The organism is Saccharopolyspora sp. 6V (genome assembly GCF_020176785.1).
Classification (GTDB): Bacteria; Actinomycetota; Actinomycetes; order Mycobacteriales; family Pseudonocardiaceae; genus Saccharopolyspora_C; species Saccharopolyspora_C gregorii.
The window spans coordinates 8,107-65,777 of sequence record NZ_JAIUKB010000016.1; the positions used below are offsets into that span (position 1 = coordinate 8,107).

Annotated in this window: 6 protein-coding genes (1 of these 6 running past the window's edge); all 6 read left to right on the forward strand. The window is 73.4% G+C overall.

The features are described from left to right. The first annotated feature begins 200 nt into the window (after window positions 1-200). A complete protein-coding gene (locus LCD35_RS03740; protein ID WP_224958425.1) occupies window positions 201-647 on the forward strand; it encodes a hypothetical protein in 447 nt (148 codons plus the stop codon). A gap of 81 nt (window positions 648-728) precedes the next feature. Beyond that, window positions 729-4,025: a hypothetical protein gene (locus LCD35_RS03745; protein WP_225043707.1), complete on the forward strand. Its 3,297-nt coding sequence runs from the start codon at window positions 729-731 to the stop codon at window positions 4,023-4,025. A gap of 4 nt (window positions 4,026-4,029) precedes the next feature. Next, the gene (locus LCD35_RS03750) at window positions 4,030-5,850 is read left to right on the forward strand and encodes a hypothetical protein (RefSeq protein WP_225043708.1); all 1,821 of its coding nucleotides are present in this window, start codon (window positions 4,030-4,032) and stop codon (window positions 5,848-5,850) included. After that, window positions 5,847-6,314 carry a YbaB/EbfC family nucleoid-associated protein gene (locus LCD35_RS03755; RefSeq protein ID WP_224955967.1) on the forward strand — a complete coding sequence of 156 codons (468 nt, stop codon included), beginning with the start codon at window positions 5,847-5,849 and terminating at the stop codon, window positions 6,312-6,314. Before LCD35_RS03750 ends, LCD35_RS03755 begins: the two co-directional genes overlap by 4 nt. Continuing rightward, window positions 6,307-6,630: a WXG100 family type VII secretion target gene (locus LCD35_RS03760; RefSeq protein ID WP_224955966.1), complete on the forward strand. Its 324-nt coding sequence runs from the start codon at window positions 6,307-6,309 to the stop codon at window positions 6,628-6,630. Before LCD35_RS03755 ends, LCD35_RS03760 begins: the two co-directional genes overlap by 8 nt. A gap of 115 nt (window positions 6,631-6,745) precedes the next feature. Next, on the forward strand, window positions 6,746-57,671 hold the 5' portion of the coding sequence (locus LCD35_RS03765) for a hypothetical protein (protein ID WP_225043709.1). 8,684 nt of this gene lie beyond the right edge of the window; only the first 50,926 of its 59,610 coding nucleotides appear in the window; its start codon is at window positions 6,746-6,748; its stop codon lies off the right edge, out of view.

A 57,671-nucleotide genomic window follows, 5' to 3' on the forward strand; every position in this document is an offset into this window, starting at 1 on the left:
CCCGCCCCGCCGGTTACCACCAACCCCCCCCCCCCCCCCCCGGCGGGTGCAAAGCCCCGCCCCCCCAACCGCGCCCGGGGGGGGGCCCCGGGGGGGGGGGGGGGGCGGGGCCCGCGACTCGGCCCGGCATCGCTTTTCTCCACCCGCCGCTCTCCGCGGCCACGTTCGATGCTGACGACACCACGTAAGTAGGGATGGTCATGGCGGACAAAACCGCTTTCTCCCCGGATGACATCAAGAACGCTGCCAACGAGATCGGCAAGCTGACCGAGGACATGGCGGCCTTCCAAGAGCTGAAGGCGCACTGGCCCAACGCAGGTCACTTCGAGACCGCGCAGTGGCTGGAGCGGATCGTCGACGACCGCCGCAACGGCCTGGTCGCGCACGCCGAGCGGTTGAAGAACATCTTCGACAACATGAAGACCGACCTCACCGCGATCGCGAACGACTTCGAGAACGCCGACGGCGAGAACGCCGACAAGATCAAGGCCGAGGTCGCCGACATGCGCGGCCACATCGACACGGCGATCTCCTCCCTGGACAAGGGCACCGAGGCCGAGCAGCACAACTTCTCGGACGACCCGGACATCAAGCCGGAGGACAACGCCAAGGACGGCGACGGCTACAACGACACCCTGCCCGCCTGATCGTGGTGCAGGGCAGCAGACCCAGATCCCGTTAGTCATTCGATCGGCCGGTGGGCCGCTTCTTTGTGAGGACCATTTCCGATGGCGGACAAAGCCGAAAACGTGGTGGGCGTCTACAGCGCCTCCGCCCCTCCCATGGCTGTGGACAACTACTCCAGCTGGGAAGAGATCGACGCCGCCACCTGGGACCTCACGCACAACGGAGGGGCCACCGGCGATCACGCGAGTCTGAGCAGCAACAAGACCGCGGAAGCCTGGTACGAGCTGGAAGCCGCTTTCAAGAAGGCGACCGAACGGCTCGGTGAGATCAACGAGGGCTTCAACAAGCAGATCAAGGCCCTGCAGGACCACATGCAGGGCGTCGCGGGCGACGAGTTCAACAAGTACGCGACGGATCTGTTCAAGGAGAGCGAAGACCTCTACAACACGCTGACGAACCAGGCCTACGCCACCACCGTCGGCAACATCGGTCACGCCATCCAGGACTACGCGCAGCGCTGGTGGGAGGCGCTCGACAACGAGCACGAGCGCCGCAAGACCGCGATCGAGAAGATCGAGGCGGTCTCCACCGAGCTCAGCCAGTCCGAGTTCGACAGCAAGGTCCAGGAAGCGGTCGACGTCAGCGAGGAGAACCTCCTCAAGGAGCTCAAGGTCCTGCTGACGAACCTCACGAACCAGTACAGCACGCGTGGTTCCGACCTGAGTCCGCTGCACATCGCCCTCAGCCCCGCCGCCGAGAACACCGGCGGCGGCGAGGACGGCAACGGCGATGACAAGGACGGCAAGGACGGCAAGGACGACGACTCCAACGGTTCGGGCGACGACGAGGACTCCTCGGGCTCGGGCGACGACTCCTCGGGCTCCGGCGACGACGACTCTTCGGGTTCCGGCGACGACGAGGACGACACGTCGCAGGACGAGAAGGACGCCAAGGACGACGCCGACGACGCCATCGACGACCTGACCGGCGAGGGCGAGGGCTCGGGCGAGGGCTCGGGCGAGGGTTCCGGCGAGGGCTCGGGCGAGGGTTCCGGATCGGGCTCCGGTTCCGGATCCGGCTCCGGAGAAGGTTCGGGCGAAGGGTCCGGCGAGGGCTCCGAGGACTACGACAAGGGCCTGCAAGACGCGAAGAGCGCCGCGAACGATGCCATCGACGGCCTCACCTCCGACGGCCCGGGTGTCGGCGGCGGTGAAGGCGCTGGTGGTGGCGAAGGTGCTGGCGGCGCCGAAGGTGCTGGGGACACCGGTGGTGCTGGGGACACCGGTGGTGCTGGGGACACCGGTGGTGCTGGGGACACGGGTGGTGCCGGTGAAAGCCAGGGCGACGACTACCAGCAGGCCACCGAGGACGCGAAGAAGGCCGCGAACGACGCGATCGACGGCTTGGGCGAAGGTGCCGGCGCTGGTGGCGGCGAAGGTGCGGGCGAGGGCGAAGGTGCTGGTGGCGGCGTCGGCGGCATGCCGGGCGGCATGGGCTCCGGAGGCGGCAGCACCGGTTCCGGCGGTAGCAAGAGCGGCAGTGACAGCCAGCGCGACAAGGGCCTCGAGGACGCGAAGAAGGCCGCGAACGACGCCATCGACTCGCTCGCGGGCGGCGGTGAAGGCGGTCCTGAAACCGAGTCGGGCGGTCCCGGAAGCGAGGGCTCCGGCGGCGGTGCCGGCGAGGGCGTCGACACTGGGGAGGCTAAGAAGGCCGCGGGCGACGCGATCGGCGACCTCAAGGGCCAGACCGACAGCCCGGAGGCGCAGCAGCGCCTGGACGACGCGAAGAAGGCCGCCGACGACGCGATCGGCGACCTGAGCAAGGACGGTGGCCAGCCCAGCGCCGAAGAGGCCAAGAAAGCCGCGTCCGACGCCATCGACTCGCTCGGCCAGGAAAGCGACAGCCCCGAGCAGCAGCAGGCGATGGAGGACGCCAAGAAGGCGGCCGACGACGCCATCGACTCGCTCGCCGGCGGTGGCAGCGGTGGCCCGAACACCGAGTCCGCCGGCCCCGGCGGTGCCGACGAGAAGCTCGACGGCGGAGAGGCTAAGAAGGCCGCGGGCGACGCGATCGACGACCTCAAGGGCGAGACGCAGAGCCCCGAGGCCCAGGAACGCCTGGACGACGCCAAGCAAGCGGCCAACGACGCGATCGAGGACCTCACCAAGGACGGCGGCGAGCCGACCGCGGAAGAGGCGAAGAAGGCCGCGGACGAGGCCATCGACGCGCTCGGCCAGGACGGCGACTCCCCCGAGCAGCAGCAGGCCATGGAGGACGCCAAGAAGGCGGCCGACGACGCCATCGACGACCTCGCCGTGAAGGACACTCCGGTGGACGGCGGCGAGGCGAAGAAGGCCGCCTCCGACGCCATCGGCGACCTGGCCAAGGGCACCCAGGACCCGGCCGCCCAGCAGCGCATGCAGGACGCGCAGCAGGCCGCGAACGACGCGATCGAGGACCTCACCAAGGACGGCGGCGAGCCGACCGCGGAAGAGGCGAAGAAGGCCGCGGACGAGGCCATCGACGCGCTCGGCCAGGACGGCGACTCCCCCGAGCAGCAGCAGGCCATGGAGGACGCCAAGAAGGCCGCGGACGACGCGATCAACGAGCTGGCCAGCCCGTCCGACTCCGGCGGCCCGATCGACGACGCCCAGGCCCGCAAGGCGACCTCGGACGCCATCGGCGACCTGACCACCAAGAGCGCCGACCCGGCCGCGCAGCAGCGGCTGCAGGAAGCGCAGCAGGCGGCCAACGACGCCATCGGCGGGCTCAGCCAGGACGGCACCCCGCCGAGCGGTGAGGAGGCCAAGCAGGCCGCCTCCGACGCGATCGACCAGCTCGGCCAGGACGGCGATTCCCCGGCGCAGCAGCAGGCCATGGAGGACGCCAAGAAGGCCGCGAACGACGCGATCGACGGCCTCGCCTCCGGCGGTACCGGCGGCGGTGGCGGCGGGTCCGAACTGGACGACTTCCTCGGTGGCGGTCGCGGTGGCGGTGGCGGTGCAGCGAAGGCCGCCGCGGACGACGCGATCTCCAGCCTCGGCTCCGGCTCCGGCGGCGGTGGCGGCGGCTACGGTGGTGGTGGCTACGGCGGCGGCGACAGCCCGAGCGCCCAGTTCGACGTGGCGGCCAAGCAGGGCCTGGCCGCGCCGGGCGGTGCCGCGGCCGCGGCCACGGGTGGTGCCGCGGGCGGTGCGGCCGGTGGTGCCGCGGGCGGTGCAGCCGGCGGTGGGATGCCCATGGGCGGCATGCCGATGGGCGGTGGCATGGGCGCGGGCGCCGGTGCCGCCGGGCAGCAGAACCAGGAGCGCGAGCCGCAGATCTGGATGAAGGCGGACGACGGCGTCTGGGACGAGGACAAGGACAACCCGCCATCGGTGCTCGGACGGAGCTGATCTCGTGCCCACCAGCACACCCATCCCGTCGAACCTGGACCAGCTGAACTTCGACCAGCTGGCCCAGCTGATCAACGAACGCGACCCGGAGCTGTACCACCAGCGCGCCGACGAGTTCGATCGCGCCACGGCGGGGCTCCAGCAGCTGATCGACGGCCTGCGCGCCACCATGCGCAGGCTGGAGGTCGGCCTGTCGGGGCTGTCGATGGACCAGGCCGCGCAGGCGGCCGAGCACCTGGCGGCGAAGAACGAGGCCGTGCTGCACGCGATGCAGCAGCCGGGCTACGCCGCGATGCTGCGCCGCGCCGCCGAATCGCTGGCGTCCGCGCAGCAGCGGCTGCGCGACCTGCAGCAGCAGCGGGCCGAGCAGAGCGACGCCCCGCCGGAGGAGGCCGGGAAGGCCGACGAGGACCGCACCGAGCAGGCCCGCCAGATCCTGCGCGACCTGGCGACCTCCTACGGCGACGCGGCGGGCGGGTTCACCCCGCTGCCCGGCACCGGCCCGGGCAGCACCCCGGTGGACCAGATCACCGCGAACGGCGGCGCTGAGGGCGGCCAGTCCGGTAGCGGCGGGGGGCTCTCCACCGCCGTCTACTACGGACCGGACGGCACGCCGCAGGTGTCGGACGCCGGCTACGCGCCGGGTGCGGGCGGTGGCGCCGTCGGCACGATGGCGCGCACCTTCGGCAGCCCGGCGGGCATCGGCGGCAACGGCTCCGGCGACGGTTCGGCCTCCGGCGGCGGGACCGGCGGTGTCGGCGGCGGTGCGGGGGAACGCTCCGGCGGCAACGCGGCCCCGTGGCTGGCGGCCTCCGCGACCGGGTCGCCCGCGGTGCTCGGGCAGTCGTCCGCGGGCCTCGGCGGCGGCGGTGGTGGTGGTTCCACGACCGCCGGCGGCGGGTGGCGGACGGCTTCGGCCGCCCGCTCCGGCAGCGTGCAGGAGGGTTCGCCGCAGGTCCTCGGCAAGCGGATGGTGGCGAGTTCGGCCACCGGCGGGACCGACGCGTCCACCGGGAAGAAGGAGAAGCGGCCGCAGACCTCCAGCCAGGAGAACGTCTCCTCGGGGCAGGAGGAGATCAGCACGATGAGCTCGCCGGTGGAGGAGCACAAGGAATCCACCGCGGACGCGCCGTTCCTGCAGTCCCACTCCCCGGGCCACCTCACCGCGACGGCCACGGCCGGCGCGGCGGCGGGCGCGACGGCGGCGGGCACCCTGTCGTCGAACACGCCCGGTTCGCACGCACCGCTGCACGCGCAGACCCCGGCGCCGGACCCCTCCGCGAATCCGCCCGGCGGCGGGAATCCGCCCGGTGGCGGGAACCAGCCCGGCCAGCACGCGCCGGTGGCGAAGTCGACGACCGCCGGAGCGCCGCTGGACGCCGGTTCCGCCGGCGCGCACAGCACCACCAGCGGCGGGCCGCGCAGCGCGCCGACCTCCGCGCTGGACCTCGGCCAGGTGCGCACCCCGGGCGGTACGCCGACGCTGCCGCGCCCCGGCGGGGAGTTCTCCGCCGCGATGCCCGGCACCGGCGGCGGTGTGCCCGGCGGCACCGGGCAGCCGGGCGGTCCGATGCACGGCCCGATGGGCATGATGGGTGCCGGTGCGGGCGCGGGTGGCCAGCGCGACGAGGAGCGGCAGCCGAACGTTCCCGTTCCGGCGGACCGGGATTCCTGGGACGACGGCAACGGCGTGCTCGGCGCGGTCGGTCGCCGGTCGCGGTCCGAAGAGGACGGTCCGGAGCCGAAGGAGAAGCCGGTGGGCGACGCGAACGCCCAGATCGACGAGATCATCAATGGTCTCCGGGAGGAGCGGAAGATTCGATGACCGAGATGAACCGCGGTGGCGGCGCCTTCCAGGACCTCGAAGCGGCGATGGCCGCACTGGAGCAGGAACAGCGCAAGCTCGCCGAGATCAGCGAGGTCCGCGAGAACGAGACGACGACGGTCCAGGCCAAGGACCGTTCGCTGGAGATGACCTTCGACGGCAGCGGTGAGCTGTCCGAGCTGAAGTTCAACGGCACGAAGTACAGGAGCATGGCCCCGGCGCAGCTGGCCCACGTGATCGTGGAGACGCTCCAGCAGGGCCGCGCGCAGGCGATGGCGAAGATGACGGACCTCATGGGGTCCGATGCGCTGCCGGGAATTGATCTAGCGGGCATCGCCGCGGGTAAGGTAGACCCGAGCAGCGTGATCGACGCGCTGCTGTCCCCGATGCTCGACGGCATCGTCGATGACGACGACCGCCCCGGCAAGGATTCCCGTGCGGAGAAGGGTGGCCAGGATGGCTGACGACTTCTACCTCGACCCGGACGGGATGCGGGCCGCCAACCAGCGGATCAAGACGGCGCACAGCGAGATGGAAGCCGCCTTCGAGGAGCTCAGCGCCGAGCTGGCGGAGCTCTACGGCTGCTGGGGCAACGACGACGTCGGCAAGGCGTTCGAGGAGAACTACAAGGAGCCCGAGAAGAACATCAAGGAAGGTTCCAAGGGGATCCTCGACGGCGTCGACGAGCTGACCGGCTCGCTGGACGAAGCGGTGGACGAGTTCGTCGAGGTGGACGAGCAGAACCGCCGGAACGTCGAGAACACCGGTTACGAGTCCTGATCTCGGCGCCGGGAACCGTGCGACCTCTCTGCTGGGAGACGAGGGCCGCGAAGACGTGAGTTGAGCACCCGGGCGCGACAGGGCGCCCGGGCTCGAATCTGGAGAGGGGGAGCCGGTGAGCAAGTACGAAACCACCGAGCTGCCCGACAAACTCCAGAAGTTCTTCAAGATCACTCTCGGCATGGAGTGGCCGGAGGGCAGCGAAGGCGGCCTCAACGCGCTGCACGACGCGTTGGAGCGCTACGCCGACCGCACCGACGAGACGGCCGCCAAGATGGAGTCGGCCGGCGGCGACATCGACGAGTCCCTGAACGGCGACACCTCCGACGAGACCGTCCGGTACGTGAAGGGCGATCTGCCCGGGTACCTGCGGGAGCAGTCCGCCGTCGCGCGCGACCTGGCGAGCAAGGCCAAGGACGCCGCAGCGGACATCCAGAAGAACAAGATCATGTTCATCGCGATGACCGCGATGACGCTGGCGACGGTGATCTCGCTGATCGCCTCGCTGTTCGGCGCGTTCATGGTCCCCGCGGTGCTCGCCGCCGCGCGCGTGGGCATCACCGCCCTGCTGCGCGAACTGATCAAGCAGATCGCGCAGAACATCGTCAAGCAGCTCGGCCGCATCCCGCAGGCCGTCAAGGCGGGCGGCTGGAAGGCCGGGGCGAAGGCGGCCGGTTCGCAGGCCTGGCAGCTGGGCAAGTACCCGGCCGGTGGTGCGGCGTTCGGCGCCGGGGTGATGGGCGGTCTGGACGCGGGCATCCAGGGCATCCAGAAGGCCGCCGGATACCGCGACAACATCAACACCGAGTCCATCAAGGGCATGGTCATCGGTGGTGCGATCGGTGGCGCCGCCTCCGGTTTCGCCGCCGGTGCGGTCCGCGGCGTGGCGAAGAGCCTCGACGACGTGATGGTCAACATCAACAAGAACATCGGGAACGCGAACAAGCTGCGTGCACCCGATGATCAGATCCCGGAGAAGAAGTTCACCCGGGGCCAGGTGGCGGCGGGACGTGCCATCGATGGTGGTTTGCAGGTCGTCTCGGTCGCGGCGAGCAACCCGCTGGTCTACCTGGCCACCGACGACAAGCACGGCGTGGCCTCGGACGGCATGTTCGGCGCCTTCGCCAAGGGCGGTCTGGGCGGCAAGTCCGGTGGCGGCAAGGCCGGGGCGGGCACGCCGACGATCAGCGAGGTCAAGGGCCCCGGCGACCTGAAGATCCCGAGCCCGGGCGAAAAGTCCGGCGGCGGCGACGCCACGGGCGACAAGAAGGGCACCGGCGGGGCGCGGGACGGCGAGTCCTCGACGAACACCTCCAGCGACGGGCCGCCGAGCTACGAGCAGGCCACCCAGGGCCCGCCGTCCTACGCGGAGGCCAACGGCGGGGGGACCACGGGCGCCGGGCAGGGCGGCCACGATTCGAGCGGCCAGACGGATTCGAGCGGCCGGTCGGACTCCAGTGGTCAGTCGAATTCGAGCGGGCAGTCGGATTCCAGCGGCCAGACGGATTCGAGCGGCCGGTCCGACTCCAGTGGTCGGTCGGATTCGAGTGGCCAGTCGGATTCGGCGGGCCGGTCGGATTCGAGCGGTCAGTCGAACTCCGGTGAGCAGTCGAACTCGACGCACGCCGGGGCCGGGCAGTCGGATTCCGCGGGCTCGCGCGACAGCTTGGTGGACTCGAACCGGGACGGCGCGGGGCAGCAGGACTCCTCCTCGCGGGACGTGAGCCACGGCGGCACGAACCTCGGCTCGGTGTTCTCGAACTCCGCGCCGGTCGCCACCGAGTCGAACGGGATCGGCTCGGCCGACGGCGGCACGACATCGGAGAGCTCCGGGACCTCGACCTCGCACAGCAGCGGGTCCGGCCAGTCCTCCTCGACCGGCGGCTCCGATTCGACGGGGACGCAGTCGACCTCGCACTCCAACGACTCCTCGTCGTCCAACCAGGGCCAGGCCGTCGCGCACGGCGGGTTCGGGCAGTCGCAGAGCACCTCCGGCGGTCAGGTCGGCGGCGCGGCGAACTCGACGGCGGGCACGAGCACCTCGGGTCCCACCGCTGCGTCCGCGCCGAGCTCCAGCACGACGTCCGCGGCCACGAGCGGCCCGAACACGGTCTCCACCGGCGGCCCGAACACGACGGCTACCGGTCCGGGAACCACCGCCACCGGTCCCGGCACGGCCGCGACGGGACCGAGTACGACCACGACGGGGCCGGGCACGGCCGCGACGGGGCCGAGTACGACCACGACGGGGCCGGGCACGGCCGCGACGGGGCCGAGTACGACGGCGACGGGGCCGAGTACGACCGCGACCGGCCCGAACACGACGGCGGCCGGACCGAACACGACGGCGGCCGGACCGAACTCGACATCCACGGGTCCGAGCACGACGGCCACCGGCCCGAGCACGACCAGCACCGGCGGGTCGAGCACCACCACGGGCGCGCAGAGCAGCACGGGCGGGCAGACCTCGTCGACCGCGGCGACCGGACCCGGGCAGGCGCAGAGCACCCAGGGCGGCGACCGCACCGGGACGCAGGGCGGTCCGAACCAGACCTCGACCACGAACCAGAGCGGCTCGACGGGCACCGGACCGGACGGCACGACCCCGTCGAACAGCACCGACGGCCCGTCGAACGAGATCGACGGTTCCAGCACCCGGCAGGACGCTGCGGGCGGGGACCGGATCGACGCCGGGTTCCGCGACGACGTGCAGAACTCGCGCGACGAGTCGCAGTCGTTGCGTGACGATGCACAGAGTTCACGGGACGAGTCGCGGGCCTCGCGGGATGATTCCCAGGTCTCGCGGGACGAGTCGCAGCTTTCGCGGGACGAATCCCGGTCCTCGGGCGAGGAATCGCAGGCTTCCCGGGACGAGTCGAACTCCCGGGAGGAGCAGAATTCTCGGGACGACGAGTCGACCACCGAACCCGGGCAGTCCCGCGACGACTCGGCCGAGCTCACCGAATCGGACCGCCCGGCGGAATCCGAGCGCGCCCCCGATTCCCGCGCGGACGAAGCGGAATCGGGCCGCGACCGGAGCGAGGACTCCGCCGCGCTAGCGCCGGTGCAGGGCCAGCACCAGGCGGGCGGCCAGCCCGGGAACCAGACGACCCAGCCCGGGAACCAGGCGAGCAACCAGCCCGGGCGCGGTGCGGCCGCCACCCCGCAGGCGGGCGGCGAGGCGCGGGCTCCGCAGCCCGGCGCGTCCACCGGAGGCAGGCAGGACGGCGCCGCGCCCCCCGCGCGCACCAGCGGCGAACCGGACTCGGCCACCGCGAACCCGGCGGCCGAGCAGCGGCCCGATACCACCGCCACCCCGGAAGCGGACCCCGCCACCGAGTCGCGGTCCGAGTCCGCGCCCCGCACCGAATCCGAGGGCCGCCCGGACACCACCGCCGAGCCGGAAGCCGGCGCCACCCGCTCCGACGGCTCCACCGAGCAGTCCGCCCGCACTGAGCAGTCCACCCGCGCCGAGGACGCCGAGCAGCCGAGCCGCGACGCGGACGAGCAGCCGACCCGCGACGCGGACGAACAGCCGAGCCGCGCGGAGGACGAGCAGTCCACGCCCGACGCGGAGCGCACCGACCCGGCCGCGTACACGGCACCGCACCAGACGACGCCATCGACGCCGACCCAGACCAGCCCGAACCAGTCGACGCCCAACCAGTCGACCCCGAACCAGGGCACGCAGAACCAGGCGAACCCGAACCAGACCAGCCCGAACCAGGCGAACCCCGGCCAGACCACTCCGAACCAGCCCGGGCAGCAGCCCGCCGGGCGCCCGAACGTCACCTCGCAGCCCGACCCGGGCCAGGCGCGCGGCGGCGACCAGACCGGCAACCGCGGCACCGACTCCCGCGGCCCGGCCACCGAGAGCAGCAGCCCGAACCGGTCCCAGGACGGCACCCGGACCCCGGACGGGGAACGCGGCCTCAACGTCACCGCGCCCGACCCGCGCACCGCTCCCAGCACGTCGCGCGGCGGCTCCACCACCTCCGCGCCCGCCCGCGAGGGCGGCAGGCAGGACCCGCCGCTGCCCCCGGTGTTCGCCGCGCTGCTCACCGATCCAGACCTGGCGCCCGCGCCGACGCCGGACGCGCCGCGCGCCCCGCAGGGCGGCAGGCTGAACGGCCCCGCCCAGCAGGGCGAGACCCCGCTGCGCATCCCGGACCCGGACGAGGTCGTGGCCGGACTGGGCCCGCAGGGCGGCCGGTCGCTGGTGATGGGCGGCGAGTCCGCCGCGCAGCGCAACACGACGACCCAGCAGGACACCGCGGCGGGCACCTCGTTCGCCCGGGACGTCCCGCTGGCCGAGGACCTCGATTCCGCCGCCCGCTCCTACAGCAAGCTCGCCGCGGGCCGGACCCGCGAACTGCTGGACACCGCGGCCGTGCTGCTCAGCCGCGCCGGCGAGATCCCCGGCAAGGTGCCGACGGTCCTGTGGGAAGCGATCGCGGCGCGCATCGCGAAGGGGGAGCACGGCCGCGCGGAGGAGTTCGTCCAGCGCTACGTGCACGACAAGGACTCGCTGGCGGGGTCCGAGCTGGCCACGCGGGTCGGCCGCCCCGAATCCGACACCCCGCCGGTGTCCCCTGTGGACGGTCCTCGGCGCGGTGACGGGGCCGAGGGCACCGGCACCTCCACCCCGGAGGTCGCGAAGGACGCCGAGGACGGCGCGCGCGGCACCGACGACGCGAACTCCGACGGCAAGCGCTCGGAGGACCCCGACGACGCCCGCGAGTCCGACCGCGGCGAGGACGGTGCCGAGAATTCCGAGGACGGCGGGAAGAAGAAGGACTCCGACGAGGCGGCGAAGGACGCCGAGGACGAGGCGAAGAAGACCCCGAAGCCGGTCCGGGAGATCCGGGAGGCCCTGCCGGACTACGTGCGCAGCGGCCAGTCGCTCGGCCCGATCGAGCAGATCGGCGCCACCCGCCGCGCGAACCTGCCGGAGGACACCCGCACGCTGGAATTCACCGGCCCGGACGTCGTCGCCCACCTCAACAGCCTGGTCCCCGGCGGGAAGGGCAAGTGGGAGGACACCGGCGTCGTCCAGCGCCGCATCGACAACGCGGTGCACAGCCTGGTCGGCACCGGCGACACCTTCACCGTCCGCAAGGGCGGCAAGTTCTACGAGCTGCTGGTCCGGGCCGTCCCGCAGTTCGACGAGATGAAGTCGGTGAAGCCCTCCGAGGAGTCCATCAAGGCGAGCACCAAGACCGAGAAGTCGACCTCGCACACCAGCGCCGAGGCGCGGGACAAGTCGTTCTCCCCGCAGCTGGCGACGACCTCGGTGCCCGGCCTCTACGTGTACGTGAACCCGACGCTGCCCGGCGGCTTCTCCGAGACGCACCTGTCGGAGCAGAGCCAGAAGCACGGCAGCGGCCACAAGTACGCGATCAAGGAACTGCACGACGTCGACGTGCCGATGAAGTTCGAGTTCTCGCTGCGCGACAGCAAGGACCGCGTCGTCACCCCGTCCGGCATGGGGCGCGACGTCACCGGTCCTGTCGCGAACCGCAAGCTCGAGCAGCACACCGTCTCGGAGACGGCGGACGTGGCACTGCGGGTGCCGATCGGGCTCTCCAACGGCCGGTCCATCGGCAACGTGCTCGCCGACGCCCACGCGCACCTGGACAGCTACCACCAGCCGTTGAACCAGCGCCGCCAGCTGAAGCTCGCGGAGCAGGGCGTGCACGAGATCGGGCCGCTCGGCGAGGCGGGCAGCCGCGCCGTCCGGGACTCGGCGCCGATCGGTGTCACCCTGCACACCGGGTCGCTCGGCGGCTCGTTCTTCAACCAGGTGCAGCACCTCCTCGGCAAGCGGTTCCGGCAGGAGAGCGCCGTCGACGCGCACGGCCGTCCCGCCCTGCAGGAGTTCTTGCACAAGGACAGCATCGCCGAGCGGCTGCCGGAGATGACGGTCTTCGAGGGCGCGCACCCCGAGGCGGGCTGGGTGCAGTCCGGTGAGATCTACAAGGGCCGGAAGCTCTCGCTGTTCCGCTCGCACCCCGGCACGAAGATCGAGATGCGGGCGGTGGCGACCTGGATCAAGGTCGGCCACGAGCACGCGGACGTGAAGCACTCCGACTCGCAGACCGCCAAGTTCGGCAGCAAGGACGTCCGCAAGACGGATCGCTCCGGCGGGCTGAACGCCATCGGTGGCCCCGGTGTCGTCGTCGGCCCGTTCCGGGTCGTGGCGGGCCCGAACGTCGGGTTCAACATCGGCCGGGCCAACGAGCAGAGCATCGAACGCTCCACCGAGGTCACCCACACCGTCGACACGACCGGTGAGACCGCGCGGTACCAGCTCGGCTACAAGATCCAGGTCCGCAAGCTCGGCGGGGACCCGGTCACGCTGGACGGCATCGTCGCCGCCGACATGCTCGGGGACCGCGGCAAGGCGGCGGAGGCCGGGCTGTTCGAGGGCACCCCGCTGGCCGACGCGCACCGCCCGGAGAACTTCCGCTCCGGCACCGAGCGCACCCACTTCCTGCCGGAGTCGGTCGAGAACGGCCACGCCTTCATCGGTAGGCTCACCGACCTGCCCGTCGGGCGGGACCTGTACAACGGGCTGGCGGACCTGCTGCGGGACATCCCGCTGCGCGGGAAGGTCCGGCTGGACCGGAACATGTTCATCCGGCAGTTCGACGACCAGGCGTTCGCGAAGGGCCTGTCCGCGAAGATCGCCGACGTGCTCAAGCGGGGGCGCAGCCTCGCCGACCTCCTCGCCGACGAGGAGGTCGTCAAGCAGCTCGTCCCGCACATGGTCGACGGGGCGCTGCACCTGCCGCTGAAGCGGGAATCGCTGCTGACCGACTACGTGTCCGTCGTGCGGCTGTCGATGGAGACCAGCAACATCCGCGACGGCGAACCGGTCCGCTCCGGCGGCGAGTCCTTCGGGGACGGTTCAGCGCGGCTGGACGGTGACGCCACCCCGGAGGGCAGCGGCGGCCGGTCCGGCGAGGAGTCCGGCAGCGGTGCGAAGGACGGTGCGAAGGACGGGGCCAAGGACGGGGAGTCCAAGAGCGACGGCGCGCTCAACACCAGCCGGAAGGTCGCCGACGAGACCACGGTGAAGAGCAGCCGGTTCCGCAAGCGCGGCCTCATCGGCGGCGTCCAGGCCCGGTTGTACTCCTCTTTGGGCATCGGTTCCTACGTCCTCAACGGCGGCTACCGCGCCGAGGGCAACCGCACCCGCAAGCGGGGCTTCGAGTTCACCCGCGAGACCGCGGTCGAGCGCAAGCGCGGCGGCAGCATCGCCCCGGACGGCAAGCTCACCGACCACGCGCTGCGCTCGTTCCGCGCGGACCTCGACTTCAAGGCCGAGGTCATCTCCTACAAGCGCCCCAGCGAGGGGATGCGCCGCATCCGCCCGCAGCGCCCCGGCAGGCACGTACCGGTGTTCCAGGAGCTCACCAGCGACTTCCCGGTCGACCTGACCTCGCAGGAGCGCTCGCGGCAGAAGCCCAACCCGCACGTCGCCGAGCCGATCACGAAGCGCGTCGACGCCCGCTTCGTGGTGCCGGAGAGCCTCGTCAGCGAAGAGGACCCGCTGGCGATGACGCACTTCGAGGAGGGCACCCCGGACGCCCGCGTCGAGCAGATCGCCGACCCGCCCGCGCCGCACCAGCTGCCCCCGGGCGGCAGCCGCAAGCTCGACGGCGCCCAGCTGGTCGGGTTCACCGGCGGGAAGATCCTGCGCCAGATGGCGGCCGACCTGCTCAACCAGGTCACCCGCAACGACCCGATCGTCCGGTTCCCGGTCCCGGAGATCACCAGCCCGATCTCGCACATGCTCGGGGCGGACCGCATCGAGGGCGACCCGCGGCTGTTCAGCAGGCCGCGCACCACGTCGATCTCGTATTCGCGGGCGCGCCGCGACCTGTCCATCGAGATGGGCACCTCGTTCAAGCCGGTGCTCGACAGCAGCAGCCCGGTCACCCGCAGCGAGTACGAGCAGGCCACCCGGGAGCTCACCGGCAAGGCGGGCGCCGGGCGCACCACGGGGTGGAACGTCAACCACGGCGGCTACGTGGGCGCGGTGTTCACCGGGCCGTTCGGGCAGGGCGTCAAGACGGGCACGCACGACGTGGACGGGCTCGGCGTCGGCGTCATCAACCTGCAGCCCTACAGCCACTTGCGCGGGGCGGAGAACTCGCGCTCGCTGGAGAGCGGGCAGACGCTCACCGTCGAGACCGCGCCGGAGAAGGTGTACCTGGCGCGGGTCAAGGTGCACGCCGGGATGGTCGCCGAAGCCACCTACAAGGGGAACTTCGACCAGCTGGAGCTGTTCTCCCGGCCGGATCCGCGGCGCCGCGGGCAGTACGTGGAACTGCCGGAGTCGCAGCTGGTGTGGCTGACGAAGGAACAGCTGGACGAGCTCAGCCCCGGTCTCGGCGGGGAACGCGGCGGCACCGAGCAGTCGTCGTCGACGACGCCGGACTCCGACCCGGCGACCGGCGAGCCGCCCATCGACGCCACGACCTCCGAGGCGACCACGACCTCGACCGGTGATCGCAGCACCGCGTCCCGCCCGGACGCCTCGCTGCCGCTGCCGCCGACCCTGGACCCGACCCGCACCGTGCGGCCGTCCTTCGGCCTCGGCGGCATCATCGACCCGGTCGACCTGGCGAACCAGATCGGCGAGATCCGGGAGAGCTTGAGCAGCAAGCTCGGCGAGGACGTCGCCGAGGCACTGCTGCCGAGCACCTCCGCGGGCAACCCGCGCAACAACCACGCTTCGCTGCAGGCGATGCTCACCGACATCAACAACTCGGTGGAGCAGGCGCTCAACGGTGGGGAGCGGACCGCGCTGCGCTACGAGCGCCGCTTCAAGGGCAACACCTACCGGTTCAACCTGGAAGCGGACTTCCAGCCCGACCACGGCCCCGGTTCGATCCGGCACGTCGAGAAGCTCAAGGTCACCAACCTCGCCAGCACCGCGCTGGAGAAGGTCCGCACCAGCGGCCGGACGCTGCTGACCACGATGTTCGCCGGCCGGCTCGGCGTGCGCGGCACCGAGATCCCGCCGACCGACCAGCAGGCCAGGCAGACCGAGCACACCGGGCTCGGCGCGGCGGGCGTCGGCGTCACCCCGCAGGCGCGCTGGGGCAACCGGACCCAGCAGCTGACGAACAAGGACGAGGTCGGGCACGAGCGGTCGGCGGAGACCAGCGGCCCCGTCGCCGAGCACGGCGGCCGGCTGCGGCTGAACCTCCAGGTCGCGCACGGCGACGGCCCGGCCACGCACGCGATCACCGTGGACCGCCCGGTGACGGTGACCAAGCTGGCCGAGGAGGCGCTGCCGCCGCCGGACGGCAGCCGCTACGGGCAGACCACCCATCGCGGCAAGCTCACCGCCGACCAGATGACCCCGGACGCGTTGAACTCCTGGCGCGGCGAGGGCAAGTTCACCCTCCCCAGCGCCGACGCGCACTGGGGAGAGCACTTCTTCGGCGACATCGACGAGCTCGTCGAGGCCGGTCGCGGCGCGCTGCTGGACTCGAAGGCCGAGGTGCCGCGCGACGTCGACACCGCGCTGGCCACCGCGATCACCGTGGCGCAGCTGCGGTCGAGGCTGCCCGACCAGCTCGACGGCACCTTCACGGTGCCCATGCCGGACCTGAACCGGACGCTGGAGTTCCACGCCCGCGTCCCGGAGACCCCGAAGTTCGCCAGCACCAGCGGCTCGGTGAAGTTCGAGGGCAAGACCAAGCCCAAGGACGAGCGGACCTCCGAGGTCGAGTCCGGGCACACCACGGAACTGCGCACCACCGAGCCGTGGGGCTGGGGCGGCAACACGCAGCCCGCGGACAAGAGCCCCTACGCGTTCGGCCAGAACTCCGGCTACGCGGCGCGCGACCTGGTGGCGCTGTCCTCCCGCGACCCCGCCAAGCTGCTGCAGAGCGGGGAGCTGCACTCGGAGGACGCGGCGCGGATGCCGACCTCCGACAAGATCATCCACAACGAGGAGACCGTCACCAGGGCGCTGCTGAGCGGCCTGGAGTTCCACGTCGTCGCCCGCGAGAACCCCGGGCCGCTCACGTTCGGCGAACCGAAGGTCGGCGGCCGCACCGTCGGCTTCCGCGACGCCTTCGTCTCCCGGCTGTGGGACGACGACGCGACCGCGCGCACCGGGCACGCGATCTCCCCGGACCTGATCCAGGCCACCAAGGACCTCGCCACCAAGGGCGAGGAGTGGTCGAAGGCGGACAAGGCGCTCAAGGGCGCGCGGGAAGAAGCCGACGGCGTCGCGGGCCCGAGCCGGTCCGAGGGGTCCGACGAGCTGGCCAAGGCGCAGGAGGCCGAGTCCCACGCCCGGTCCGAGTACTCGAAGGCCAAGCGCACCTGGGACCAGCTGACCCAGGCCGAGCACGAGCGCGACGCGCGCACCCGCGAGGACGCCCGCCGCAGCGCGCGGCAGGCCGTGCAGGACCGCGCCGAGCTGGCCGCCGACTCCGCGGCGAAGTACCGGCTGCCCCCGATCCGCCGCGCCTCGGTCGCGGACGACCTGCTCAGCGGCTGGGAAGAGGTCATCAACTACGGGCTGCCGAGCTCCTCGCGCCCGCACGGGCCCGCGCTGCCGCGCATCCCGGAGGAGATCGAGCTCAGCGACCTGGCGCCGAACCGCACGCGCGGCGGTGACGACCTGTCCGGACCGCCCGCGGACACCACGACGCCGCCGGGGGAGAACTCCGGCCGGCGCGGGGACGGCGCGAACCGCGGGGACGATGCGAACCCGGGCGAGGAGTCGAACCGCGGCGAGGACTCGAACCGCACCGAGGACTCGAACCGCCGCACCGACGGCACGACCCGCGACGGCGAGGCCCCGCCCCGCCGCGGTCGCGACCGCAGCGGCACCCAGGACAGCTTCGACTTCGCCCACGACCCGGAAGCCCAGCAGTGGCGCCGGATGCTGGGCTTCTCCGAGCGGGACATCGCGCAGCAGGACGCCGCGCACAACCTCGGCACCCTGGACGAGGTCGGCCCGCTCGGCGAGGTCGAACTGGACTCGCTGCCCAGCCGCTCCACCGACTCGGACGGGGCGCCCCCCACCGACCAGGACGGCTCGTCGCGCCCGGCCCCCGAGCGCTCGGTGCAGATGGGCGGCGAGCCGGTCGCCCCGCACCGCGCGATGGTCGACGCGCTCAACGACGCCGCCGCCGAGCACTCCCGCAGCGGCCGCGAGCCGGAACCGCGCACCGAACTGCTCGGTCCGGACGTGTTCGGGCGGCGCGCCCCCGAACCGGCCCCCGACTTCCTCGCCGGGCACGACTACTCCAACCTGCCCGCGGACCGCCTCATCAGCATGTTCCGGTCGCTCGACATGGCGCGCCCGCAGGGCAGGCCGACGCACGCCGAGATGGCGCCCGACGCGCTGGTCGCCGACCCGCGCTCGGTGGTCAGCTCGCACCGGTCGCCGGTGCAGCGGGCCCGGTGGGCGCCGCGACCTCCGGTGCCGCTGCCGGAGACGCTGGAGATGCCGCGGCTGATGCACCACGTCTGGCTGGGCGGCCCGCTCTCCGGTGAGGGGCGGCACGGCTTCCACCGGGAGAACATCGGGAACTTCGCCCGGGAGCACACCGGTCAGCTGGAGACGGTGCTGTGGACGGACGTGCCGCGCTCCCAGTTCGAGCAGGCCGCCGCGCACACCGGCCCGATGCGCCGGGACCATCCGCTGGCGCCGGTCCGCGACATGCTCGGCTGGGCGCGGCAGCACAACGTCCGGTTGCTCAACCTGGACGAGGTGTCCAACGCGGAGAACCCGTTGCTCGGCCACGAGTTCACCGCGAACGAGCGGGCCAAGATGACCCCGGCAGGCAGCGCGGGCGCGAGCGACATCCTGCGCCCGGCGCTGGTGCACGAGTTCGGCGGCGCCTATCTGGACGGCGACAACGCGCTGGCCGACGTGAGCAGCCTGTTCGACGTGGTCCTCGACGGCCGGGAAGGCTACGCGCTCCACGTCGACACCGAGCGCGAGATCTTCAGCAACTCGGCGGTCGCGGCCGCGCGCCACCACCCGGCGATGCGCGCCTACCTCGACACCATGATCGGCAAGTACGAGAAGCCGTACGCCGACGTGGTGGACGGCAGGCTGCGCAACGCCGCCCCGGAGGCCTTCGACGACTCGCGGGTCGCGATGCGGCGCAACTCGATCTGGGAGCGCACCGGCCCCGGCAACCTGGAGGAATTCGCCGCGTCCCTCGGGCATCAGGACGTGCTGGACCTGCCCGGGCTCAAGAACGTCATGGTGCAGAGCACCGGCACCTGGATGTACCCGGCGCCCCCGCCCCTCCCGCGGGTGTGGGACGCGGCGTCGACCCAGCGGTTCACCGAGAACGTCGTCCAGACCCTGGTGCGCGGCCTGCACAACCGGCCCGGCGAGCTGCTGATCACCGAGGTCGGCGACGTGGTCGAGACCCACCCCGACCCGGACCTGATCTGGAACTCGGCGATCACCTTCCTGGCCGAGCACCCGACCTTCGGGCCGATGATCGAGGGCGTCACCTTCGCCCGCCACGACTACGGGCGGCCCAACAACCACGAGCTGCCCGACCACGTCCACGAGCTGCTCAACGTCGACCACGACGACCCGTACGTCCGCTACGGCGAAGTCGGGCTGCCCACCCGCATCGAGAACCCGGGCCACCCGAGCCCGGACGCGGTGGAGATGGGCGGGCACCCGCTGGACGAGGCGCTGCCGCGGGGGACCGGCAAGGACCTCACCTTCGCCGACGTGGACTTCGTGCCGCTGCTCGGGGGCAAGGACGGCGAGGTGATCGGCGTCGGCTTCCCCCGCTCCGACGTCGAAGCCGAGACCATGCGCGGTGCCTTCGAAGGGGGTGCCGGGCCCCGGGCCGCGCAGCTGTACGGCGCGCCCGCCGACGGCAAGAACTACTTCGTGGCGCCGCACTTCAAGGACGGCCGCTTCACCGTCCGGGACCGCGACGGCGTGCTGCACCGCCTCGACCACGAGCAGATGAGCAAGCTGCTGCTCAGCGCCGGTCGGCCCGGTCCACAATGGACGCAGAGTACGAACCTGCTGTGGCTGAGCTGCAACCTCGGTTCGCCGGAGCACTCCGGCGTCGGCCAGGGGCTGCACTCGCTGCTGTCCGGCCAGGTCGGGGAGCAGTACGCGCCCAGCGGCAAACCGGAGCTGCTGGAGACCGGCGGCATCAACCTGCGCGGCACCGCGGAGATCACCCGTCTCGGGGACGCGGACGAGGCGCACCTGCCGAACTACGACGACGCGGGCACCACCCCGGCCCGCGGCCTGGAGATGGGCGACAACGTGCCGCCCGCCGACCTGGAGCAGCGCAGGCTGCTCGGCTCCGCGCGGGACTCGGTGGCCGCCGCGCAGCGCCACCTGGCGGCGCTGCCGCCGGACGCGCTGCCGGAGGCCCGCGCCCAGGTCGCCGCCTGGCGCCAGGCGTGGTCGGACGGCCAGGTCACCTCGCTGGGCCCGGACGCGCTGCGCTCCTTCGACGAGACCGCGCGGGACCTCGCGGGCGAGATCCGCGAGACCCGCTACCAGCAGCTGCTGGAGCAGCACGACATCGCCTCGGACCGGATCGCCGACGGTGTCGAGGAACCCCCGTTCCACGAGAACGGCGTGCCCGGCGGCATCAGCTCGCGTCCCGGCGTGAAGGTGGGGCTGGAGCTGGAGTTCCAGATCCCCGAGGCGGACCGCGCGCTGTTCGGCGCCAAGGTCACCGACCTCGGCATGGACCTCAACGCGGGCGGCTTCTTGGAGTGGAGCCCGGATACCCCGCTGCTCACCCCCGACCGGGTGCCGTCGGCGGAGCTGCACTCCCGTGGCAAGTGGGCGATGGTCGACGAGGTCGCCCACGAGAACGGCGTCGAGGTCATCTCGCCGATCCTGCGGCTGGACCAGCAGCCGGACATGTGGTGGGACGTCGACGCGGTGCTCGACTCGGTGCGGGAGCACGGCGGCACCGCCGACAGCACCGGCGGCCACGTCAACATCAGCTTCGACCAGCCGCTCACCGCCCGCGAGTACCACCGGCTGGCGCAGCTGACCAAGTCGTTCGAGTCCGTGATGTACCGGCTCGGCAACTACCCGATGGGCCCGAACCAGCGCGCGCTGCACATGGTCGGCCCGAACCCGATCCCGCCGGACGCCTCCAAGGTCACCAGCCCGTCGGACGTCCGCTCGCTGAGCCGGGACAAGTACGACGCGGTCAGCTTCCGGCACGTCACCGGCGGTCCGGCGGACCGGGTGGAGTTCCGGTTCTGGTCGGGCAGCACGAAGGCGAGCGTGTGGCAGGCGCACGTGGAGCTCAGCGCCGCGATGCTGGCGGCCGCGAAGGACCCGTCGATCCAGACCCGGCTCGACGAGATGATGCGGGAACCGGAGCTGCTCGGCGTCGGCGGTGGTTCCGCGCTGCCGGACCTGATGAACCTGCTGGAAGTGCTGCCGCTGAGCCCGGCCGCGCAGGAACAGGCGGTGCACCTGTTCGCGCTCACCGACGCGTGGGAGGACACCGGCGGCAACGACATCCACTGGCGCTCGCAGACGGTGGGCCTGCCCGACGGCGGGCTGTTCTTCCCGCACGACGGCAACACCATCGACTCCGCCGTCAAGGTGGCGCGGACCGTGCAGCCGCACCCGGACACCGACCTGGTGATGGGCACCCTGGACCCGGACACCGGCGACCTGAAGCTGTGGAACGGGGAGACCCTCGCCGGCAGGGACCTCATCGACACGATGAGCCACCGGCGGATGGGGGACCGGAACGCGGTCGCGATGGCGATCTCCGGTGTCGCCGACGCGCCGTGGTTCCCCGAGCTGGTGCACCACTTCGGTCAGCTCGGCAAGCCGGTGCTGACCGCGGGCAACCCGCTGCTCGGCCCGGAGGGCCACCTGGTCGCGGCGTCCATGCAGGTCGGCGCGGACGGCAGGATGCGGCCGGGCCCGGACCCGGTCGGCTGGGTGGAGCACCGGCCGCAGGGCTCCCGGCCTACCGGGCAGTTCGACCTCGGGCACGCGATCGCCCAGGTCACCCGGCCCGCGCAGCCCGAGCACGCGCGCACGGGCCTCATCATGGGCGAGGAGGGCTCGCCGCACACCGGCGTCGACGACCACTTCGCCGTGCCGGACCAGGACGGCGCGGGCGCACCACACGACGCGGGCGCGACGCCGGGCTCCGGGCGGCGGAGCGCCGCGGACGATCCGGCCGCGGTAGCGCGAATCGTGGCCGACCTGAACGACTCGGTGGTCGACGCCCCTGCCGAGCCGGCACCGCTGCTCGGTGCGGACCTGTTCGGGCTGTTGAGCCCGGCCGCAACACCTGATTTCCTGCTGGGCCTGGACATCCCGGCACTGGACTCGGCGAAGCTCCCGTCGCTGCTGGACGCGATGGACCTCGCCCACGATGCTCCGTCCCGGATCACGGCCGACGGCCTGACCGGCCGAGCGGATCAGGTGCTCGTGGACCACCGCACCGCGCAGCAGCGCGGAGACTGGGCACCCGGTTCCGACCTGCCACTGCTGCCGGAGACCCTGGAACTGCCGAAGATCCTGCACACGATCTGGATGGGCAGCCCGGTTCAGGCCGGTACCCGGTCGGCTGAGGTGCACGAGAACTTCGGTTCGGCCGCATCCCGCTATGACGGGACTTCGGTGCTGTGGACCGACATTCCGCGAGCCCAATTCGACGCGGCCCGCAACGCGGAGCCGCCCACCGACGGCTCCCCGGATCCGCACGCCGGTACTCGCGAGATGCTCGAATGGGCGCGGGACAACGACATCCGGCTGATCAACTTCGATGAGTTCTTCCACGAAGGCAATCCGCTGCCGCTGCACAGCTACTTCAACGGCGAAGGTCTCCGGATGTCCGGACCGGGCTGGGCAGCGAAGAGCGACATCGCCCGGATCGCGCTGCTACGCGAGCTCGGCGGCTTCTACACCGACGGTGACAACCACGTCCGGGATCTCGTCGAGGCGGAGGAGCTGATCAACACGTCCGAGGGTTGGGCGTGGTTGTCCGCCTCGTCCAACATGATGGACAACGCCGCCTACGGGATGCCGCGCAGGCACCCTGCCGCGGACGTGATGCTGGACCACATCGGCGAGCTTCTCGGCCGTACGCAGGAGGAGCTCTACGGTCAGCGCAACACCCACACCCCCAAGGAGTTCTTCGACACCGATCGAATGCGGCCGCGCCGGAACTCGCTGATGATGCGCACCGGCCCCGACGTATTGGCTGAGTTCAGCCACCGGCTCGGTTACCAGAGCGGTCTCGGCCTTCCGCGGATCCGCGCGGTCCAGGTCATGTCCGCGGAGAGCTGGCTCGGCGGCCCCGAACGCCCCGCCGCCCTACTGGACGGTCCGGAGGCCACCGCCGACTTGACCCGCAAGGTCGTGCAGACCCTGGTGCGGGACTTGAACAATCGGGAAGGCGACCTGCGGCTGAGCCGCCTCACACCCGCCCTGAGCAAGCACGCGGACCCGGAGCTGGTGCTGACCAGCGCGCTGCGGTTCATCGCGGAGCGGCCGGAGCTGGCCGAGCAGGTCCGCTCCATCACCACGACCAGCTGGGACCGAAACGGGTTCACCGAAGTGCCGATCCCGCAGGCGGCTCGCGACCTGTTCGTGCTGTCCGAGACCGGGCACCAGCAGTGGCTCGCCGAGTTCCTCACCCCGGCAGTGGTCCGCGACGGTTCGCCTGCCGACCTGGTCGCCCGGGCTGAGCTGGGCTGGCACGCCACCGATGCCGAACTGGCATCGCGGGCGAGCGACCTCTACGGACTGAGCCGGCCGGACCAGGGCGACCTGCGCCTCGTCACGGAGCTGGACCGGCTCGCCGAACCCGAACCCTTCCAGCCCCGGCCCGGTGCGGAAGCGCTGTTGCAGCTCGCGGACGAGGTGGACATCCCCACCGGCCCCCGCACGGATCGGCTGGCGTCACTGCTCGACTTCGCCCGGCGCAACTCCGACGCGCTGCTGACCCGCCAGGATTTCCTGAACGCTCCGCGCGACCAGGCTCCGTCCTTCGCCGAACCACAGTGGGGCGAGCCGAGCCGAGATCGTCGCGATTCGGATTCGGACTCGGATGACGGGATGTTCGCGGTGCGTCCGCGGGCGGGTGAGGATACCGGTGGTCCGTCCCGCCGGGACGAGGATTCCGATTCCGAGTCCGATGACGGTCTGTTCGCGAGGCCGCCGCGCCGGGAGGGCGCGGATGGCCCGTCCCGCCGGGACGACGACTCCGACTCCGAGTCCGATGACGGCCTGTTCCAGCGACGCCCGGAGCGCAGCGTCATCATGGGCGGCGACGACGTCGCCGCACCGAGCCGCGAGCGCGCCGAGCTGGCCTCCGCGCTGAACGACACCGTCGAACAGGTCCGGCGGCACGTCGACGCGCTGCCCGCCGACGCGGCGCCGCGGCTGCGCGAGCGCGCCGAGCTGTGGATCGACGCCGCGCGCGGGGGCACCTTCGCCGCCGCCGACGCGGCCCAGCTGCGGTCCCGGCTGAACGAGGCGTCCGCGCTGCTGCACAACGCCCGCACCCAGCGCGTCACCCACCTGACCCAGCAGTTCGAGCAGGCCCGCGAGACCGCCCGCGACGGCGGATCCCCCGTCGAGTTCCACCTGTTCGGCGTCGAGGGCGGCCAGTCCGCCCGGCCCGACGCGCAGGTCGGCTTCGAGGTCGAGGTGCGGTTGCCCGGCGCCGACCCCGACCGCAGGGCCGGTGAGCTCGGCGCCTCGCTGCTCGAGCAGGGCGTGCTGCACGACCCCCGCGTGGGCGGCAAGACCGACACCTTCGAAGCGCACGCCGCGGACAAGTGGGCGATGGTCGAGGAGCCCGACCTGGACCACGGCGTCGAACTGGTGTCGCCGATCATCCGCACCGGCGAGGACGGCATGCCGTGGGCGGACCTGCAGGACATGCTGGAGACCGTCCGGGACCACGACGGCGAAGCGGGCGCGGGCACCGGCGGGCACATCAACGTCAGCTTCCGCGACCAGGTGCTCACCCCGTCCGAGTACGTGCGGCTGGCGCAGCTCACCAAGGCCTTCGAGTCCACGCTGTACCGGCTCGGGAACCACCCCGGCGACGTGGGGCACCGCAACACCTTCCAGGTCGGGCCGAACCCGCTGCCGATCGATCCGCGCGCCGACCTCGGCTACGCCGACGTCCGCCGCCTCAACCAGGAGCGCGAGGAAGCGGTCAGCTACCGCAACGTCGACGGCGGCCCCGGCGACCGGGTCGAGTTCCGGTTCTGGGCGGGCAGCACCGATCCGGCGCTCTGGCAGGTGCGCACCGAGCTGAGCCTGTCGATGCTGGCCGCGGCGAAGGACCCCTCGATCCACGCCCGGCTGGACGAGCTGATGGCGGAGCCGCAGCTGCTCGGCCGCGGCTCGGCGGAACTGCCGGACCTGCTGAACCTGCTGGAACTGCTGCCGATGAGCGAGGCCGCGCAGCAGCAGGCGGTGCAGCTGTTCGCCGCGACCGAACCGTGGCACGACACGGGCACCAACGACGTCCGGGTGCGTGCCCAGACCATCGGCACTCCCCACGGCGGGCTCCGGTTCCCGACGCCCGGCACCTCGATCGCCGACGCCGTCTCCACCGCGCGGCGGACCACCGTCCCCGACGGCGCGGACCTGGTCGTCGCCGAGCAGGCGCCGGGCGGCGCCGGGGTGAAGCTGTGGGACGGCGGAGCCCTGCCGCCGAAGGAGTTCGGCGACCTCGTCGAGAGCAGGCTCCGGCGGCTCGGTGGTGGCGGCCCCTCGGTGTTCGCGCTCGGCGCGGGCGGCGGCAAGGGCGGCTGGCTGCCGCAGCTGGTGAACCGGATCGACGTCCCGGTGCTCACCACCGACGCGACCGTGGTGCAGGGGCCGGACGGCGGGCTGCGGGCCGTGGACCAGGTCGTGGACCAGGACGGCGTGGTGCGCCACCGCCCGGCCGCGGACGGCTGGGTGCTGCACGAGAAGGGCGGGACCACCCGGCCCACCGGGCACGCCGACCTCGACGCCGCCGTCGCTTCGGTCTCCGCGGAGGGATCCCGGCGGCCGAACGGTTCGGCGGACGGTGCGACCGCGCGGGAGGACGGTGCCCCCGCGCACGACGGGGAGCGCGCCCTCGTCATGGGTGACGAGGACGTGGCGATGCCGGACCTCGGCGCGCCGCACGTCGACGAGCGCGCCCAGCTGGTCGACCGGCTACAAGGCGCCGTTCCGCAGCTGCAGCGCCACCTCGCCGTGCTGCCACCGGAAGCGCTGCCGAACGGGGTGCTCCCGCAGCTGCGCCAGCGGGCCGCTGCCTGGGCGCAGGGTCTGGACGCCCAGACGTTCTCCCAGGTCGACCTGGACCGGTTGCGCGAGCGGGTCGGTCAGGCCGAGCAGCTGCTGCAGAACATCCGCGGCGTGCGGGCCCGCGGCCTCGCCCAGCAGCTCCAGCAGGCGCAGGCGATCGCGCAGTCCGGGGCCTCGCCGGTCCAGTTCCACCCGGAGGGCATCAGCGGCGGCGCCTCCGCGCGGCCGGACCTGCGCGTCGGGCTGGAGGTCGAGTTCCAGCTCCACGGCGAGAACTTCGACGCCCGCGTCGGTGCCCTCGGTGACGCCCTGCACCGGCAGGGAATGCTCGCCACGCCGTCCATGGTGGACAAGGGCGAAACCGGAATCTCGAACGACGCGGGCAAGTGGGCGCTGGCCGAAGAACCGTCGGACGAGCAGGCCGTCGAACTGGTGTCGCCGATCCTGCGAACCGGCGAACCGGGCGGCACCGCCTGGACCGAGCTCGGTGCGCTGCTCGACACCGTCAACCAGGCGCAGGGCGACGCCGGCCGCACCGGCGGGCACGTGAACCTGAGCTTCGACCGGCCGATGACGCCCGCCGAGTACCACCGGCTCGCACAGCTGATGAAGGCGCACGAGGCGGTGCTGTACCGGCTCGGCAACTACCCGGGCGGCGGCGCGCACCGCGAGACCCACGAGGTCGGCCCGAACCCGCTGCCGGCGCGCCCGAGTGCGGAGCTCACCTTCGCCGACGTCCAGGAGCTCAACTGGGGCCGCGAGGATGCGATCAACTTCCTGCACGTGGAGGACACGCCGCAGGACCGCGTGGAGTTCCGCCTCTGGTCCGGCAGCACCGATCCGGCGTACTGGCAGGTCCGCACCGAGCTGAGCGCCGCGATGCTGGCCGCCGCCCAGGACCCGTCGATCCAGCCGCGGCTGGACCGGCTGATGGCCGACCCGCAGCTGCTGGGCCGCGGGTCCGCGGAGCTGCCGGACCTGCTGAACCTGCTGGAAATGCTGCCGATGAGCGAGGAATCGCAGCGGCAGGCGGTGCAGCTGTTCGCCGCGACCGAGCCGTGGCGCAACACCGGCACCAACGACCCGGTCCTGCGCTCGGAGTCGATCAGCCTCGGCGGCGGCGGGATGTACTTCCCCGGCCCGCGCACCGCGACGCCGGACGCCGTCTCCGCCGCCCGCGACGTCGTGCTGCCGGACGGGGCGGGCCTGGTCGTGGCCGACCTGACGCCGGACGGCTCGCACGTCGCGCTGTGGGGCGGCGGCACCGCCACCCCCGAAGCCTTCGTCGAGGGCATCGCCACCCGCCGCGGCATCGGCATGGAGCAGCCCGTCGTGTTCGCCGCGTCCGGTGCCGGGCACTCCCCGGTGCTGGCCGCGCTGGTCGAGGAGTCCACGCACCCGGTGCTGGCCACCGAGAGCGGGGTGGTCCGCACCCCGGACGGCGGCCTGCACGCCGGTCGGATGGTGCCCGGCCCGGACGGCACGCTGACCTTCCAGCCCGACCCCGCCGGGTGGACGGTGCACCACCGCGGCCGGGAGACCTGGTCCACCGGCGCGTCCGAGATGACCTCGGCCGTCGACGTGCTCTACAACGACGGCCGCTACGACCCGAACGCGGACTCCGACGCCGGATCCGGCATGGAGATGGGCGGCGGCGACCGCGCCGAGGGCCCCGCGGCCGGTCGCGGCAAGGACCTCACCTTCGCCGACGTGGACTTCGTGCCGCTGCTCGGGGGCAAGGACGGCGAGGTGATCGGCGTCGGGTTCCCGCGCAGCGACGCGGAAGCCGAGATCATGCGGCACGCCTTCGAGTCCGGCGCGGGGGAGAACGCGGCGCGGCTCTACGGCGCGCCCGCCGGCGGCGACAACTACGTGGCGGCCCCGCACTTCAGCGACGGCCGCTTCACCGTCCGGGACAAGAGCGGCGAGCTGCACCGCCTGGACCCGGACCAGATGAGCAGGCTGCTGCTCAGCACGGGCCGTCCCGGTCCGGAGTGGACGCAGAACACGAACCTGCTGTGGCTGAGCTGCCGCCTCGGCGAGGCCGAGCCCTCCGTCGGCGCCGGGCTGCACTCGCTGCTGTCCGACCATGTCGGACAGCAGTACGTCCCGCACGGCAGGCCGGAGATCTTCGAGGGCGGCCGCACGCGGCTGCTCGGCTCGCAGGACGTCTCCCGCCTCGGCGACCCGGAGAGCGTCCACACCTCCGGCGACCAGGACGCCACCGGCACCGCCGCCCCGGACGGCGAGCGCAGCGTCCGGATGCTCGACGACGCCCGAGGCAGGCTCGACCCGCTGGTGGGTCTGGTCGCCGACGTCCGGCGGAACCTGAACGCGCTGCCGCCGGAGGCGATGCCCGAGGCGCGGCAGCAGGTCACCGGGTGGACGAACTCGCTGGAATCGCTCAACGCCCTGTCCGACACCGCGCTGCGCGTTTTCGAGAGCTCCGCGCGCGAACTGGCCGCGCAGGTCCGCGACGCGCGCGTCCGGAACATCGGCGAGATCTTCCGCGGCGCCGAGCAGGCCCGCGCCGACGGCGCCCGCGAACCGGTCTTCCACCGCGACGGCGTGCCGGGCGGCGTGAGCTCCCGGCCCGGGGTCAAGGTCGGGCTGGAAGTCGAGTTCAAGTTCCTCGGCACCGACAACGACGGCGCCACCGCCAAGGTCACCGGACTCGGCGCCCGGTTGCAGGAGGCGGGGCACTCCGAGTGGCATCCGGTCGTCGCGGAGCCCGTCAGCGAAGCGCGGCCGGAACCGATGAGCCCGGACTCCGACAGCGACTCGTCGCGCTGGTCCTCCAGCGAGAGCGAGGAGCTGGAGTCGAACGTGCTGGAGGTGCTGCCCGACCCGAACGCGAAGATCGTCCGCGAGCTGCACGACCGGGGCAGGTGGGCGCTGGTGCAGGAGACCGCCCACGACTACGGCGCCGAGCTCGTCTCGCCGATCCTGCGGCAGGACCGGCAGCCGGAGATGTGGGCCCAGCTCGACTCGATCCTGCGCGATGTCGAAGCGGTCGACGGCAACGCCGACAGCACCGGCGGCCACGTCAACCTGAGCTTCGACGAACCACTGACCCCGCGCGAGCACGTGCGGCTCGCCCAGCTCGCGAAGAGCTTCGAAGCGGTGCTCTACCGGCTGGGCAACTACCCGGGTGGCGGACAGCGCGCGCTGCACATGGTCGGCCCGAACCCGATCCCCGCCGACCCGGCGAAGATCACCACGCCGGAGCAGGTCAGGTCGCTCAGCCGGGACCGCTACGACGCGATCAACTTCAAGCACGTCGAGGGCGGTCCGGCGGACCGGGTGGAGTTCCGGTTCTGGTCGGGCAGCACGAAGGCCAGCGTGTGGCAGGCGCACGTGGAGCTCAGCGCCGCGATGCTGGCGGCGGCGAAGGACCCGTCGATCCAGCCGCGGCTCGACGCGCTCCAGAACGCCCCCAAGCTCGTCGGCCGGAACACCGGTGCCGCGCTGCCGGACCTGGTGGAGTTCCTGGAACTGCTGCCGATGAGCCCGGAGTCGCAGCGGCAGGCCGTCGAGCTGTTCGCGCTCAACGACCCCTGGCGGCACACCGGCGAGAACGACTCCCACCAGCGGATCGTCACCGTCAGCACGCCCGATGGCGGGCTGATGTTCCCGACCCCGCGGCACTCCATCGAGGCCGCGGTCCGGGCGGCCCGTGACCAGCAGCCCTACCCCGACGTCGACCTCGTGCTGGGCGAACTCGATCCGCACGGCCGGGGGCTGATGCTGTGGAACGGCCAGTTCCTCTCCGGGCCGGAGCTGATCGAGACGATCGCCTCGCGGCACTTCGGTGCTCGCCACGGCATCGTGCTGGCCATCTCGGGCGTCGACCAGGCGCCGTGGTTCCGGGACCTCTTCGAGCCGGAGAACTTCCAGAACGAGGCCGTGCTGACCGCCGCCAACGTGCTGTGGCTGCCCGACGGCAGGCTCGTCGCGGGCGTGTTCACGCAGGGCCCGGACGGCCGGGTGCTGGTGGCGCCGGACCCGCGGGGCTGGGTCATGCACGGCGACTACATCGGCGACTCGATGACCCCGCCGGACCAGACGGGCCGCGCGGACCTCGGCGAAGCCATCCAGGTGATGCAGCGCAAGCTGGGGCTCGACCAGCCGCAGGACGGGCCGGGCCACGCGGCCGACCAGCACGCCGGCGGTGACCGCGGCCTCGTCATGGGCGACGACCCGGCACCGGCCCTGCCGCCGGAGATCGCCCCGCTGGTGGACCAGGCGCAGCGCACCCTCGGCTCGCTGCAGCGCAACCTCGACGCCGCCCCGGTCGGCGAACCGCGGTTCGACCAGGCCAGGGAACGACTCGCGAGCTGGCAGCAGGCGCTGCGCAGCGACGACCTGCCGCGCGCCACCCCGGACGAACTGCGGGCCTTCGACGTGGACGCCCGCGTCCTGCTCGGCGAGGTCCGCGCCGAGCGCACCGCGCGGCTGGAACGGCTGCACGAGGAGGCGAAGGCCCGCGCCGACGAGGGCGGATCGCCGATCGTCTTCCACGAAGGCGGCGTGCCCGGCGGCGTGACCTCGCGACCCGGGGTGAAGCTCGGTTTCGAGGTCGAGTTCAGCCTCCCCGAAGCCGGTTTCGAGAACGGCGTGCGCGAGCTGTTCACCGACCTCAAGGACGGCGGCCACACCCAGCAGGACGGCACCGGGTTCCCGCTGCCCAAGCAGGGCGGCGACATCGTCAAGCGGGCCAACGACGCCCACGGCTGGGCGATGGCCGACGAGGCGTCCTTCCCCGCCGGCGTCGAGCTGATCTCGCCGATCCTGCGGCCCGGCGACGACGCGGCCGTCTGGCCCGGGCTCGCCGACGTGCTCGGGCTGGTCAGGGACCACGGCGGCAACGCCGGGGGCACCGGCGGCCACGTCAACCTGAGCTTCGCCGAGCACCTCACCCCGCAGCAGTACGTGCGGCTGGCGCAGCTGACCAAGGGCTTCGAATCGGTGCTGTTCCGCCTCGGCAACCACACCGACGGCAGCGGCGACCGCAGCCTGGACTACGTGGGCCCGAACCCGCTGCCGGTGGACCCGGCCTCGGTCTCCGCGGTCGGCGACCTGCACGTGCTCAACCAGGGCGCGCAGCGGCAGGCGAAGTACGACGCGGTCAACTTCCGCAACATCGAGGGCTCGGCGAGCGACCGCGTGGAGATGCGGTTCTGGGCGGGCAGCCTCGACGAAGCCGAGTGGCAGGTGCGCGCGGAACTCACCGCCGCGATGGTCGCCGCCGCGCAGGACCCGACGATCCACGCGCGCCTCGACGAGCTGATGTCCAGGCCCGCGCTGCTCAACCACGGCAAGGCGGACCTGGCGCAGCTGCAGGAACTGCTGGAACTGCTGCCGCTGAGCCCCGAATCCGAGGCGCAGGCCGTCCAGCTGTTCGCGCACACCGAACCGTGGACCCTGGACGGGACGAACGACAGCTACGACCGCGCGCAGAGCATCACGCTGCCCGGCGGCGGGCTGTACTTCCCGAACCCGCGCAACTCCGTGGCTTCCGCCGTGCAGGTGGCGCGGCGGCTGCCGAACCTGCCGGACACCGACCTGGTGCTGGCGACCCTCGCCCCGGACAACCCGGACCTGGTGCAGCTGTGGGACGGCGAACCGGTGGACGGCACCGGGTTCGTCTCCTCGCTGAAGGAACGTGGCATCGGCGGCGAGAACCCGATCGCGCTGGCCGTCTCCGGGGTGCTGCAGCCGGACCCGGACGTGACGCACGAGGGTCCGGACCCGTTCGCGGAGGACGTGGAATCCGACTGGGTCAGCGACCTCGTCGTGGACAACACCGTCTACGCGGCCTCGAAGGTGGCGCTGACCCCCGACGGCAGGCTGCTCGCGGTCCGCGAGGTCGTCCGCGACCGGGACGGCACCATCCGGTTCGAGCCGGATCCGCGCGGCTGGGTCGTGCTGGAGGAAGGCCACTCCTACGCCACCGGCGAGTCCGACCTGGCGACGGCGCTGGAGACCGCGCGGGACGCCGAGGGCGAGCTCGACCCGGAGTTCGCCTCGAACCGCGACGAGGACTCCGACATCGACATGTCCGACGACGCGTCCGAGGGCTCGCGCGGCGACGAGGACGCCGACGGCGAGACCGACCCCGACTTCGTTTCCGACCGGAACGCCGACTCCGACGTCGACATGGACGACGCCTCGGACGGTTCCCGCTCCGACGAGGACGCCGAAGGCGAGATCGACTGGGACCACTACCGGCAGCACGCGTCCGGCAACCCGGTCCAGAGCACGGCGCGTCCCGCCCCGGCCCCGCAGGGCGACCTGTTCGACGGTGGTTTCCCCGACTCGTTCGGCGAGCAGTTCTGGGAGCAGTTCGCGCAGGACGACCCGTTCGGGACGAACTGGGGCGAGTTCGGCGACTTCGGGACGCTGCCGCCGACGGACGACGTCAACGCCTGGCTTCCGGGCCTCGACGCCCTGGTCGACGACGCGCGCGTCGAGCCCGTCAGCCGCTGGTCGACGCTGCTGGAGTCCTCCGGCGACGGCGCGCTCCCGCCGGAGGCCGTCCGCGAACTGCACGGCGACACCGCCCGCACCCTGGCCGCCGAACTCCTGGAAGTGGCCGCCGGGAAGCGCGAACCGTTCGAGATCCACGTCGTCTCGCACAGCGTCGACGAGAACCCGGCCACCAACGCGCGGCGCAGCGACGAGGTCGTCTCCCGGCTCACCGCCGCCCTGGAAGCGGAGCTGGCGGCCGCCCAGCCGGACGTGCCCGCCGAGCAGCGGCGCGCGCTGCACGACCTGAACGTCCCGCTCGTGGTCGAGCGCGAGTACTCGCTGCTGGACTCGGCGGGGGTGACGACCGCGCCGGTCACCGACTACGCGAAGCCGTGGAAGGCCGACTCCGAACCGTCCGTCGAGGACCCGGCCTGGCGGCGCGCCGAAGTCACCCGCGCCAGCTGGTTCGACCCGCACTGGGGCAGGTTCGAACCCTCCGACTGGGAGCACCTGCGGCGGCCCATCCCGGACGGCACGGTGCGCACCGAGGACGCCATCGGCACCATGGCGGCGACGGTCGCGCCGCGGGCCGCGTCCCTGGACGGCGCCGCGTTCGCGTTCGGCCCGAAAACGGTGACCACGCAGATCACCTACGACTTCCAGCGCATCGAGGTCCGGCCCGGCCGGTTCGTGCAGGAGCTCACCTACCGCCCGTACCTGGACACCGACTCGTTCCTCGCTCCCGCCCGCGAAGCCGCGAACCGCGACCGGGAGCTGCTGGAGGCGAAGCAGGAGGTCCTCAAGAGCGACCGGCTGATGGTCGAGATCCACGAGGCGGCGAACCAGCCGGAGGAGGCCGTGTCCGCCCGGGCCACCGCGGACTTCACCCAGCTGGAGGTCGACGGGCTGCAGCGGAAGGCGGACGCGTCCACCGCCGAGCTCGCCCGCCAGGAAGCGCGCGTCGAAGCGCTCAAGGACCGGGTCCGCGCCCAGGTCGCCGAGAACCCGTTGCAGGGCCGCCGGATGGCCGTGTCCGGCGACCAGTTCCACGCTCGCATCGAGTTCGCCACCGATCCGTCCGCCGCGCACCAGGTGGTGCGGGTCGGCGAGAAGGTCCGGGCGAACCAGTTGCTCTGGGACATCGACATGACGGGCAAGATCGGCGAGCACGAGTGGTTCCACTCCTACGGCCTGCCCGACGAGTACGCCGACCTGAACGGCTACGACCGGGGGACCAGGGACTTCGGCGGCGAGCAGATCCGGGACTACCAGATCCGGCTGCACCTGGACGAGGCGCACCTCGCCGAACACCGCACCAAGATCGCGGAAGAGGCGGAGAAGAAGGCCGACGGCGCGGAGTTCACCGCCGCCGCCGACGAGTTCAACGCGCGAACGATGCCCGCGGCGCGCGACGAGCACGGTGCTCCGATGTACGACGCCGCCGCGCTGCAGCGCCAGGCCGAGAGCTCCCGGGAGAACGCGCGGCGGCTGCGCGCCGAAGCCGACCGCGCGCGGCAGCGGGTGGACGAGGTCGCCCAGGATCTCGCCGAGCTCAAGGAACGCGCCACCCGGGGCGTCCGCGAGCTGTTCGACCCGAGCCGGATGCACCCGAAGGCGCGGTACGGCGTCGAGGTCTCCTTCGTCGACGAGCCGTTCTACGCGCACAAGAAGCTGAAGGTCAGCGACGCCGCCGACGTCGCCACCACGGACACCGAGCACTGGGGCAGCTCCGACGACGCCGCGGCCGCCGCCGAGCACGTCGCCGCGCACCTCGGGCTCACCCCGGACTTCGTGTCCGCGCTGCGCTCCGGCGACGCCGCCGAGCTGCGACAGCTCCCGCGCGACGAGCGGCGCGTCGTCAACCGCGCCGACCCGCCGCTGCCCATCGACACCGCCACCGGGGTACGGCACCCGCGCCGCAACGCCTACATCGACGACGGCGGCCTGATGGGCCAGCAGGTCGGCGAGCTGCTGCCCCGCCACCTGTGGCGCATCGAGCAGATCGCGCGGGCGTCCGGCATGCGCCCCGACGTGGTGCAGCCCGGCCCGGAGCGCGTCGCGCGGCGCCTCGAATTCCTGCTCGGCGGGCCCGAGGTGCAGCCGGACCTGGTGCTGGGCGAGCTGCGCGACCTGGTCGGCAACCAGGCGGGCATCGACGCGGTGCGGGAGCGGTTCGGCCGGGACGGCGAGACCTCGTTGGACGAGCGGATCAAGTCGGCGCTGCCCGAGGCCGACGCGAACCGCGCCGAGCGCTACCTGAGCGGCTACTCGCAGGAGGTCCTCGACTTCGAGGACTTCCTCGCCGCGGAACCGCTGCCGGAACTGGACCTCGACGGGCTCGGCGATCTCGACCTGTTCGGGAACCTGGACGGGACCGGCACCGGCACGGGCGGGGTGTTCGACCCGTTCACCACCGACCCGCTGGGCACCGACCCGTTCACCACCGGGAACATCGGCGACGGGACCACTGCGAACCCGGACCTGTTCGCCGCGCTCGACGTGAACGCGATCGACTTCGGGAACCTCGGCGACTTCGACGTGAACGCGCTGGTCGACCTGGCGAACCCGGTCGACTCGGCTAACCCGGGTGACCCGGCGAATCCGGTCGACCCGGCTAACCCGGTCGACTGGGGCGCCCTGGGCGATCCCGCGACCTGGGGCGACCTCGGGAACCTGGACGGCATCGGACTCGCGAACCCGGCCACCGACGGCGCCGGGAACCCGCCGCAGGGCGACCAGATGCCGGGCCTGGACTTCACCGCCGCCTCGCACGGCACCTTCGCCGCGGGCGACCCGTTCGCCGCGCTCGGCGACCTGCCGCCTGCGGACCCCGAGCTGCTGCGGATGCTCGGCGACCACGGCGACGTGGAGATGGCCGACGCCCGGACCGACGCGCCGCAGCGCGAGCCCGCCGAGGGCACCGGGCAGGACCGGCAGCCGTCCGCCCCGGCCACGGCCCCGCCGCCGGACCCGCGGTTCGACCCGCGCCTGCTCGAATCCGGCACCGAGCGCTCCGGCATCTCGCCGGACCTGCGCGCCCGGCTCGACTCCGCGCCGGTGCAGCAGCGCGGCCGCATCCGCGAGCAGCCCGACACCGACGTGGTGCAGCGCTCCGCGTTCGAGGTGCGCCGCGCGGTGTCCTCCGACGGCGTGCTGGTCAGCGAGGCCACCGTGCGCATCCGGCAGCAGAGCTCGCTGCCGCGCACCGCGGCCGACGCGGACTGGGCGCGGATGGTGCACGACGTGGACCGGCGGTTCAACCGGCCGAACCTGGTGCTGCCCAACGGCGACGTGCTCCGGGTGCGGGTGCTGCGAGCGGGCCCCGGCGAGGAACCACACCACTCGGTGACGCTGGACGCCGCCGGCCGCGGCGACCAGACCTCGTGGACGTTCGGCGACCCGAACCGGCTGCGCGCCATCGGCTCCATGCTGGGCCTGCCCGTCGAACCGGACACCGCGGGCAGCCTGATGGGCGTCCCGGACGAGGCCGGCAACGCGGGCCTGCGCACCCGGCACGCCGAGGTGCTCGGCCAGCACATCGGCGAGGTCCCCGCGCACTCGCCGGAGTTCCAGGAACCGCGCCTCGCCGAGAGCCAGGGCCCGGCCGCGCGGCTGCGCGCCGCCGCCCACCTGATGCGCAGGCACCTGAGCACCAGCGCGCACCGCTTCACCGGCGACCAGCTGGAGCGGTTCGCCCAGGTCGTGCGCGCCGCCGATGCGCCGTCGCTGAGCGGGGTCCCGCTGCACGGGCTGCGCGCCGCCGCCGACCGGGCCGAGCAGGCCGTGCAGCAGATCCGCCGGGTCGTCGCCGACGAGCTGCGCGGCGGCTACGAGCGGGCGCGCCTCGACGCCGCCAACGGCCTCAACCCGATCACCTTCCACCCGGACGGCGTTCCCGGCGGGGCCAGCTCCCGGCCCGACGTCCGGTTCGGCTTCGAGCTGGAGATGCAGTACCAGAACACGGTGGAGGGCCTGCAGGAGGCGGGCAGCGAGTCCGCCTACCTGTCGCAGTGGTCCAGCAAGCGCGCGAGCAACGCCGACCCGGGATTCCAAGCCCAGCTGACCGGTCTCGCCAGCGAACTCCGGCAAACCGGTTTCCTGCCTCCGGAGCAGACCGAACGCCCGTTGCTCGATCCGGAGGACGAGCGGGTCGGGCAGGCGCGCGATGCCGGCAAGTGGGCGCTGGTCGAGGAGACCGCGCACGTGCAGGGCTTCGAGCTGGTCTCGCCGATCCTGCGCCCCGGCGTCGAACGGGACACCTGGCGAGACATCGCCGAGCTGACGGGACTGCTGCAGCGGCACGAGGCGTCTGCCGCGAACACCGGCGGGCACGTCAACGTCAGCTTCCCGCAGCAGTTGACCCCGTCCGAGCACGTCCGGCTGGCACGGATCCAGAAGGGCTTCGAGTCGGTGCTCTACCGCCTGGGCAACCACCCGGGCAGCGCCAAGCAGCGGCTGCTGACCATGGTCGGCCCCGGCCCGCTGCCCGCCGACCCGTCCCAGGTCACCACCGCGAGCGAGGCAGGCGGGCTCAACCGGGACAAGGCCGAGGGCTTGAGCTTCCGGCACATCACCGGTGCGGACTCGGACCGGCACGAGTTCCGGTTCTGGGCGGGAACCCTCGACACCGGGGAGACCCAGGTGCACGCCGAGCTCAGCGCGGCCATGCTGCTGGCCGCTAAGGACTCGAGCATCGACCGGGTGCTGGACGCGCTCATGACCGAGCCGAACCTGCTGGGCCGCGCCCCTGCCGGGCTGCCCGAGCTCGCGGACTTGCTGGCGGTGCTGCCGCTGAGCCCGGACGCCCGCGAGCAGGTGGTGCAGCTGTTCGCCGCTACCCGGGAATGGGTGAACACCGGCAGCAACGACACCGAGCACCGGCTCCAGACGGTCGGAATCCCGCAGGGCGGGTTGCTCTACCCGGCTCCCGGCAGCTCGGTGCGCTCCGCGGTCGCCCAGGCCCGCAACCTCTCGCCGGAGTACCGGGACGTGGACGTGCTGATCGCCTCGGTGCGCCCGGACGACCACCGGATCGCGCTCTGGGACGGCGGGGTGCTGGAGCCCGCGGCGTTCATCGAATCGGCCACCAACCGCAACTACGGGCAGGACGTGCCCGGGGTCCTGGCCGTGTCGGGTGGCGGCAGGCTCGGTTGGTTGCCGGACTTGGTGGAAGCGACCGACTTCGGCATCATCACGACCGACGCGCAGGTACTGCATCTGCCGGACGGTCGGCTCATCGCCGGACACCCGGTGGTCGGCGACGACGGAACCGTGCGCATCCAGCCCGACCCGGCAGGCTGGACCAAGCACGATCACGAGGGCGCGCACCCCAGCGGACTCGCCGATCTGGGGGAGGCGCTCGCCCGGTTCGGCCACGACGGCGACCTGCCGGCGCGCCCCGAGCCGGGGCGGATCACCGAACCGCTGGCGGAGACCACCCGGCGCACGCGCCCGGCCGCGAGCCCCGACGACATGGACGTCGACTCCCCGGTCTACGAGTCGGCGCCCACCCCGGGCTGGACCGGGAACGCGCCCACTCCGGGCTGGAGCGGCGACGCCCCCACCCCGGGCTGGAACGACGCCGATTCGCTCCCGGACACCGCGTCCGTGCCGGACACCGAGCCGTGGGGCGGCACGCCGCAGCACGCGCCGACTCCGGGCTACGCGCCCACTCCCGGCTACGGCGACGCGCCGACCCCGGCCGCGGCGATGGACCTCGACCCGGACCAGCCGATGGCCTCCGTCGAGTCCGAGCCGCCGGAGGAGATGGTCGAGTGGGTCGGCCACTTCGACGACGCCGACCCGGCCCGGCTGCCGCAGGACGCCGCGCTGGAGCTGCGGGACGAGACCGCGCGCTCGCTGGCCACCGAACTGCTGGAGGTCGCGCGCGGCGAGCGCGCGCCCTTCGAGATCCGGGTGCACGGCTGGCACACCGAGGCGCACGGCCCCGAGGTGAGCGCGCAGCGCACCCAGGAGGTGCTCGACGGCCTGCACCGGTCGCTGGAAGCGCAGCTGGAAGCGCTGCAACCGGAACGGCCCGTCGCGGAGCTGACCGCTGCCCTGGAAGCGGTCCGCGTCGCCCGCGAATCGTCGCTGCCGCTGCACGAGCTCGCGGACGCCGTCGGCCCGCTGCGCGACCAGCTGCCGCAGGGCGAGACCCGCGCCGCGCTGGACGCCCTCGGCGCCGCCGTCCGCGACACCACGCAGCAGGCCGACGGAGCGCGGGACCGCCTCCGCACCGCGCTGTGGCGCGCCGCGAACGTGCTCGACGCCGAGGTCCGCGGCGCCCAGCGGCACACCCTCAGCAGCCTGGGCGTTCGGATCGGTGCCAAGAGCGCGCTGCGCGACGAGAACACGGTGCTGGTCACCAGCATCGAGACCGAGCTGTACGGGAAGCATTGGCAGGACGGCGTCGAACCGCCCGCCACCTCGTCCGAGTGGCGGCACACCGAGGTGCAGCACGCCTCCTGGTTCGACCCGCTGTGGAACAAGCTGGAACCGGCCGAGTGGCAGCACCTGCTCCGGCCGATCCCGGACGCGACGGTGGACTCCGAGTCGCTCGACCTGCAGCTGAGCAGCACGGTCACCAAGCCCGACCCGAGCACCGCGAGCACGGCGCTGCCGAGCGACGCCCGCCCGACGCTGGCGCTCGACGCCGAGTACCTGACCGGCGACATCGTCTACGACGTGCAGCGCATCGAGGTCAGCCCCGGCCGGACCCTGCAGCACCGCACCTTCAAGGCGTACCTGAACGCGGACGCCCTGCTCGCCCCGCACCGGGAGGCCGCCGGACGGCGCTCGCGGCTCGCCGACCGCGCCGAGCAGCGCGCGAGCACGCTGGACAACGCCGCCACCCTGCTGGAGCTCAGCGGCTCCCCGCACGACCCCGAGGTCCGCTCGGCGCGGGCGCAGGCCGACGCCGCGCAGAAGCGGGCGGAGCGGCAGCGCGCCAAGGCCGACGCCGCCGCCCGGGAGCTCGCCACCCAGCAGCAGCGCATCGAGGACCTCAAGGAGCGCGCGCTGCGCTCCGTCGACGAGATCCACAACACCGGCTTCCGGCTACCCGGCGGCGACCAGTTCCACGGCAGGCTCGAGTTCGTCGACGACCCGGCGCAGGCCCACCGCACCGTGGTGCTGTCCGACAAGGCCGCGATGGACCAGCTCAACTGGGACGTCAAGGACGACGGCAGCGGCGTCGCGCACGAGGTCGGGCACTTCTGGGGACTTCCCGACGAGTACCGGGCGCGGCCGAAGTTCGAGATGAGCGGCACCCGCGACTTCCGCGGCAAGGAGCTGCCGGTCTACACCGTCAAGGTCCACCTGGACACCGACCCGCTGCTGGAGCAGCACCAGGACCGCGCGGACAGCTTCCGCCGCGAGGCCGACGAGGCCAGGGACATCGCCGAGCTCGACCGGGCCGACGCCGACGAGCTCGAAGCGCACCTGATGGACGACGACTCCGACACCCCGCCGCCGGAGGTGGTGGAGGCCCGCGAGCAGGCAGAGAAGTCCCGCGACATCGCCGAGGTGCGCCGCCGGGAGGCCGAGGAGGCGCAGGAGAAGCTGGACGAGGTCCGCGCCGAGCTCGACGAGTTCCGGGAGAAGGCGGTCAAGGGCGTCGAGAACGGGTTCCACCCGAGCCGGATGAACCGCGAGGCCCGGTACTTCGTGGACCTGCAGTTCGTCGACGATCGGCGATCGGCGCACCTGAGCCGGGAACTGCACCCGGAGCGCGACGCCGAGCCGACCGCGGAGCTGTGGGAGGTCACCGACGGGCCGTCCCTGATCAACACGCGGATCGGCGCGCACCTGGGCCTCCCGCTGAACTACATGCACGCGCTGAAGAACGGCAAGACCGGCGATCTGCGCGCGCTGCCGAAGGACGAGCGGCGGATCTTCAGCCTCGACGACCAGAAGCTGCCGATCGACCCGATGACCGGCGAACCGCACCGGCGGTTCAACTCGTACGTCGACGACGACGGGCTGATGACCGGCAGGCAGCGGCTGTTCCTGCCGCGCAACGCCTGGCGCGTCGAGCAGGTCGGCTTCGACCTGGGCGTGCGGCCCGACATGCTGCAGCCCGGCCCGGTGCGGCTGGCGCAGCAGGCCGAGCGGCTGCTGTCGCGGACCGAGGCCGAGCACCAGCGCCCGCGGCCGCTGCCGAAGGGCCTCGACGAGGCCCCCGCCCCGCGCTACCGGCCGACCAGGCAGATGTCGCTGCTGGAGGAGTTCGCCGAGCTCTCCCGCAACCAGGACGGGCTGGACGCGGTCCGCGCCGAGTTCCACCGCGCCACCGGCGAGGACCTGGACCAGGTGATCCGCCGCGAACTCGGCCAGGGCGCGCTGGACCAGGTGCAGGCCCTCGTCGACGGCCCCGGCGACACCGCGATGTCCGACGCCGGTTCGCTCACCGAGCCCAACACCGAGCCCGAATCCGGGGACGAGTCGGGGAACGGCAGCCGCCCGTCCGGCGCCACCGGCGACCTCACCATCCCCATCCCGGACCGGCCGCGCCCCGTCGACGAGCCGGGCTACCCGCTGCCCGACGCGACCGCCGCGCCGGAGACCGAGCCGCTGCTGGAGCGGACCCACCAGGTCCAGGAACTGCTGCCGCGCAACGCGGTCCGCGCCGAGCAGCTCGACGGCACCGCGATCCGCGCCGACGTGCGCTCGGCCATGCTGCAGGCCGCGGTGCCGCCGGAACGCGCCGACCAGGTGCTGCACGGCCTGTCCGACACCGAGCTGAAGAACGGCTTCACCGCGCTGCACGGCGAAGGCCTCGTGGTCTCCTCCGGCATCGGCGAGGACGCCGTCGAAGTCCTCGTGCGCGCCCGGCTCGACGACGACAGCACCGGGGGAGAGCCGGCCCCGCCGACCACCGCCCCCGCGAAGAAGGGCAAGGAGAACAAGCTCGACAACGCCTCCGGCGGCTTCGGCAAGGTCAAGAACTCCTCGGACTCGCCGTCGATCCGCGACGACGGCTACGCCCACCGCGGCAGCATCCCGCTGCCGTGGCTGCCCGGGACGTCGATGCAGACGGCGCTGAGCCTGAAGGGCCTCACCCCGCAGCGCAGCTGGAGCAGCACTGACAGCTCCGAGTTCCAGCACGGCTCCAAGGTGGAACCGGGCGGCAAGCGGATCCGCAGCCTGCACGACATGGCGCACACCGCCACCGTGCTGCGCAACGGCCACGCCGCGGTGCGGGTCAGCGGCTCGACGCCGGGCGCGGTCACGGTCAGCACCCCGAACTCGCTGCACGGCCTGCGGCCCACCGAGGACGCCGACGGCACCGCCGACTTCGGCGCCCCGCGCCCCGGCGACTCCACCCGCCTGCGCGGCGACCGCGCGCTGTTCGAGCAGGCCCGCGAGCTGGTGCACCGGCACCCGGACTGGGCGGGCAAGGCCGACGAGATCGGTTCCGCGCTGCGCGGCACCCTGCGCGGGCTGGTCAGCAGCACCTCGCTGAGCCGTCGCGGCGTGGACCTGCTCTCCGGCGGCACCCTCGTCGAGCAGCTGCGGACCGTCGGCGCCGCCGGCCGCGACCGCACCGCCACCGTGGAGCTCAAGGCCCGCCGCGGGGCGAACCGCGAGCACGTCACCGACGGCGACCTCGACGGCAAGATCGCCACCAAGTCCGGGCGCAAGGACGGCCACGCCGCCGAGCGCACCGTCGAGCAGCCGGTGGACCTCGGCGGCCGCGTCCGGCTCACCCAGAACGTCTGGGGCGACGACGCGGGCAACAGCATCGACGTGCGCGGCGCGGTGCAGGGCAAGCTCACCTCGCACGAGGAGCACGGCGTCACCCGCAACGACGACCTGCGCACCGAGCTGGCCTGGGAGCGCAAGGGCGCGCTGCACGTCGGGACCGCCGACCTCACCTACGACCTGCGGATCCGCTTCGACGACGGCGTCGTCGAGGACGGTTCGGTGGACGTGCCCGCCGGTGCCACCGCCTGGCGCGGGGAGAGCCCGGACGGCACCGCGCCCGAGTTCATCGGCGGCGACCCGTTCCCGCCGCAGCACGTCCTCGGCGCCGCCGAGACCCGCTACCCGAACGTCGAAGGCGTCGCCGCCGCGCTGCGCGAGATGCTGCCCGAGGGCGTGCTGCCGCCCGAGGACTCGGCGGGCACCGCCGAAGCGCACGCCACCGAGAACGCCGCCGTGCTCGCCGACGCCGTGTCGGAGAGCGGGTTCAGCAGCCGGTCCGCCGCGCTCAACGGGTCCGGCACGTCCTTCGTGCTCACCCGCGCCCGGCACGCGGTCTCCGGCGCCCCGGACGACCTGGTGGGCGTGCTGGTGGAGACGGTGCCGCGCGCCGACACCGGCTACGGCACCTTCCAGCGGTCGTCGCTGAGCTCGCCGACGACGCCGGACGCCCCGGGCTCGCCGACGACCGTGCCCGGCGCCGGCCTCGGTGGCGAGCTCACCGGCAGCACCGGTGTGCAGCACGAGACCGCCGCCAAGTCCGGCCGCACCCTCGGCGCCGGCGGTGGCCTGCGCGGGCGGGCGCCGTCGCTCGGCCGGTTCGGCGGGCTCGACCTCAACCTGCAGCGCAACGACAAGTCGGACACCGAGCGGGCCACCCTCACCACCGCGAGCGGGCTGGGTCGCGGGCGGGGCTGGAAGTCCGGCGACGTCGTCGCGCACCCCGAGCTCATCGACTACCGGATCACCGTGCACGGCGCGGAAGGCGTGCTCGCCGAGCGGATCGTCGAGGGCGGCCGGGCCACCACCTACGCGGGCGGGCTGCTCGACCCGGCCGCGCGCACCGGCGAGCCCGAGCCCGCCGCCCGGTACCAGCGGGTCGAGCACGACGCGCCGCGCAGGCCGGAGGGCTGGGAGCCCGCCGAGCTGCCCGAGAACTTCGTGCTGCACGGCCTCCAGCTGCCCGAGATCGACGGGTACCGGATCACCGAGGACGTGTTCGGCGGCTTCGGCGACAACAAGGTCATCGCCGCGCACCAGGCGCACTCCTTCGTCTCGCCGGAGGAGGTCGCGGTCAACTTCGACGCCGTGGTCACCGGCGCCTACGAGGGTTCGGTGCACCGCTACGAGCAGGGCGCGCTGCGGCCCACCGAGCAGCGCATCGGCGACCTCAAGCTGCACCTCGCGCTCAGCAACGCGCGGCCGAACGGCCCGGTGCAGCAGGTCGAGCTGACCTTCACCCGCAAGGTCACCGGTAGCACCGGGCACGGCACCGAGACCTTCACCGGCGGCGGCTGGACCGGCCGCGCCCGCATCGGCAACCCCGGCTCCGGCGCCTCCTCGTCCGCGACGCCGGTGCTCAGCGCGGGCGAGGCGGAATCCGGTTCGCACGGGCGGTCCGAGGCCCAGGAGTTCGAGCGCACCACCACGACCACCTACAAGGGCCCGGCCCAGCTGGTCGAGTACGACACCACCGCACTGCTCAGCGGCGGCGATCCGGACCGGCCGGACGCGGCCGTGCACCTCGAAGCGCACCGCACGGGCTCGGCGCAGCTCTGGGTGCCCGTCGCGGACCTCGCCAGGTACGGCCTCGGCCCCGAGCCGGAACCGGCAGGCGGCGCCGTAAACGCCCCGCCCGGCATCGACGCCGACGGCCACACCACCGCCACGGTCCGCCCCGAGGTCACCGCGCACCTGCTCAGCGGGATCAAGGACGTGCTCGCCGCGGTGCCGCAGCAGGACGTGCCGCGCAGCGCGCTGCGGCAGTTCGGCGACTACCTCACCTCGCTGGCCCTCGGTGACGCCGAACGCCTCGCCGGGCAGGACGTGTACCGGCAGAGCGCCCGCGACGTCGCCCCGAGCGGCCTGCAGGCGCTGCTGTCCGACCTGCGCGGACCCGGCAAGCACTGGACCGCCTCCGTCCCCGGCCCGCTCGGCACCGTCGACGTCTCGTTGACGCTGAAGGGCGAGCAGGGCCTCGGGAGGTTCGACGGCGTCGAATCCGGGTGGAGCGAGAAGCACGAGACGAAGACGACCTCCTCGACCACCGAGACCGGCAAGACCGGGCACCAGCGCAAGGCCCAGCCGATGGTGCTGCTGCGCGGCGGCGGCGAGGAGCAGCACCGCCGCGGCGCGCTGCTCGGCCAGGTCGGGCTGACCTCGAAGTCCAGCGACAAGCACGTCGAGACGCACAGCAGCGACAACACCCGCACCTACTCGGCCAAGAGCGACTTCGCGACGTTCGGGCACGACCTGGACCTGCGGCTGGAGGTGCGCAAGACCGCGCACGCCAACCGCACCCCGAACACCCTCACCGGCGGCCTCGCGGACCGGGGCGCCCCGGCGAGCACCGGCGAGACCCTGGTGCTGCCGACGCTGCGCGACGCGGTCCGCACTCGCGTCCCGGTCGGCGAGCTCGGGTTCGGCGAGCACCAGCCGGGGCGGATCGACGAGCTCCCCGAGGTCAGCCACGTCGTCGCGAACTCCGACGACGTGCACCGGGTCGTGCGGGACGTGCTGGACGGAACCCCGGGCGCCGATCCGGACGCGGCGCCGCCGGTGCCGGAACGCGCCACCTGGACCCGGCACGGCCTGCTCACCGGGACCACCACCAGCGCGCTGTCCGCGCACCTGCCCGCGGCGATGCGCGCGGACGGCTACCGCATCGGCGGTCTCGACCACGACGGCCACGCCGCCGAGAACACCCCGCACCCGCTGGAATCGGTGCTGCTCACCGCGGAGCTGGACGACGCGCACGTGGTGCCGACCGGGGACGACGCCGGGCTCACCACGAAGGACTCGCAGACCACCGCGATCAAGGAGCAGCACAAGGAGGGCCCGGGCGTCGGCTTCACCGGCCGCGTCGGGCTGGACTCGCTGGCCGACCCGCGGCAGGCCGTGGACGCGTCCGGGGCGAACTACCGGCAGTCGCCGCAGGTCTCGCTGCCCGGCCCGAGCTACTCGTGGCAGCGCACCTCGGCCGCCGACGGCAAGTTCAAGGACGCCCAGTCCGAGCAGCGCTCGGCGGGCGAGACCTTCCTGGTCAACGCGATGGCGAATTGGACCCTCACGCCGCGGTACCGGGCGGGCGCGCCCGAGGGCTGGGGCGAGCCGCGGCACGCCCGCGACCGGGTCTACGTGCACACCGACCGCGCCGGGCTGCTGAGGATGGGCCTGACCCCGCCGGAGCCGATCGCGGTCCCGCGGATCGAGGAACCCGCCGAGCAGGCGGGGACCACCGAGGACGGCGCGACCGGGCAGCGCACCCCGGACCCGAGCCCGACGCCGCAGCCCGCGCCGACCCCGGACGCGATCCCCACCCCCGACCCGATGCCGTCCCCGATGTCGGAGCGGGACGCCGCACCCGCGGAACCCGCTGAGCCGCGGACCGCGCTGGACGACTTCCTGTTCCCCGCCGAGCCGGAACCGGTGGAACCGGCGGCCGCGCCCCGCGCCGAGCCCGACGCGGACGAGGCGGCCGGGTCCGAGGACGGCGCCGCCCGCGACGAGTCCGATGTGGACACGGAGTCGCGGACCGACTCCGACTCGGATTCCGGCTCCGAGTCCGGCAGCGACCGGTCGTCCGAGCGCGACTTCGACGACGCCCGCACCGACATCACCGAACCCGACGAGGGCCCGGACCCGCGGGCCGAGGTGCGGGAGCGGGCGCAGCGGGCGCAGGACGCGCTGGGCAAGATGACCGAGCGGGCCTTCGAGGAGCTGTTCGTCGAGGCCCGCGGGATCGTGCAGCCGCTGCACCAGGTCCCGGTCGTGCTGGACTCCCCGAAGCCCGCCGAGGCGCGGATGCGCGCGCTGATGGACGACGTCACCACCCTCGTCGCCCGCGAGCTGCAGGAGAAGGGCCCGGACGCGGCGACCGCGCTGGCCCGGGAGCTCGCGGACGAGCTCGGCACCCACCGCACCGAGGGCCTGATCGGCGGCGGCCGGTTCGGCGCGGGCCCGCTGGAGGCGCTGCCCTCCGCGATCCCCGAGCACGCCGAGGCCGGACCCTCCGGCACCACTCGCGACCGCTCCGCCGACTCCCGGCCGAGCACGCACCCCGACGCCGAGCCGGAGCGGGGCGCGGAGAGCTCCGCCGAACGCGACGACGAGGTCTCCGGCGGCACCGAGCAGCGCGGGACCGAGCAGGACGGGACCGAGCAGGACGGGGCCGCCGGGTCCGCCCGCACCGAGCAGGACGCCGCGGACCGCTCCGCTGAGCTGGACGGCGAGTCCGCGGGCCGCTCGGCCGACGCCGACGCGGCCGACCGCGGCACCGACGCCGAGCAGGTCCGCGACGAGTCCGACCGGTCCCGCGACGAGTCCGACCAGAACCGCGAGGAGGCCGCCCGCGAGGACGCCGCCGCGGCCGCCCCCGAGCGCCGCAAGCGGCTGCGGCTGCCGAGCTACCTGTCCCGCGGCCGCGGCCTCGGCGCGGGCGTGCAACTCAGCCGCACCGAAGGCGCCGACCAGGTCGTCAGGGCGGTGACCAAGTCCGTCGGCGGCACGCCGAAGAAGAGCGAGATCGACGCGCTCGGCCACGCCGTGCGCAACGAGTTCGGTTCCTTCCTCGGTGACGGCCGGGTCGTGTCCGTCGGCAAGGAGCGGTTCCGCATCACCGCCGATCTGGACTGGTCGGGCCGGACCCCCGCCGAGGCTGCGGCGAGCTCGAACGCGGCGAGCACCGGCGGGTCCACCGGCTCGAAGGCGGCCACCAGCACCGGCCGCACCCCGATGTCGCGCTGGTTCTTCTTCGTGCCGACGGTGCCGGGCATGTTCGCCATCGGTGCGGTGAGCGTGCCGACCGACGTCGGTTTCTCCCGGTCGAACTCGCGGGAGAACTCGCAGAGCACCCGGATGACGGTGGCGCTGCCGGAGACCGTCGCCGACGACGCGTCCGGCTACCGCGGCATGACGGCGCAGCGCGTCCCCGCCACGTTCACGATCAACCGCCTCGATTCGGCGGGTGACCCGACCTTGCCCACCACGTTCGTCGGCAGGACGCCGGGCGCGGACCCGGTGGCCGTGGAGCTCAGCGTCCCGGTCGGCCTCGGCGGCGAGGGCCGCGAGGTGGCGGTGCCGGAAGCGCTGCCGCCGTCGGTGGTGGAGAACGCCGACGTCCGCGGTCAGGCCCGCGGCCGCTACCGGGGCAAGCGGTTGGCGCGGCGCTTCGGTCGCGACGACGGGATCTTCGAGCAGGTCGCCGCGCACCTCGGGAAGCTGAGCGAGGACGGACAGAACACGCTGCGCTCCTTCCTCAGCTCCGCGAACGTGAAGCAGCGGCTGCCGGAGATGGCCGTGACCCCCGAGCAGGCGGCGAAGGGCCGCGGCTGGATCCAGTCCGACGCGCTGCTGCCCGGCGGCAACCCGCTGAAGCGGCTGCTGCCCGGCCACACCCGCGCGGTGCAGATGCGGGTGGTCGCCCGCAAGGTCGCCTACGAGCAGACCATCGAGGGCGCGCACTACGCGGAGGTCCGCACCGAGGGCTCCAGCACCAGCAGCGCCAACGCCACCGCCCGGGACGGCAGCGGTTCGCTCACCGCGGGCCCCGGCTACGACGTCGGCGTGGTCTCGGCCGCGGCCGGCGTCAACGTGGCGCTCGGCGGCGGGCACGGCCGCACTCAGGAGTACGGCCGCGGCACCGGATCCGAGCAGGGCACCTCGCACACCGGCGACGTGGTGCGCTACCGCACCGTCTACGACCTGCAGGTCCGCAAGCCCGGCGACTCGCCGATCACGTTCGCCGAGGCCGTCGAGGCCCACCAGCTGGCCCGCCCGGAGGACGCGGGCGCGGCGGGCATCACCGCGGACGGCACCACGACCGCACCGGTCGGCAGGCAGGAGGTCGCCGACGCGGCGGCGTCCGCCGCGCTGGACCACAACGCCGCGAGCGAACTGCTCAGCAAGATCATGCGGGACTCGGCGGCGGAGCTGCCCGGCCACCACCGGTGGAAGTGGCGGGACACGTCCTTCGTCACCGAGTTCGACGACCCGAAGCTCTCGCACGGCATCGACGGCAAGGGCGAGCGCAAGCTGGCCCGCGGCGAGCAGATCCACGAGGCCGTCTCGCCGGAGCAGCTGGTGCGCCGGGCGCCGGACATGGTCGCCGACCGCCCGCTGCACCTGGACCTGCAGCCGGAACCGGGCCGCGGCAACGACTACCGCGCCTCGTTCCAGGTGAAGGCGGAGCTGCAGGGCGAACTCCGCCCGCTCGGGCCCGCCGAGGGCACGCCGACCTCGGCGGCGCTCACCGAGTCCGAGTCCGGTTCGCACGCCAAGTCGCGCAGCTGGTCGCTCGGCGGCGGCGTCGTCGCCCGGCTGTACACGGCGCTGCACGGCACGGGGATGATCACTACCCAGCACAAGGGCGGCTACTCCCGCACCACGGGCACCGAGCTGGGGCAGCGCGCCGACAGCTCCACCGGCGGCGTCCGCGGCGGCACCCTCGACGGGTCGGGCAACGTGCGTCCGGAGCCGATGCAGCGCTACGCGGCGACGGTGAAGCTGACCACCACCGGCCAGCACTGGTCGCGGGCGAACGAGCTGGTGCGCGGCGTGACCGTCGGCTCCCGCGGCCTGGACACCCCCGAGCTGCACGACCTGCGGATCGTCGACGAGTCGGCGGCGGCCGAGGGCCGCGAGCCCGGCACCGTGACGGTGGACGTGGTGGTGGAGCTGCCCGCCTCGCACGGTCCGCTGCGGCTGGAGGTCGCCCCGGAGAACCGGACCGAGCTGGCCGACGTCTCGATCAACCGCAGCGCGGAGCTGCGCCGCGGCGCCTCCCGCAAGCTGGACGGGCTGCAGGTCGTGGCGTTCCACGGCCTGGAGCACGTGCGCGACTCGGTGCGGTCGATGCTGGCGAAGGCGTCCAACGACCCGATCTGGCACTTCGCCGACGGCGACAACTCGGGCCTGATCGACCAGGCGATCTCGGTGGAGGCGCTGCGCGGCGACCCGCGCGCGTTCAGCCGCCGCACCAAGCTGACCGGATTCCGCTGGCACCGCAGGCGCTCCGACGTCGAGGCCGCCGCGGCCGTGTCCTACATGCTGCGCGACCCCGAGGTCGTGGAAACCCAGTGGCAGCAGCCGAAGCAGTCCACGACGGGGGCGACCACCTCCGGCCAGGACGTCACCGGCACCTGGTCCGGTGGCAACGCCGTCGAGCCCGCGATGATCACGTTCAGCGAGACCTCGAACCACACGCCGGGCACGTCCGCGCACGGCGTCGGCCTGTTCATGCACGAGCTGAGCCTGTGGATGGGCAGCTTCAGCAAGAAGACCGGCCACCGCACCGAGGTCTCCGCGGAGCGCGCGCTGGCGCAGGAACCGCGCCGGATGCACCTGATCAACGCGAAGATCGAGACGACGGTCGCCGCCGAGGCCATCCGGCGCGGCAACCTGGACCGCTGGCGCCTCCGGAAGCCGAAGCCGGTGGGCACGGCCGCCGAGCGCTTCGAGCTGCCCGGCGCGGTGCGGGTGCTGGTCACCGACGAGCAGCTGCACGAGATCCGGATTAAGCAGGCCGAGGAGGACGCGCGCCGCGCCGCCGAACAGGCCGAGCAGGACCCGCCGGAGCTCCCGCCGCCGGACCGCTCCGCCGACCCGGGCCGCACCAGCGCCGTGCCGGACGGCGCGCGGGTCGGTGCGCCCCGCTGGGCGGGCGGCGTCACCGAGGCGATCGACCTCGTCGACCGCATCGATCCGTTGTACGAGCAGCTGGTGCGCACCATCGGCCAGGAGAACGCGGACCGGTTGCTGCCCGCCTCCTCGGTGGAGACGCCGCACGACAACCACCGCGAAGTGGAGCGGGCGCTCTCGCAGCTGCAGGCCTCGCTGGAGGACCTGGCCAACGGCGGTGTGACCTCGCTGATCCGGCGGGAGTTCCGGGTCAGCGGCGAGACCTACGAGCTGCGGGTGGACGCCTCGCTGCTCGGCGAGCCGGAGCTGACCGGCATCAAGCACGGCGAGCTGTCCAAGGCCACCTCGTCCTCGTTCACCACCAGCGTCGCCCGCAAGTTCAGCCGGGTCCTCGTCGAAGCGATGACGATGATGGCGCCCGCGGGCATGTTCCAGAACGAGTCGGCGCTGCACTCGGCCGAGGCGGACCCGAACGCGAAGCACGGCGCGCCGTACGGCAACTTCGGCTTCGGCGGCATCCACGTCCTGGAGTGGCTCAAGCAGACCCGGGACTCCAAGCAGGACGAGGTCACTCAGCACCAGCACAGCGAGTCGGTGCGCGGCGCGCTGGCCGAGCACCGGGCGGAGGTGCTGTTCGACGTGCGCATCGAGCGGCACGGCGAGCGCGTCGCCGCCGCGCCGGACACCCGCACCATCACCACGCACAGCGCCGTCGAGGACGCCCGGGTCGCCCCCGCGGGCGGTCCCCGCAAGCCGGAGGTCACCGCGCGCACCGCCGCCGACGCCACCCCGGAGGCGCTGTCCGAGTGGCGCGACGCCGGGAACCCGGAGGCGCTGCCCACCGACCCCGCGCAGTACCGCGTGATCGACTTCGACGGCGACACCGCGGGCCTGGTCGACGCCGCCGAGCAGGCGCTGGCGGGCGCCCGCGCCGACGTGGACCCGCACGTCCGGACGCTGCTGCGCGCCGAGCTCACCCCGAGCAGGCTCGCCGCTCTGCTGGACGCCCACCGGGATTCCGCGGAGGGCGTGCCGCTGGACCTGCCGCCGGAGCTGGGCGTGCGGCTCACCGTGCACCCGAAGGTGCCGGGCGATGGCGAGCTGGTCGGCGCCAGCGGCCGCATCCAGCTGGGCGGCAGCACGACCTCCACCGGCTCCACGCACACCGAGGTGGCCACCGGCAACGGCAACGTGGTCGCGGCGGTGCCGATCGTGGCGGCCGGCGTGCCGCAGGCCCCGCACTCGGCGACCTACGCCGACGGCCGCACCCCGTTCGGCGCCACCGGCGACTGGGCGCTGGCGATGGAGCCGCTGGGGGCCGCCGGTGCGGAGCACGAGCAGCAGGGCGCCGGGTCGACCGGTGGCGCCGAGCTGCCCGCGCCCGGCGCGCGCCCGGACCGGAGCGCGCTCACCAGCACCTGGGCGCACGGTGCCGAGTTCCGCTTCGTCGCCGAACCGACCTCCGCGCTCACCACCAAGCGGACCGCCGTCGTCGACGCCGAGTTCGCCCCGGGCGACGGCTACGTGCTGCGCCGCGCGGACCGCACCGACCGGCTGCCCGAGTCGCTGGTGCGCGCCGCGGAGGACTTCGCCGCCCGCGACCGCGAGTGGGCCGAGGCCCGCGCCGCCCGCCGTGCCGCCGACCCGTTCGGCCCGGACGTGCGGGACGGCGACTTGGGCGCCCGCGCCGAGGAGGAGTTCGCCTTCCGCACCGCCACCGAGGCCGAGCAGGCCGCGGAAGCCGCGTGGTGGCAGGCGAAGCAGCACTACGACGCCGAGCTGGCCGCCGCCCGCCACGACCCCGGCCTCAGCGGCACCGCCCCGGACCAGCGGCTGGAGCTGCCCCGCGCCGGCGAGCAGCTGCCGCCCGCGCAGCGCGCGAAGCTGTACTCGCTGGCCAGGGAGGTCGTGCGGGCGCACGACGCGGGTACCCCGGTGGTCGCTCGCTACCGCGTGACCGGTGAGCTCGGCCTCCGCTCCGCGCAGGACTTCTCCGCGATGATGTCCGAAGTGGACCGTTCGCTGCGGCTGGCGCAGTACGGGCGGCCGGGCGCGGAGCGGCTGCGCCGGGGCGCGCTGGGGATGGGCGACACCCCGCACTTCGTGAACGGTGACGGCCCGACCCGGGTCGAGATCTGGCTCGAACCGGACCCGGCGGCCCGCCTGGTGGACGGCGATGCCGAGCCGGTCGGCGTGCCGCGCGTGGAGGTCGAGGACACCGAAAGCTCGCGGAACGGCGAGAGCTCGCGGGACGACGGCGACGCGCTCTCCCGCGGTGACGAGAGCTCCCGCGACGGTTCCCGCCCCGATGACGAGCCGCGGGGCCGCGACCGCGAGCGGCTGGCACCGTCGGCGCGCTCGCGGTCCACGGTGCCGCGCAGCATCAGCCAGGACTGGTCCCGCCCGTCGCACCCGACGCCCGACCTCACCGACGCGGCGATCGAGCGGGCCTACGGCATCACCACCGAGAACCAGCGCCTGTTCCAGGAGTTCGTCGAGGAGCACGGGCTGGTCGTCGACGTGCGCCCGACGAACCCGGATTCGGTGCGGCTGCTCAAGGAGGGCGCCTACCCGAAGCCGCTGGAGATCAAGGCGAAGACGATCAACCGCCAGGACGTCCGGCTCGGCGCCCCCGAGCACGGCCTGGGCGCCGTCGGCTTCTTCGAACCGAAGCTGCCCGAGGACCTGACCGAGGCGGAGGCCCCGGGCCTGCGGGAGCGCGCGCGGCAGCGCCTCACCGAGTACCGCGAGCTGTTCTCCACCATGAAGGACCTCGCCAAGCAGTACTGGGTCGAGGACGGCGTGGTGCGCACCAACTCCGGCCTGGACGAGGGCGGCGCGTCCAGCGGCCGGAGCGTGCCGGTGGCCGGCGACCACGACGTGTTCAACATCCGCTCCGCCGAGGACGGGCGGGTGCTGCCGGAGGGCCGCTACCACGAGATGGTGCGCGAGCTGGTCGCCCGCAACATGGGTGTGCAGCACGGGGCGCACCGCTACTGGAACCCGCGCCGCGCCACTTACGAAGCGACGATCTTCGACACGATCAACCGGGGCCACGACCCGGGCCACGAGCCGCTGATCCGGTTCGCCCCCGGCGAACCGCCCGCCGAGGTGCACGCCGACCTGCCGGACATCCCGCAGGCGGGCGCCGACTTCGCCGCCGACATGGCCGCGCTCGCCGAGCGCTACCTCGGCCCGGAGGACGACGCGGCGCGGTCCGGGCGGACCTTCAGCTCCGACCCCGTGTCGGCCTGGGGGCCGTCCGCCGAGTCGCCGCGGGCGTGGACCGACGCGCAGGTGCGCGCCGACCTGGAGGCCGCCGCCGAGAACCTCTTCGACGAGAACCGCGGGCGGGCCCGGGACCTCGGCGACCCGCAGTCCCGCGAGGTCTCGCCGTTCACCCGCCTCGACGGGGACGTCGCGCGCACCGAACCGGACGCCGAACCCGCCCGCACCGCGGAGGAGGACGTCCGCGACGGCTACCAGCGGGCGGTGCCGCCGGAGCTCGCGCTGCCCGAGCAGCAGCTGCGGGATCGGACCGCCGAACTGACCTCGTTCGGCGATCCCGCCGCGCTGGAGCGGCACGCGCTCAACCCCGGCACCCCGGACCTGCTGGGCAGGCTCGGCGCCCGGATCGACGCGCTGCCCGACGAGGCCCGCCGCCAGGAGCTGCGCTCGCTGGTCGCGGACGCGGTGCTGGCCGCCACGACCGTGCCGGTGCGCACCGCCGAGCTCCCCCGCGGCGGGACCGAGCGGTTCCCGCTGCGCGCGATCACCCCGTCCCGGCTGGACCAGCTGCTCGTCGACGCCGAGCAGGCGCTGCGCTTCCGCCTCGACCCGCTGCGCACCGCGGGCCAGGAGCTCACCGAGATCGGCTACCGCGCCGACGAGCCGATGCCCGCCCGGCTGGCCCGGCTCGGCCTGCTCGCGCTGAACTCGCCCGCGCGGCAGGCGACGCTGGCCGAGCCGTTGTTCAGCGTGCTGCTGGCGAACCCGGAGGCGCTGCTGAACTCCTGGTTCGGCGCCACCGGCAACGAGCGGCAGCTGTTCCTGAACACCTGCATGAGCGCGGCGATCAACTCCGAGGTGCGGGCCTCGGTGCCGACGCTGGCCGGGTTGCTCCAGGTCGGTAGGGGTGCCGCGGACGTCGTGCTGCACAACCTCGGCCGAGTGCCGAAGGCGCGGCGCGAGAGCTGGGAGAACGCGTTCGGCCGCACCTACGAGGACATGGTGCGCAGCCGGGTCGAGCAGTCCCAGGCGGTCTTCGACGAACTGCGCGCCGACGGCCTCAAGCTGGTGCGCGAGGGCGGTGGCCGCGCGGAGTGGACGGCGCTGACCGAGCGCTGGTCGCGGACGATGCAGAAGCTCTCCGGGGCTTCGCTGCGGGAGAAGCCGCCGGTGCTCACCGACCAGATCCTCCCGGGACGCTGGGCGCTGAGCACGCTGCTCGCCCTCCCGCGCGGTTTCGACCGGCCGTTCCGCCGGATGCAGGGCGTCGACGGGCTGGTCTACACCGAGGCGCTGCGCACCCGGTTCGGCCTCGAACCGGACGCGTCGCCGTTCGGCGGGAACGGCGCGCAGTCGGTGCGGCCGGACCGGCTCGTGCCGCTGCCCGAGGTGTTCGCGACGCCGGAGGGCGGGCACGCCCTCTGGCAGCGCGTCGCCGAGCGCGCGGGCGTCGTGGTCTACACCCCGGGGCACGCGCTGTTCCTCCGCGCCGCCGACCAGGACGGTGCCCCGGTCTTCGTGGTCCACGACCCGAAGTACGACAGCTCGACGACCATGCGGGTGGACGAGTTCGCCGAGCTGGCCGACCGCCGTTCGATCTCGGTGTCCCCGCGCCTGCTGCCCGACGAGGACGACGGCACGTCCACCGACGACGGCGGCACGCCGCGCGACGACGACGGGCCCGACGAGGGCACCGACGGCGAACCGCCGGCCCGGGACCCGGAGGACTCCGACGACGCCGACGGCCCGCCCGCGGCGGAGCGGGACGAGACCGGGTCCGAGCCGGACCGGCCCGCCGGTCCGGAGCCGGAGGCCGCGCGCTCCGACCGGGACGACACCGGTTCGACGCGCACCGATCCCGCGCAGGAGTCCCGCACCGAACCGGCCGACGCGGCCACCGGCACCGACGCGGACCCGCCCCGGCCGGAGCCGGAGAACGCCCGCGTCGAGCCGGGAACGGCGCGTCCCGAGGCGGAGACCACCCGCGTCGAGTCCGAGAACGCTCGTCCCGACGCGGAGAACGCTCGGACGGAGCCGGTGAACGCGCGGACCGAGCCGGAGAACACCCCGGCCGAGCCGGCCCCCGCGACGACCACCAGCGCCGAGCGGGGCCCGATCCGGGCCTCCGCCGAAGAATCCGCGCGCCCGACCGCGGAGCTCACGGGGGAGACCGCGCGGAGCACGCCGCGCACCGACCCGGCCGACGCGGCCCCGCTCACCCCGCCCGCGCGGGCGCACCTGCGCGCCGCCGCGGAATCCGACCCGGCGCCGATCGGCGAGCTGCCGCGCGACCTCGGCGGGACCGAGCGCCCGGCCGCGCCCGCGCGCGACGCGGCGACCGGCGCCGGTCGCACCGGCGACGCCGTGATCGACGTGGACGGCACCGCCCCGGTGCAGGGCCCGCGCACCGAGCGCACCCAGCTGGTGGCGGACCTGCTGCGGCACAACGCGGTCATCGCCGACTCGATCGACGGCACCGCGGTGCGCCGCGACGTGCGGGCCGAGCTGGTGGGCTCGGGCGTGCCCGCGGACCGCGTCGAGCGGCTGCTCGACGGGCTCTCCGACATCGCGCTGAAGGACGACTTCAAGACGCTCACCCACGAGGGCGTGCGGCTGCGCTCCGGGCACGGCGCGGACGCCGTCGAGGTCCACGTGCGGCTCCGGGCGGGCGACGACACCGCGCCGGACGCGACGGGCGTGCCGACCGAGGGCAAGCAGGACTTCGCGCACGGCACCGACGTGGTCGCGGGCGGCGCCTACGGGAAGACCTCCGGCAGCGGGGCCTCGGCGCCGCCCCGCGACGGCGGGTTCACCCACTTCCTGTCCGTGCCGCTGGGCACCGAGCACCCGGTCCGCTCCCTCGACCCGACGGTCGGCTTCCGCGGCGCGACCCCGACGTCCTCCTGGCAGCACGCCGACACCACCGAGCTGGAGCACAGCACCAGCTACACCCCGCCGAACACCTGGTCCGGCAGCACCCACGACCTCTTCCACGACGTCGTGGTGCGGTACCCGGACGAGATCTCGGAGCTGACCGGCAGCCGGCCCGGCGGCGCGAAGCTGAGCATGCCGGAGATCTTCACCGAGCTGGACCCGGCGGAGGCGAAGGCGAACGGCGGCCCGCGCGCCACCTTCGTGCGCGGCGACCCGGCGCTGTTCGACGTGCTCGGCGAGCTGGTGGGCGGGCACCCGGACTGGCGGGACGCGCCGGGCACGATCAACTCGCCGGTGCGCAACGACCTGCTGGAGCTCAGCGGCGGCAAGAACCTCTCGCACCTGGGCAACGACGTGCTGGACGGCACGACGCTGACGAAGGCGCTGGAGACGCACAACAGCGCCGGTCGCCGCCGCACCGCGCAGGTGGAGATCCGGATGCGCCAAGGCGCCGGGCGCGGGTTCGCCGCCCCGCTGCAGCCGGCCCCGGAGACCGCGTCCCAGCACAGCACCGGTTCCGCGGACTCCTTCCGCACCGCGCCGGAGGAGGCGCCCGCGGAGCCCACCGGGACGATGCTCACCGAGCAGGGCCGCGGCTACAAGCACGAGGCCACGCAGACCACCGCCTCCACCCAGCCGTTCAACGTGAACGCCGGTCTCGGCCTCGGCTTCAGCTGGAGCCTGTTCGACAACCCGAGCACGCACCAGCCGAGCTACGTGCACGGGGACCGGCTGGACCTGCGCTTCGACGGGCGCGCGTTCCGCTCCAGCGGGCTGGACCGCTCGTCGGTGCGGACCGTGGAGAACACCGCGGCGACCACCTGGTTCGGCAGCGGCAGGCTGCACGGCGTCGCCAGCGACCTCGACTACGACATCACCGTCCGGTTCGACGACGGACAGGTGCTGGCGGCCACCCACCACGTGCCGGAGGGCGCGACGACGTGGACGCTCGCCGACGACCCGGCGACCGCGAAGGACGCCGAGGAGGACGCCGGGCACCCCGACGACGCGAACGCGGCGGCGTTCTCCCCGCACAAGGTGCTCGGAGCAGCCGAGACGCACTTCCCGCACGCCGACCGGCTGCGCGAGTCCGTCCGGGACCGGCTCCCGGCGGACGTGGTGCGCGACTTCGCGGGCACGAGCCGGAACGTGCGCGTGTCCGGCAACGAGGTGGCGCTGTCGTACTTCCTGTCGCCGCGCGGGCTGCTGGCGCACTCACCGCAGCTCAACGGCGACGGGATGTCCTTCCTGCTCGGTCGCGGCGACGGCGCGCGCACCGGGATCCCGGAGGACTTCGTCCGCGTCGTGGTCCGCGCCGTCGACCCCGCCGCCGAGGTCGCGGAGACCGGCTCCGAGCTCGACGGGCCCGCGGACCGGGACGGGACGACCGCGGACCCGGCCGAGCGGGACGGTGCCCCGGAGATCCCGACGATCACCGTCACCGACGTGGACGCCCCCGCCGGGCGCGCGAGCGAGGACGCGGACGGCAGCAGCGCGGCCCGCCGCTACACCCCCGACACCGACCGGGCCGCCGACGGTTCCGGCTGGGGCGACGCCACGC

Coding starts and splice junctions, on each gene's coding strand:
- LCD35_RS03740 (WP_224958425.1), top strand. CDS start 201: ATGGCGGACAAAACCGCTTTCTCCCCGGATGACATCAAGAACGCTGCC.
- LCD35_RS03745 (WP_225043707.1), top strand. CDS start 729: ATGGCGGACAAAGCCGAAAACGTGGTGGGCGTCTACAGCGCCTCCGCC.
- LCD35_RS03755 (WP_224955967.1), top strand. CDS start 5,847: ATGACCGAGATGAACCGCGGTGGCGGCGCCTTCCAGGACCTCGAAGCG.
- LCD35_RS03760 (WP_224955966.1), top strand. CDS start 6,307: ATGGCTGACGACTTCTACCTCGACCCGGACGGGATGCGGGCCGCCAAC.